Source organism: Pseudomonas kermanshahensis (genome assembly GCF_014269205.2).
Taxonomy (GTDB): Bacteria; Pseudomonadota; Gammaproteobacteria; order Pseudomonadales; family Pseudomonadaceae; genus Aquipseudomonas; species Aquipseudomonas kermanshahensis.
In genome coordinates this window covers 3,659,227-3,716,897 of record NZ_JABWRY020000001.1, presented here as the reverse complement: position 1 = coordinate 3,716,897, position 57,671 = coordinate 3,659,227, and the positions used below count along the sequence as shown (strand labels likewise).

Annotated in this window: 40 protein-coding genes and 1 pseudogene (2 of these 41 only partly in view); 22 read left to right on the top strand and 19 right to left on the bottom strand. The window is 63.3% G+C overall.

Translation table 11 applies throughout. The features are described from left to right. The 3 genes from HU764_RS16735 to HU764_RS16725 form a co-directional block, all read left to right on the top strand. Positions 1 to 4,053, top strand: partial view of a dermonecrotic toxin domain-containing protein gene (locus HU764_RS16735; protein ID WP_186703361.1) — the 3' portion only. Its footprint begins 1,392 nt before the window's first position; 4,053 of the gene's 5,445 nt are visible here — the last part of the coding sequence; its start codon lies beyond the left edge, outside the window; its stop codon occupies positions 4,051 to 4,053. Positions 4,054 to 4,116: 63 nt separating this feature from the next. After that, the gene (locus HU764_RS16730; protein ID WP_186678862.1) at positions 4,117 to 8,166 is read left to right on the top strand and encodes a leucine-rich repeat domain-containing protein; all 4,050 of its coding nucleotides are present in this window, start codon (positions 4,117 to 4,119) and stop codon (positions 8,164 to 8,166) included. A gap of 89 nt (positions 8,167 to 8,255) precedes the next feature. Then, the gene (locus HU764_RS16725; RefSeq protein ID WP_186703360.1) at positions 8,256 to 13,472 is read left to right on the top strand and encodes an NEL-type E3 ubiquitin ligase domain-containing protein; all 5,217 of its coding nucleotides are present in this window, start codon (positions 8,256 to 8,258) and stop codon (positions 13,470 to 13,472) included. 72 nt (positions 13,473 to 13,544) lie between these two features. Here the strand turns inward: HU764_RS16725 and HU764_RS16720 are convergent, their stop codons facing one another. Beyond that, positions 13,545 to 14,039 carry a DUF934 domain-containing protein gene (locus HU764_RS16720; protein ID WP_099453512.1) on the bottom strand — a complete coding sequence of 165 codons (495 nt, stop codon included), beginning with the start codon at positions 14,037 to 14,039 and terminating at the stop codon, positions 13,545 to 13,547. Continuing rightward, complete coding sequence (locus HU764_RS16715; RefSeq protein ID WP_186678856.1) at positions 14,023 to 15,675, bottom strand: nitrite/sulfite reductase; 1,653 nt, start codon at positions 15,673 to 15,675, stop codon at positions 14,023 to 14,025. The genes HU764_RS16720 and HU764_RS16715 overlap by 17 nt, the downstream gene beginning before the upstream one ends. Before the next feature lie 215 nt (positions 15,676 to 15,890). Between HU764_RS16715 and HU764_RS16710 the strand changes: the two genes are divergently transcribed. Then, a complete protein-coding gene (locus tag HU764_RS16710) occupies positions 15,891 to 16,967 on the top strand; it encodes an ABC transporter substrate-binding protein (RefSeq protein WP_186678854.1) in 1,077 nt (358 codons plus the stop codon). Positions 16,968 to 17,307: 340 nt separating this feature from the next. Here HU764_RS16710 and HU764_RS16705 read toward each other — a convergent pair whose 3' ends face one another. Together HU764_RS16705 and metH are read right to left on the bottom strand one after the other, a co-directional pair. Next, the gene (locus HU764_RS16705) at positions 17,308 to 17,526 is read right to left on the bottom strand and encodes a DUF2970 domain-containing protein (protein WP_099453514.1); all 219 of its coding nucleotides are present in this window, start codon (positions 17,524 to 17,526) and stop codon (positions 17,308 to 17,310) included. A gap of 141 nt (positions 17,527 to 17,667) precedes the next feature. After that, positions 17,668 to 21,375 (bottom strand): methionine synthase, encoded by a 3,708-nt coding sequence (metH, locus tag HU764_RS16700; RefSeq protein WP_186703358.1) that lies wholly within the window; start codon positions 21,373 to 21,375, stop codon positions 17,668 to 17,670. A gap of 136 nt (positions 21,376 to 21,511) precedes the next feature. On the opposite strand from metH, the gene HU764_RS16695 reads away from it, so the two are divergent. The 5 genes from HU764_RS16695 (at position 21,512) to HU764_RS16675 (ending at position 27,010) form a co-directional block, all read left to right on the top strand. Continuing rightward, positions 21,512 to 23,851 carry a fatty acid cis/trans isomerase gene (locus tag HU764_RS16695; RefSeq protein WP_420876195.1) on the top strand — a complete coding sequence of 780 codons (2,340 nt, stop codon included), beginning with the start codon at positions 21,512 to 21,514 and terminating at the stop codon, positions 23,849 to 23,851. A 173-nt stretch (positions 23,852 to 24,024) separates the two neighbouring features. Further along, positions 24,025 to 25,059, top strand: a complete 1,035-nt coding sequence (locus HU764_RS16690) for an acyltransferase family protein (protein WP_186678838.1) — start codon at positions 24,025 to 24,027, stop codon at positions 25,057 to 25,059. 58 nt (positions 25,060 to 25,117) lie between these two features. Next, the gene (nfuA, locus tag HU764_RS16685; protein WP_012271640.1) at positions 25,118 to 25,702 is read left to right on the top strand and encodes a Fe-S biogenesis protein NfuA; all 585 of its coding nucleotides are present in this window, start codon (positions 25,118 to 25,120) and stop codon (positions 25,700 to 25,702) included. A 214-nt stretch (positions 25,703 to 25,916) separates the two neighbouring features. After that, positions 25,917 to 26,525 (top strand): SCO family protein, encoded by a 609-nt coding sequence (locus HU764_RS16680; protein WP_027593876.1) that lies wholly within the window; start codon positions 25,917 to 25,919, stop codon positions 26,523 to 26,525. Next, entirely contained in the window at positions 26,525 to 27,010 is a 486-nt protein-coding gene (locus HU764_RS16675; RefSeq protein WP_186678828.1) for a copper chaperone PCu(A)C, read from the top strand. The genes HU764_RS16680 and HU764_RS16675 overlap by 1 nt, the downstream gene beginning before the upstream one ends. A gap of 35 nt (positions 27,011 to 27,045) precedes the next feature. Here HU764_RS16675 and HU764_RS16670 read toward each other — a convergent pair whose 3' ends face one another. The 8 genes from HU764_RS16670 to HU764_RS16635 all read right to left on the bottom strand — a co-directional run bounded on the left by HU764_RS16670 (position 27,046) and on the right by HU764_RS16635 (position 32,660). After that, complete coding sequence (locus HU764_RS16670; protein ID WP_027593874.1) at positions 27,046 to 27,273, bottom strand: hypothetical protein; 228 nt, start codon at positions 27,271 to 27,273, stop codon at positions 27,046 to 27,048. Positions 27,274 to 27,349: 76 nt separating this feature from the next. Further along, on the bottom strand, positions 27,350 to 28,183 hold the full coding sequence (locus HU764_RS16665) for an AraC family transcriptional regulator (protein ID WP_186678825.1): 834 nt from the start codon (positions 28,181 to 28,183) through the stop codon (positions 27,350 to 27,352). Further along, the gene (locus tag HU764_RS16660) at positions 28,180 to 28,494 is read right to left on the bottom strand and encodes an AzlD domain-containing protein (protein WP_186703357.1); all 315 of its coding nucleotides are present in this window, start codon (positions 28,492 to 28,494) and stop codon (positions 28,180 to 28,182) included. The genes HU764_RS16665 and HU764_RS16660 overlap by 4 nt, the downstream gene beginning before the upstream one ends. Further along, positions 28,491 to 29,192: an AzlC family ABC transporter permease gene (locus HU764_RS16655; RefSeq protein ID WP_027593871.1), complete on the bottom strand. Its 702-nt coding sequence runs from the start codon at positions 29,190 to 29,192 to the stop codon at positions 28,491 to 28,493. The genes HU764_RS16660 and HU764_RS16655 overlap by 4 nt, the downstream gene beginning before the upstream one ends. A 90-nt stretch (positions 29,193 to 29,282) precedes the next feature. After that, positions 29,283 to 29,978: an SEL1-like repeat protein gene (locus HU764_RS16650; protein ID WP_085273252.1), complete on the bottom strand. Its 696-nt coding sequence runs from the start codon at positions 29,976 to 29,978 to the stop codon at positions 29,283 to 29,285. 156 nt (positions 29,979 to 30,134) lie between these two features. Continuing rightward, complete coding sequence (locus tag HU764_RS16645) at positions 30,135 to 31,229, bottom strand: hypothetical protein (protein ID WP_186703356.1); 1,095 nt, start codon at positions 31,227 to 31,229, stop codon at positions 30,135 to 30,137. A gap of 25 nt (positions 31,230 to 31,254) precedes the next feature. Continuing rightward, positions 31,255 to 31,881, bottom strand: a complete 627-nt coding sequence (locus HU764_RS16640; protein ID WP_186703355.1) for a LysE family transporter — start codon at positions 31,879 to 31,881, stop codon at positions 31,255 to 31,257. A gap of 2 nt (positions 31,882 to 31,883) precedes the next feature. Next, positions 31,884 to 32,660, bottom strand: a complete 777-nt coding sequence (locus HU764_RS16635) for a YqcI/YcgG family protein (protein WP_027593867.1) — start codon at positions 32,658 to 32,660, stop codon at positions 31,884 to 31,886. 160 nt (positions 32,661 to 32,820) lie between these two features. On the opposite strand from HU764_RS16635, the gene HU764_RS16630 reads away from it, so the two are divergent. Further along, entirely contained in the window at positions 32,821 to 33,741 is a 921-nt protein-coding gene (locus tag HU764_RS16630; RefSeq protein ID WP_027593866.1) for a LysR substrate-binding domain-containing protein, read from the top strand. On the opposite strand, the gene HU764_RS16625 is transcribed toward HU764_RS16630, so the two are convergent. After that, positions 33,726 to 34,631 carry a LysR family transcriptional regulator gene (locus tag HU764_RS16625; RefSeq protein ID WP_099429886.1) on the bottom strand — a complete coding sequence of 302 codons (906 nt, stop codon included), beginning with the start codon at positions 34,629 to 34,631 and terminating at the stop codon, positions 33,726 to 33,728. The genes HU764_RS16630 and HU764_RS16625 overlap by 16 nt on opposite strands. 119 nt (positions 34,632 to 34,750) lie before the next feature. Between HU764_RS16625 and HU764_RS16620 the strand changes: the two genes are divergently transcribed. The 7 genes and pseudogenes from HU764_RS16620 to HU764_RS16590 all read left to right on the top strand — a co-directional run bounded on the left by HU764_RS16620 (position 34,751) and on the right by HU764_RS16590 (position 45,992). After that, positions 34,751 to 35,941 (top strand): MFS transporter, encoded by a 1,191-nt coding sequence (locus HU764_RS16620; protein ID WP_186703354.1) that lies wholly within the window; start codon positions 34,751 to 34,753, stop codon positions 35,939 to 35,941. A gap of 223 nt (positions 35,942 to 36,164) precedes the next feature. Further along, positions 36,165 to 38,525 carry a DNA polymerase II gene (locus HU764_RS16615; RefSeq protein WP_186678815.1) on the top strand — a complete coding sequence of 787 codons (2,361 nt, stop codon included), beginning with the start codon at positions 36,165 to 36,167 and terminating at the stop codon, positions 38,523 to 38,525. 80 nt (positions 38,526 to 38,605) lie between these two features. Further along, positions 38,606 to 43,138, top strand: coding sequence for an NEL-type E3 ubiquitin ligase domain-containing protein (locus HU764_RS16610; RefSeq protein ID WP_186703353.1), 4,533 nt, complete (start codon positions 38,606 to 38,608; stop codon positions 43,136 to 43,138). Between the two features lie 228 nt (positions 43,139 to 43,366). Beyond that, positions 43,367 to 43,927, top strand: a complete 561-nt coding sequence (locus tag HU764_RS16605; protein ID WP_186678798.1) for a DUF4174 domain-containing protein — start codon at positions 43,367 to 43,369, stop codon at positions 43,925 to 43,927. A gap of 33 nt (positions 43,928 to 43,960) precedes the next feature. After that, positions 43,961 to 44,362 (top strand): annotated as a pseudogene (locus tag HU764_RS16600) (HvfA family oxazolone/thioamide-modified RiPP metallophore); the annotation flags it as partial. 114 nt (positions 44,363 to 44,476) lie between these two features. Continuing rightward, the gene (locus tag HU764_RS16595; protein WP_186703352.1) at positions 44,477 to 45,313 is read left to right on the top strand and encodes an HvfB family MNIO-type RiPP peptide maturase; all 837 of its coding nucleotides are present in this window, start codon (positions 44,477 to 44,479) and stop codon (positions 45,311 to 45,313) included. After that, a complete protein-coding gene (locus HU764_RS16590) occupies positions 45,294 to 45,992 on the top strand; it encodes an HvfC family RiPP maturation protein (RefSeq protein WP_186678793.1) in 699 nt (232 codons plus the stop codon). Before HU764_RS16595 ends, HU764_RS16590 begins: the two co-directional genes overlap by 20 nt. 53 nt (positions 45,993 to 46,045) lie before the next feature. On the opposite strand, the gene HU764_RS16585 is transcribed toward HU764_RS16590, so the two are convergent. The 3 genes from HU764_RS16585 to HU764_RS16575 form a co-directional block, all read right to left on the bottom strand. Further along, positions 46,046 to 46,555: an HvfX family Cu-binding RiPP maturation protein gene (locus HU764_RS16585; protein WP_420876194.1), complete on the bottom strand. Its 510-nt coding sequence runs from the start codon at positions 46,553 to 46,555 to the stop codon at positions 46,046 to 46,048. Between the two features lie 165 nt (positions 46,556 to 46,720). Continuing rightward, complete coding sequence (locus HU764_RS16580; RefSeq protein ID WP_186703351.1) at positions 46,721 to 48,007, bottom strand: sensor histidine kinase; 1,287 nt, start codon at positions 48,005 to 48,007, stop codon at positions 46,721 to 46,723. Further along, on the bottom strand, positions 48,004 to 48,744 hold the full coding sequence (locus HU764_RS16575) for a response regulator (RefSeq protein WP_099429879.1): 741 nt from the start codon (positions 48,742 to 48,744) through the stop codon (positions 48,004 to 48,006). The genes HU764_RS16580 and HU764_RS16575 overlap by 4 nt, the downstream gene beginning before the upstream one ends. 219 nt (positions 48,745 to 48,963) lie before the next feature. On the opposite strand from HU764_RS16575, the gene HU764_RS16570 reads away from it, so the two are divergent. Together HU764_RS16570 and HU764_RS16565 are read left to right on the top strand one after the other, a co-directional pair. Next, on the top strand, positions 48,964 to 49,239 hold the full coding sequence (locus HU764_RS16570; protein ID WP_099453530.1) for a DUF2790 domain-containing protein: 276 nt from the start codon (positions 48,964 to 48,966) through the stop codon (positions 49,237 to 49,239). 10 nt (positions 49,240 to 49,249) lie between these two features. Further along, complete coding sequence (locus HU764_RS16565) at positions 49,250 to 49,765, top strand: thioredoxin family protein (protein WP_186679034.1); 516 nt, start codon at positions 49,250 to 49,252, stop codon at positions 49,763 to 49,765. Positions 49,766 to 49,849: 84 nt separating this feature from the next. Here the strand turns inward: HU764_RS16565 and HU764_RS16560 are convergent, their stop codons facing one another. Both HU764_RS16560 and aroQ read right to left on the bottom strand, forming a co-directional pair. Next, entirely contained in the window at positions 49,850 to 50,698 is an 849-nt protein-coding gene (locus tag HU764_RS16560; RefSeq protein WP_085273256.1) for a shikimate dehydrogenase, read from the bottom strand. Next, positions 50,695 to 51,144: a type II 3-dehydroquinate dehydratase gene (aroQ, locus tag HU764_RS16555; protein WP_027593852.1), complete on the bottom strand. Its 450-nt coding sequence runs from the start codon at positions 51,142 to 51,144 to the stop codon at positions 50,695 to 50,697. Before aroQ ends, HU764_RS16560 begins: the two co-directional genes overlap by 4 nt. A 224-nt stretch (positions 51,145 to 51,368) precedes the next feature. On the opposite strand from aroQ, the gene HU764_RS16550 reads away from it, so the two are divergent. The 3 genes from HU764_RS16550 (at position 51,369) to HU764_RS16540 (ending at position 57,143) form a co-directional block, all read left to right on the top strand. After that, positions 51,369 to 52,622, top strand: a complete 1,254-nt coding sequence (locus tag HU764_RS16550) for a TolC family protein (protein ID WP_420876193.1) — start codon at positions 51,369 to 51,371, stop codon at positions 52,620 to 52,622. Between the two features lie 158 nt (positions 52,623 to 52,780). Then, a complete protein-coding gene (locus tag HU764_RS16545) occupies positions 52,781 to 53,980 on the top strand; it encodes an efflux RND transporter periplasmic adaptor subunit (protein ID WP_186703350.1) in 1,200 nt (399 codons plus the stop codon). Between the two features lie 16 nt (positions 53,981 to 53,996). Beyond that, positions 53,997 to 57,143, top strand: a complete 3,147-nt coding sequence (locus tag HU764_RS16540) for a CusA/CzcA family heavy metal efflux RND transporter (RefSeq protein WP_186703349.1) — start codon at positions 53,997 to 53,999, stop codon at positions 57,141 to 57,143. Between the two features lie 33 nt (positions 57,144 to 57,176). Here HU764_RS16540 and HU764_RS16535 read toward each other — a convergent pair whose 3' ends face one another. Beyond that, positions 57,177 to 57,671: the final stretch of an MFS transporter gene (locus HU764_RS16535; protein WP_186703348.1), read on the bottom strand. Its footprint extends 843 nt past the window's final position; the window shows 495 of its 1,338 coding nt (coding positions 844-1,338); its start codon lies beyond the right edge, outside the window — the gene reads right to left on this strand; it ends in the stop codon at positions 57,177 to 57,179.

Here is a 57,671-nt window from a genome sequence, read left to right as displayed (position 1 = left end):
GTGCCCGTGCGGTTGACTGAGGGGCAGGTAAGCCTGGTACACCCCGAACTGCCGGGTTACGAAGTGCTGGACGACACGTTGGCGGTGGGTGAGCGAGGCGGCGAGGCAGGGCAAGAGCGACTTCGCACCCACACTGGCACCTACAGGGTCGCTGAGGATCCGTTGACACGGCAGCTGTGCATCTTGCACCCCACGCGCCTGCACGCCTACGCGCCGTTGCTGGAGCACAATGGTGCCGGCGGCTGGCGCCATGCGCTTGAAGCTGTGCAACAGTGGCAGGATGCAGCGCAGATGTTCAGGCGTTTGGGTAGCGCGTTGAGTGATGTATCCGATGCCACGGCAAACGATGTGCTGCACATCACCGGTTTTGATCAAGCACGCATGCGCCGTCTGCATGCGCAGAATGCGCCAGCCCCCGCACAACTGCTCGATGCCCTGCAACGCTACCAACTGCATCAACGTGAGCCAGGGCTGCATGGCGCAGCATTCGAGCAAAGGTGGCAGGCGGAGCAGCCTTTGGCGTCCCCGGAGGCACGGATGCTTCGGGGTGCTTTCCCTGGGCTAAGCGTGCGGGGTGCGCAGGAGATCGTCGCCAATGCCGAGCCAAGCCTGGTGCAGCGCATGGTCACTCAGCGGAAGGTGCCCATGGCGCTGGCTGGCACTGCCCGCTGGTACCTGCGCGATGCGCGAGTGGACCGCGCCTGCGCGGGCTTGTGGCAAGCATCGGCTATTAACGCCGATACCGAGCGGCTGGCCCTTGGGCTGATCGAAGGCTGGGCGCCTTGGCCTGAGGGCGAAAGGGTGGAGATACGCCATGCGACTCAAGAGGGTGAGCTGATCGCCTGGGCAGGGGCGAATAAAGCAGGTCAGGCTCGTATCATTGTCCGAGATAGCGACCGCTACCAAGCTTATGCCAACGATGGGACACAGCTGACCAACGGTGTACAGGGTGAGAGCCTGTTCGAAGCGTTGCTGAAACAGTTGGATACGGGGCAGCGAAGTGTGCTGGGCCAGGCTGGGCAATCGGCCGCACAGTTGACTGATGGCCTGAGGCAACGCGCAAACGCTCGCCATGGCCAGGCTGCACAATTGATTGGCCTGACGCCACCGCCATCGAGCTTGAGGCCACTTATGCGACTTAGCGGCGGGCGCTTGGGGTATCCGTTGAGTGGCAACCCGGGTGTCCGTCTGCCAGAAGAGCACCCTTTGCTGGTGATCGACGAAGCGCAGGTTCGGCCCCTTCTCGAAGGCCTGCGACGGCTGTTCCCGGCCCGTGAAGAAACTACCCTGCGCCAGTACGCGCAAGCTATTGCCAGCTCGCCAAGGCGCGATGTCTGGAATCATTATGCTGACTTGGCCCGGCAGGTCAGTACGTTGCGCACCCGCCTGGATACCTGGAGCCTGGCGGGGGATGCGGCGCAACGCGCTGCAGGTGCGGACCGTGGTGTGCGACTGCATTGGAGTGCGTCGCGAGCGATTATGGCCCGAGAGATTCTGCAGGCTTGGCATCCACAATTGCCAGGTGAAACGCCAACCTTCCAACTTGATCTTGACGGCGCGCTGACCGGCGGGCTGCCACCGTTCCCGCACACCGTTGGCTGGGGCCGGCTTAGCGGCTTGACCTTGCGCAACATCAGCGCAACGGAGCTGCCGCCCTTCACTGCGCAACACTTTGCCGGACTACGTAGTTTGAGATTGATTAATACGGCCTTGGAGGCACTGCCTCAGTGGCTGTTAAACCTTGAGCACCTCACCCACGTGAGCTTGCGAAGCAACCGCTTGACGGCACTGCCGGCTCAACTTTCGCGCATGGCGCGTTTGTCGAGTCTGGACTTGGGGCACAATCGTTTGACGGCAATCCCGCAGGTGCTTGGGCAATTGGGCGAACTGCGTACCTTGAATCTGGAAAGCAACGGTATCGTCATCGATGCCCACAACAGTGCTCGTCTGGAAGGCATGCAACAGCTGGAAGTGCTGATACTCGACGGTAACCCGCTGGCGAGCATGCCTTCGTTGGTCAGAAGCATCGAGTTGAGACGGGTTACGCTGCGCAACACTCAACTGCAGGCGTTTCCAACCGAGCTGCTTGGCCAGCATCCGGGTATGAGCCTAGCGCTCGAGGGCAACCGGATCGTTGAGCTGGATGATGAGTCTTTGCGATTGATCGCTCGCGACAGGGCGCGTATCTGCCTTGATTACAACCCCTTGTCCCAGGCGTCTGTTCAGCGACTGGACGCCAATGATCGCTTGGAACCGGTGGATCCGTTTACACCTCAAGAGGGTGATCTGATAATTGCAGATGATCCTCAGCGCGTGCAGGCACTTCGCGCCATCTTGGTAAGGATTGGCAACCAGGTGACCAATGCCAGTGCGCGTCTGCCACAGCATGAGGTGCTGGCTGCACATCTCAATGTGCTTGAGCAGGCCACTACGTTGCGAGAAAGCCTGGAAGAGTGGTGCGGCGACGACCCTGGCCGGCTGGCCTTTGCACGTCGTCTGCTTGCAAGCTGGCTGCCGGAGGTGCCGGGAAGCGTATCGCCTCCACACGAGCGACATTTTTCGCTGCGCATTGACGGTGCGCAAATCGGCTCACTGCCGCAATTCCCAGACACGATAAGCTGGGGGCGGCTGCGATGGCTGCGGCTGGTAAATATCGATTTTTCCAGCGTCTCGCCCAACTATTTCAGCCGCTTCACTAATCTGATTCAGTTGCGGATCAACAACTGCCACCTCAGCGAAGTGCCGGCATGGGTCTGTGACCTGCGCAGGCTGGATGATCTGTCATTGTCCAACAACCAGTTGGTGTCGCTGCCTGAAGGCTTGGAGCGATTGACTGAACTGACGACCCTGTTTCTGAACGACAACCACCTCACCCAAGTGCCCGACGCCTTGCGCGGGCTTGGTCGGCTTCAGCAGTTGGGCCTGGCGAACAACCAGATTGTCGTGAATGTCGCGGGCGCCGCTCGGCTGAACGCATTGTCAGCGCTGAGGATGCTGGACCTGAACAATAACCCGCTCGGGAGCCTACCGACGCTACCGCAAAGCCCTTCACTGGAGAGAGTGGCCGTCGCCAATTGCCAACTGAACGAGTTCCCTTTGGCGCTTATGCGTGAGCACCCTAACGTGGCGCTCAGGCTCGATGGCAATCGCATCAGTGAGTTGAGTGAGGAAGCGGTCCGCTTGATCCGAGCGAACCCTCAGGGCGTAAACCTCCAGCTCAATCCACTGTCTGAAGTCAGCGCGCGTCGGTTGGCGGCTGTCCAGCCAGCGTTGGAACCCGCGCAACCGTCTCAGCCGGAACTACAGCCGGAACCACAGTTGCAAGCTCAGGCTGCACGTGCGCCGGAGCGGGTATTGGTGAGGGTGGCGAACCCGCAGGCTCAGCAACATGGCGTCGAAGCCTCGCGTGATCGGTGGCTGCAAGGCCTGCCCTCGCCACTTCAGCAGCAACGGCAAGCCCAATGGGCACGGCTCACGGCAGAGCCAGGTGTAGAAGATTGGTTGGCGTTCCTGGATGGTTTGAGTCGAACCGCAGATTTTCAACAGGATGTTGAAGCCATACAGGCGCGAGTGTGGAGCCTGATCGACGCCTGTGAATTGAATGAGCGTGTGCGAGGGGCCATTTTTGATGAAGCGCAACGAGACGGGATGGCCGAGAGCTATCTGGCCCAGCTCGATCGGCTTGAGTTCGCCCGGGTTCGCGCGCTGCGCACTGAAGGCCTGCAGGGTGATGATCTTGAGCGTGCCTATGTGCAGTTGGCTCGCGAACAGTTGTCCCTTGTACAAGAAGGCAGGCCTGAAGCACTTATCGAAGCGCTTGCAGCCAGCAGGTACTGGCAGAACTATCTCCAACAGCGTTTTGCTGAGCGGTTGGAATCGCGGCTCTCAGGTTTCCATGCGCGTTTGGATGCGTTGGATGCCATGGCAATCAGTCCAAATGACTTCATGCAACGCGCCGCAGTGCTGGCGGCCGAGCGTAACGCTGTGTTCCATGCGTTGATTCGTGAACTCACCGTTGAAGCGTGCATGCGTCATCCTGCGCAGGAGCGTTAAGTACCGCAGTGGTGAGGGGGAATGCTGGTTATCTCGGGCTTTGACCAACCAGAGAAGCCGCCAATGCCCTCACCACAGCCTCAACCCAACGCAGTGGATACCCTGATCGCCAGTCGCTTGCCGGCCTGGCTTGCCAGCGCATCCGAGGATCACTTGGGCAAACTGCGGGTTAGTCTGCAGCGCCAGCAACGCAGCCAGCACCGCTTGGCTGAGCTGTTTTCCCGTGTAACGCCACTGGACGCTTTCGCCAAGACATTGCTAGACCAGGCACTGAGTGATCGCCAGTTGCCAGCGCTGGAGGTGCGCCAGGTAAAGTTTCGCACCACCACCACCGTACCGATTGCATCGGTGGGCCCTGGCGGGCTGGGGAAGTCGGTGAGCGAGATCGCTGAGGTGAGTTTGCTGACGGCCGCGCTGCACAATTTCAGCGAGCATGAGACACCGCCCTCTGGTGCTTTTCAAACCAGCGTCATCGTCGATGCGCAAGGTCAACCGCAGTCTCTGAGCCCGCAGGCCTATGTAGCGCTTTGCCGAAGTGTGGACGTGGGAGGGCGCTACCAGCGTCACCTTGAATCAATTCTGTTGGGGCCGGGGGATAAGGGCAAGCAGGTGGAGACCCTGCTTGAAGACAGCGCGCGTGCCAACCTGGAGGCTGATGTACGTCTGGCTGTGCTCAAGGGCGAAATTGATGAGCGCCTGTACCTGCAGTTCCTCCCTGTGCTTTCAACGGTGGCCGTGGTGGACTCCGACACTACGCGCCTGTTGCCATTCGATCTGCGTGTGCTGGGCAAGCAGCTGCGCGGTGTGTTGGCTTTCGAAGCGCGGCGAGGGGGGCTGACGAGTGCGCCTCTGGAGGGTGTGGTGCTGTGGGTTCCCGATGACCCCCACGGACCGCTGCAGCGTTTTGCGACGTGGGATGAGCTGTGGCTCGGCCTGGGCCGACGCTGCCAGGCGAAGGGCTACCCAGCCTTCATCCAGCGGTTCATCGGCGAGCGTGACCGCTGTGCCTTCAGCCGCACACTGCGTCGCTTGCTGCAGGCCAGAGCGGGCGCGCTGCCGGTTCAGCTAGACGGTCGTAGCCAAGCGATTGATCGGCCGTTGTTCCCGCATCTGCGAAAAGTCCGCCTCGATACGCTGCTGGACGATGCGCGTGTACTGGCCACGCCAACTGCCGAGGCGGACCAGGCTGAGCGGGAACGACGCATGGGCGACTATGCCAGCGCAGGGTTCGATCTCTTGGGGTTGGCCAGCCTGTTTGTCCCTGTTCTTGGCCTGCCGCTGTTGGGCATCGCTGCCTTGCAGATCGCTGACGAAGTCTATGAAGGTTATGCAGATTGGAAGCTAGGTGACCGTGAAGGGGCGTTGAACCACTTGTGGGGCGTTGCCGAAAACCTGGTTGCCGGCATTGCTGTGGCATCGATTGGGCTCGTGGCGGGACGATTGATCGAGCGTTCGGCGTACGTTGATGGGTTGGTGCCGGTGTTGAAGGCAAACGACGAGGTTCGCCTGATCGATGCCGAATTACCCGGCTACGCGGTGCCGCAGTTGGGGCTGGCCGTTGGCGAGCGTACACGTTTGGCCGGGCAGATACGGCTGCGCACCCATCTGGCGACCTACCAGGTAGTCGAAGATGCGCAAGGCACGGGCTTGCGTATTCAGCACCCCAGCAGACCGAACGCCTACTCGCCCTGGCTCGACAGCAACGGTGAGGGCGGTTGGCGTCATCAGTTGGAAACCCCGCAGCACTGGCAAGGGGCGACGCCGTTGATGCAGCGCTTGAACAGCGCGTGGGCCGCGCTCGACCCCCTGACGGCCGAGCATGTCATGCACACGACCGGATTTGATGAGGCGCGCCTGCGGCGTCTGCACCTTGAGCATGCGCCAGCACCGGCGCGGCTGCATGATGCCTTGCAGCGCTACCAGTTGCATGCGCAGTACCCTGAATTGCACGGCGATGCGTTCGAGCTGCACTTGAGTGGCCTGCAGCGCCCCTTGGAGGCGGCAGAGCAGCTGTTGAAGCGTGACTTCCCCGGGCTTACCCCGCGCTGTGCGCGGGAGATCACCCAGCGCGTCGGGCCTGAAGAGGTGGAGCGCATGATCGGCACACAGCGCGTGCCGCTTGCGCTGGCCAGCGAAGCGCGCTGGCTGTTGCGTGACAGTCGCCTGGACCGTGCCTGCGCAGGCTTCTATCAAGCGGCTGCGGTGAATGCGGACACCGAGCGGTTAGCATTGGGCCTGCTGGCTGATGCGGCGCCATGGGCACAAACTGTCCGGGTCGAGCTGCGCAACGACAGCCTGAGTGGGGACTTGCTCGCCCATATCGGTGCAGAAGGGGCCACTGACGTACGTTACGTCCTCAGGCGTGGCCAGGGTTACCAGGCGTTGCCTGCATTAGGCGGCGCGCTGCCCTTGGGCAGCGAAAATGACAGCCTGTTCCAGGCACTGTGGTGGCACCTCGATGAGGCGCAAAAGCAGGTGCTGGGCGAGGGAGGGCTCACTGGCGAGCAGCTTGGGCATGCCTTGGCCGTGCGGGCCGCGGAGCAACGCGAGCGCGCAGCATCATTGCTAGGCATGGTGAAGAAAGCGGGTGTGATACGTCCGCCTGTGCGCTTGGGCGATGGTCGACTGGGCTACCCGCTGAGTGGCGGCGATGCCCTGCGCTTACCGCGCGGTCAGGTCCTGACCACCGCTGACATACAGGCTCGCCAGTCCATTCGTGCCGGGCTGCACCAGTTGTTTCCGCATCGCCCTGCTCAGGATGTGATGTGGCTGGCGCTGCAACTGTCGCAAAGGCCAGGGCGCACGGTCTGGGCAGCCTTCAGTGAACTGGCCAGGCAGGTCGAACGGCTCGACCTGAGCTTGCGTGCCTGGCGGGGGCAGGCCACGGCCGTGAATTACCATCGCCGTCAGCGCGTTGGGCAAATGATTCGCGAAGCCTGGGAGCCGCATTTCTATGGCCCTGGCGGGGTTGATGAGTTGATCGTACGGAACGAGCCTGTGGGCAACCTGCCCGTGCTGCCAGCAGATCTTCACTTTGGGCACCTGCACAGACTGTGCCTGAGCAATATCGGGCTGAGTGCGCTGGAGGGGGATTTCCTCGGCCGCTTCCCTCAGTTGCGAAGCTTGCAACTGAGTGGCAACCGATTGACTGAGGTGCCCGGGCTAGGCAGCCTGCATCGCTTGATCAGCCTGGATGCGCAGCACAACCGGTTGACCACCCTTGAGGGGGTGCAGCACCTGTCGTCGTTGACCCAACTGATCGTGAACGACAACGCGCTCACAGAGGTGCCCGGTTTGGCAACCCTGACCCGGCTCACGCGCCTGGACCTGCGGCGCAACCAGCTGGCCGCGCTTGATGGTGTGCAGGGCCTGACGCTGCTGACCCAACTGGACCTCAGTGACAACCTGCTGTCAGCACTTCCCGAGCACATTCACCGGTTGATCCGGCTGCAGTACCTTAACCTGAGCAACAACCAGTTCACGTTGCTGCCGGCAGGTATCGATCGCATGGTCGGTCTGACCCAGCTGGAGCTTTCCGGCAATCGCCTTAGCGAGCTGCCGGGCACATTGAGCGGGCTGAGTAGGCTGTTGCAGTTGAACCTGGCTGAGAACAGCATCAGCAGCGTACCTGCGGTGATTGGCAACATGCCTGGCTTGAGGGTCCTCAATTTGCGTGGCAACCAGCTAGATGCGATACCCGAGGGCCTGGAGCGGTTGCGGCAACTCACCGAGCTGTACCTGGCGGACAACCAGATCGTCATCGACGTGGCAGGCGGCCAACGCCTGGAAGCGTTCAGCGAACTGCGAACGTTGAGTTTGAAGGGCAACCCTATAGGCATGATTCCGCCACTGCGCAACCTCGACCACCTGCGCCATCTGTCGCTGCGCTCGACCGGCCTGAGAGAATTCCCCTTGGCGTTTCTGCAGCGTCATACACAGGTGTACGTCGACCTTGCCGACAACCTGATCGTCGAGCTGAGCGAGCGGGCATTGGGGTGGATGCGGCAACACCCCAACCGACTCAACCTGAACAACAACCCCCTGGATGAGCAGGACCTGGCGCGTTGGCGTGCTGCGTGGGCACAGTTTGACACGCTGAGCCAACGCGGCTGACGCCGCTGCGGGCGGGGTGCTTTGCATAGTTACCGCAAGCGCCTCGCTCTACCCTGATGCAATCGCAGCTCCGGCCCAAGGAGCCTGCGATGCCAGATCTACCCTTTGCCAACGACTCCACCGACGCCCTGATCGCCAGCCGCTTGCCCGCCTGGCTGACGACGGCCTCGCTGGAGACCCTCTACGCCCTGCACGAAAGCCAGCGCTGGCAGCAGCAGGTACAGCATGAGCTGCACGGCTTGTTGGCACGGATCACGCCATTGGATGCGTTTGCCGCGCCTTTGCTGCAACACGCATTGCAGGAGCAACACCAGCTGACACTCGATGTGCGCCAGGCCACCCTGCGGCGCAGAACCTTACAGCGTTTTCCTTCATACATTGCCCACATCCCGGATGGGGTCAAAGCGCAGGTCTACCAGCACAGCCTGCTGCAGTCGGCACTGCACAACTTCACCGAGGGCGAAACCCTCGCCACTGGGCTCATGCAGGGGAGTGCGGTGTTGGACAGCGGGGGGCAAGCCCTCGGCCTGTCGCCCAACGCGTTCACCGTATTGTGCCGCTCGCTCGACCTGGGTGGCCAATACCAAGCTTACCTGCGGGGACAGTTGACTCCAGGCGGGGAGGCTGGCCGGCACATCGAAGCGTTGATGGAGGAGGGCTTTCGCGCAAGCCTGGAGGCCGCTCTGCGACAGTCACTGGTCAATGGAGAGATCGTGGCGCATGCCTGTGAGCAATGTGCGCCGCTGCTGGCCGTGGTCGCGACCAAGTCAGCGATCGCCGGGTTCGAGCCGCGGCAGGTCAGGGTGTTTGGCCTACGGGTGCGAGGGGCCGTGGCCTTTCAGGTTCGTCATGCTGACCAGGAGGGCGTGCTGTGTTGGATCCCCGATGACCCTCACGGCCCATTGACCTGGTTCGCCTCCTGGGACTTGCTATTCCTGACCTTGGGCAAACAGTTCCGCTTGCCGAAGTACGTCGAGTTCTTCCAACGATTCATCGGTGAGCGAGACCGAGAAGCCTACACGCGAGCCGTGGACCATGCGTTGAAGCGTGCGGGCCAGAATGCCCCCGTTCAGCTCGACGGCCGCCACGAGGCGATCGAGCTGCCGTTGTTCGAGCACTTGCGCAAGCAACAGATCGATACCCTGCTGGACAACGCCAAGGTGCATGCCGTGCCCACGGCCGCCGTGGATGCCCAGGCGCGGGACCGACGTTTGCATTTCTGCCAGAGCTTTGCTCTGGATGCACTGGGCTTGGCGAGTTTCGCCTTGCCGGTGCTAGCGTTGCCGTTGTTGGGCATTACAGCGCTGCAGGTGGCGGACGAGGTGTACGAGGGGTATGCCGATTGGCAGCTCGGTGACCGCCAGGGCGCACTGGAGCATGCCTATGCCGTGGCCGAGACGCTGATCATGACAGCAGCCAATGTCGGCGCGGGTACTGCCTCGCATCGCTTGGCCCGTGCAGCCGTGGTCGATGAATGGGTCCCCGTACAGACCAGTCAGCACGGGTTGAAACTGTGCGACCCCGAGCTCCCCGGATATGCCGTCGAGGGGCCAGGCGCTCTGGGTCAACTTACCGTGGCAGAGGGGCGAGAGTACCTGCGAACACCGCTAGCAAGGCACTTGACCGAGCTGGACGCTGAATCGCAGGAACGGCACATCCGCCACCCTGTCCGCGCCGATGCCTATGCGCCCTTGCTTGAGGGCAATGATGCCGGTGGCTGGCAGCATGAACTCGAACACCCCCACGAGTGGCAGGGGAGCGCTCAGTTGTTGCGCGACCTGGGCCATGACCTGGCGCACCTTGATGACCAGGTGGCCCATGAAGTGTTGCGCGCAACCGGGCTCGATGAGGGCCGACTGCGCCGGCTGCATGTAGAACATGCACCGCCCCCCGCGCGGCTGCTGGATGCCGTGCAGCGTCATCAACTGCATGACCAGTTGCCCTGGTTGCGGGACGAAGGCTTCGAGCGTCACCTACAGGCGCAGCAAACGCCCCCCACGGCGGACGAAGCCCTGTTGCAGCGTGACTTTCCCGGGCTCACTGTGAACGTGGCCAGGGAGATCATCGAGCATGCTACCGAGGCGCAGGTCGAGCACCTGCAAGCACGCCAGCGCGTCCCGCTGGCCTTGGCCGAGCAGGCGCGCTGGTACCTACGGGATACGCGCCTGGACCGCGCCTGTGCAGGCCTGCTGCAGGCGGCAGCGCTCAATCGCGACAGCGAGCAACTGGCCTTGGCCTTGATTGCCGATCGTGCGCCGTGGCGAGGCGTGCGCATAGAGCTGCGCAGCGGCACGCTGACCGGCGAACGGACCGCCTGGGCGGGTGCACAGGCAGCCACTGAGGTGCGCAGCGTGCTCAGAACGGCCAAGGGCTATCAGGCCCTGGATGCCTACGGGCGCGCCTTGCCCGCGGCCAATGCCGAGGACAGCCTGTTCCAGGCGCTGTTGCTGCAGCTCGACCCGTGGCAGCGGCGGGCCCTGGGTGAAGCCAGCGAGTCCCCGCAGACACTGGCCGATGCCTTGTCGAAGTGGGCCAGCGAGCAGCGCGACAAGGTCGCCACGCTGCTGGGCATGGCGCCCGTCGGGCTAGGCTTCCGGCCACCGGTGCGGCTGGGCGATGGTCGCCTGGGCTACCCCCTGAGCGGCCGTGGCGAAAGCAGCAATCGCGCACTGCGCCGGGGTATTCAGCGGTTGTTTCCCGACTATGACGACAGCGCCCTCGAAGCCTTCAACAATACCGCCCGCGAGCAGGGGCTCACCCCGTGGAACTACTACCTGCGCCTGTGCGAAGAGCAGCGTGCACTGGATCAGGCGCTAGGGCGCTGGCGCCGGCAATCGTCCGGGCCGATCCAATTGATCAGACGCGCACGCATGGCACGGCGGATTCGGCATGCCTGGCAGCGGCGTGTACGTGATGCCAGTGGCAACCCCATACTGGTCCTTGAAGGCACACGGTTGGGCAGCCTGCCCGACCTTCCGCCCGCAGTGAATTTCGATCATGTGACCACGTTGACGCTGCGCAACCTGGAGCTGACTGAGGTCAACGCCGACTTCCTCGCTCGTTTCCCGCGCGTAAACCAACTGGACCTGTCGCGAAACCGGCTGACAGCCATGCCCGACACCTCGCACATGGCGAACCTTGAATGGGTCGATCTCAGTCACAATCGCATCGTTGACGTCAGTGAGGCGCAGGCCCCCTTGCTGCGGGCCAACCCCGACAGCGTGCGTTTACACGGCAACCCGTTGTCTGCGGTTGCGCTTGAGCGTTTAAATGTTGCTCCGCCCCCGCCGGTCGTGGAAAGGGTAAATGAGCATGAACAATGGTTCGAGGGGCTGAGCGAGGCGGAAGCCGCCCGTCGTCGCGGGCAGTGGGAGGCGTTAAGGGCTGAAGCCGACAGCGATGCGTTCTTTGGGTACCTCGCAGAACTGCTGCACGCCGAAGACTTTACTCGGCAAGCGCAGGGTATGCGGCGTCGCGTCGGTGAATTGCTCAATGCCATGTTTCACCATACCCATGTGCGGCGTGCAGTGTTCGAGCAGGCCGCCATTCCGCGCGGGCGGGCCGACCTCGATGTGTTGGTCATCAGGCTGCAAGTTGCCTTGCGCACCGATGGCATGCGTGGTCGGCGAGTTGAGCGTGAGTTGCGCAACCTCGGCCGTGAGCTGTTCAGGCTCGATCAGGTCGACCGCTTTGCCGCACAGCACATCGAGCGCTTGCAAGGGCGGCCAGGCCAACGCGATCAGGACGACATTTACATGGCATTCCGGGTGGGGCTTGCAGAGCCGTTGAGCCTCTATGGCCAGCCGACCTACCTGGACCTTCAGCACGTCGATACAGTAACGCTGGGCGACCTGGCCGAGGCCGAGGCTGCCGTGCACCGGGCCGAGACGCCAGAAGCGCTCAGCCAGTTCCTGGTGCAGCAGACGTTCTGGCAGGACCACGTGCGGGTCGAATACAGCGCGCAGTTTGCAGCCATTCGCCGCAGGTACGGTGCGCGTCTGGCCGCGCTGGTGCCAGAGCCGGGCCAGGACCATGCGCCAAGTGGGCCGGTCAATGCGATCGTCGCCCAGCGCAGGGAAGAGGAGCAGGTACTCACGTTGACCCTTGCGCGTGGCAACCCGTGGAGCTGGTATCGGCTTGAACCCCCGCATGGGCCCGGTACCCTTGCCTATGCACATTTGTCGCGGCAGCTTGAACACAGCCTCGAGGCCTGGCGCGGGCAGCCAAGTGAACCGGAGTATGCGGCGCGGTCGTACGTCGCCGGTGTGCTGCGCGAAGCCTGGCAGTCGAATTACCGTGATGAACTGCCGTCTCTGGGCTCATCCTCCGATGGGTTGGCGGTCAGTTCGCTTCCCGAGCTGCCGGCCGGCATCCAGTTCGAACGCCTGCGCGCATTGTCGCTACGCAACCAGCAGCTTGCCACGCTCAGCGGCGACTTCCTGCGCCGCTTCCCCAACCTGGAGGACGTCGACCTCACAGGCAATCAGCTCTCGACCTTCGAGGGGCTTGAGCATCTGCCACGCCTGCGCAGGTTGTACCTGGGCGGTAATCTGCTCGAGACCTTGGACGGTTTGGGCAATGCCAGGCAACTGACGGACCTGGACCTCAGTGGCAATCAGTTTGTCGAGTTGCCGGCCGGTATCGAGCAGTTGGAGCACCTGGCCAGCCTCGACCTTTCCTTCAATCAAATCGCTGTGCTGGATGACCGCGCAGGGCAACTGCCGAACCTTGAAAACCTGCAGCTGGGTGGCAACCTGCTGAACGATGTGCCACGCAGCCTTGGCAACCTTGCCCGGCTAAGCATCCTCAACCTCAGTGCTAATCGGCTGACCCGCGTACCGGAACAACTGAATGGCCTCGGCCGCTTGACCCGTCTGGATCTGCGCGACAACGCGATTGTTTTGGACGCCCAAAGCGAGTTGCGGCTGGAATGGTTCTCCCGGTTGCAAGTCCTGAGCCTGGAGGGTAACCCGTTGGGCATGGCGCCTAGGCTGCACTACAACGTGCAACTGCGCTACTTGTCGCTACGCGCGACCGGCTTGCGCAGTGTGCCCCTGGCGTTGCTGCAGCGTCATCCCGACATGGTCGTGGACTTGCGTGGCAACCGTATCGCGGCACTGAGCGAGGAGGCGCTCGGCTGGATAGAGGCCCATCCGGAGACCGTAAATCTTGAGCAGAACCACTTAAGCGAGGCGGTCATGGCGCGGGTGCGCAATGCGCTGGCGCGTCTGCAAGCAGAGTGGGCGCGGGCGGCAGAAGCGGGGGAGGTGAGCGTGACCAGGAAGCCACCGGGGCGCAGGGGCTGACGGGCGGTGGTTGAAGAGGGGTGTGCAACAACGCCCCTGACCCGCCAGAGCGCGGGCCAGGGGTGATGAAGATCAGCGGCGGCGGAACAGCGGCAGCGGCTGGTCGGCGGCGGCCTGGTAGGTCACCGAGAAGTCCTTCAGGCTTTGCAGAGCGTCTTCCGGGTCCTTGTCGGCACGGATGGCAAACGCATCGAAGCCACAACGGGCCATGAAGAACAGCTGGTCGCGCAGCACGTCGCCTATGGCGCGCAGCTCACCGGTGAACTTGTAGCGGTCACGCAGCAGGCGCGCGTTGGAATAACTGCGCCCGTCGGTGAACGCCGGGAAGTTCAAGGCGATGACCTGGAAGTGCTGCACGTCTTCGCCGATCTCTTCCGCTTCTTCGTCGCTGTCCAGCCAGATGCCCAGGCCGCCGTCGCGGGCCTTGAGCACGTGGGCATGGTCGCGCCACAGTTGCAGCGGGACGATGTAGTCGTCGCAGTTGGTCAACTCGTCGAACGACGTTTCCTTGGGCAGCAGGTGCCAGGTTTCGTCGACGATCTGGTTGTTTTTAATGATTCGCTGCATAGACGCGTTCCTTGAAGGGGTCGATGCCGATACGCTGGTAGGTGTCGATGAAACGCTCTTCCTCGGTACGCTGTTCTACGTACACGGCGATCAGCTTTTCAATCACATCGGCCATGGCGTCCTGGGCGAAGGATGGGCCGAGGATCTTGCCCAGGCTCGCGTCACGCGCAGCGTTGCCGCCCAAGGACACCTGGTAGAACTCCTCGCCTTTCTTGTCCACGCCGAGGATGCCGATGTGGCCCACGTGGTGGTGGCCGCAGGCGTTCATGCAACCGGAGATGTTCAGGTCGATCTCGCCGATGTCGAACAGGTAATCCAGGTCGTCGAAACGGCGCTGGATGGATTCGGCGATCGGGATCGACTTGGCGTTGGCCAGCGAGCAGTAGTCACCGCCCGGGCAGCAGATGATGTCGGTCAGCAGGCCGATGTTCGGCGTGGCGAAGCCACCTTCGCGCAGCTCCAGCCACAGGGCGTGCAGCTGGCGTTGCTCAACGTCGGCGAGGATGATGTTCTGCTCGTGCGAGGTGCGCAGGAAGCCGAAGCTGTAGCGCTCGGCGAGGTCCGCCACGGCGTCCAGTTGCTTGTCGGTCAGGTCGCCAGGGGCAACGCCGGTAGGCTTGAGCGACAAGGTCACGGCCACATAGCCAGGGCGCTTGTGGGCGCGGGTGTTGCGCGAGCGCCAGCGGGCGAAACCTGGGGCTTCGGCGTCTTGGGCGCTGTAGTCGACGTTGTCCAGGGCCAGGTAGTCCGGGTCGACGAAGTGGCGCGAAACACGCTGTACTTCCTCTTCGGTCAGGGTGCTGTTGCCGCCGCGCAGGTGGACCATTTCGGCCTCGACCTTTTCGGCGAACACTTCAGGCGTCAGCGCCTTGACCAGGATCTTGATCCGCGCCTTGTACTTGTTGTCACGGCGACCGTAACGGTTGTACACGCGCAGGATGGCGTCCAGGTAGCTGATCAGGTCCTGCCAAGGCAGGAACTCGTTGATGAACGAGCCGACCACCGGGGTACGCCCCAGGCCGCCGCCAACCAGCACACGGAAGCCCAGCTCGCCCGCTTCGTTGCGCACCGGCTCCAGGCCGATATCGTGCACTTCGATGGCCGCGCGGTCTTCTTTCGAGCCGTTGATGGCGATCTTGAACTTGCGCGGCAGGTAGGCGAATTCCGGGTGGAAGGTGGTCCACTGGCGGACGATCTCGCACCAAGGGCGCGGGTCGATGATTTCATCTGCGGCAACACCGGCGAACTGGTCGGTGGTGGTGTTGCGCAGGCAGTTGCCGCTGGTTTGGATCGCGTGCATCTGCACGGTGGCCAGTTCGGCGAGGATGTCTGGGATGTCTTCCAGCGCCGGCCAGTTGAACTGCACGTTCTGGCGGGTGGAAATGTGGGCGTAGCCCTTGTCGTAGTCGCGAGCGATCTTGGCCAGTGTGCGGACCTGGCGCGCGTTCAGCTGGCCATAAGGCACGGCGACACGCAGCATCGGGGCGAAACGTTGGATATAAAGGCCGTTCTGCAGGCGCAGAGGGCGGAATTCTTCTTCGCTCAGCTCCCCGGCCAGGTAGCGGCGGGTCTGATCACGGAACTGCTTGACGCGGTCCTCGATGATCCGCTGATCGTACTCGTCGTATACGTACATAAAAGTCCTGTCTCAGGCTGCATGCAGCTATTCGCGCGCACGGCCGCGCACTCCGGTTCGGAGCTGGGGAACGATATCAGAGTGTGTTTATGCGCTAAAGTGATGTTTTTGCATATGAAAAGAACCAAACGAACTAAGTGAGACTGACTGGCATTTGTTCGTCCGCGTGTGCCGTGGGTTTATACTCGCGGGTTTGTTGCAAGGGGTGTTACCGCATGCTCAAGGCGCTTTGCCAAAGCTTGTGCCTGAGCCTGCCGTTGGCAGCCAATGCGCAGGCTGCTTCCGTCGTGTTCCTTAACCCAGGCTTGTCCACCGAGACATTTTGGGTCAGTTATGCACGCTTCATGCAGGCCGCGGCTGACGACCTGGGCATGACGCTGCGGGTCGAGTACAGCGAGCGCAATGCCGAGCGAACGCTGAGCCAGGCACGGGCGCTGCTCAAGGGCCCGCAGCGGCCGGACTATCTGGTGCTGGTCAACGAACAGTATGTGGCGCCGGAAATCATCCGCCTGTCGAAGGGGACCGGGGTCAAGCTGTTTCTGGTCAACAACGGGCTGACGGCCAGCCAGGCACAAAGCATCGAGGCGCAGCCCGAGAAGTACCCCCAGGTGCTGGGCACGCTGACCACCAACGACGAGCAGGCCGGTTACCAGATGCTGCACCAGATGGTTGCCTTGCTCCCGCGCACTGACGGGCCGGTGGACCTGGTGGCCTTCGCTGGGGTCAAAACCACACCGGCCTCGCAGCAGCGTGAAGCGGGCATGCGCCGCGCATTGGCCGACTTCCCTCAGGTGCGCCTGCGCCAGGTGGTGTATGGCGGCTGGAGCCGTGAGCGCGCCTTCGAGCAGGCGCGTGTGTTGCTGCAGCGTTACCCGAACACCACGCTTGTGTGGTCGGCCAACGATGAGATGGCCTTCGGCGCCATGCAGGCATTCGAGGCGGCTGGGCGCATGCCAGGGCGCGATGCCGTGTTCAGCGCCGTCAACAGTTCGCCCGAGGCGTTGCGGGCGCGGGTCGACGGGCGCCTTGGGGTGTTGATGGGTGGGCACTTCACTTTGGGCGGCTGGGCCATGGTCATGCTGCACGACGATGCGCGCGGGCTGGTGGTCAATCGCGATGGCCTGCGTGAGCACAGCGTGCCCGCGCTGCAGTCGATTGATCAGGCAAAGGCGCGACGCTGGCTCAAGTTGCTCGAGCAGGCTGATCATGGTGTCGATTTTCAGCCCTACAGCGCTGAAGGGCGCCCGGCTGACTACACGTACCCGTTTCTGACCGCACCGATGGATTACTGAACGCATTGCCACTCGGCGGCGTTGGCGGGATGCAGGCCTTGCCAACGCCTGAGCATCGCCCGTCGCCGGACAAAAGACCTTGCTTGAGGAAAGGGCATTGCTCGTCTTAACTGCTGTGGGTGTAGTGCATTCCCATAACCACAACAAGAGGCAATGCAATGGGAAACTCAACCAAGGTCCGCAAAGCTGACAGCAGTGTCGATGCCTGGGCGATTCTTTGCTTGATCGTCCTGGTGGTGGTCACCGCCGTGTATTGGGTCAGCCACCAGTAGACTTCCATTCAGACCGTGATGCAGCCAAGACGCCTGCGGGAGGGATTCCCGCAGGCGTTTTCATGGGCTCAACGCGCGGTCATGTGCATGGCCAATTGCACCAAGCCGATCAGTATCAGAATGAACAGCAGGGTAAACACGGTACCCATCGCAATGAAATGGCTGGCTTTGCCGTGGGTGAAATCGCGTGCGCGGTTCTTGCCGCTCTGCACACCGAAGGCGGCGGCGAGGATGCTGTGCAGCATTTGCCAGAAGGTAGGGGGCTTGCCTTGGCTTGAGTCGTCCATGGGGGCTCCTGGGTATTCGGAGGCAATCAGGGACAGTGTAGGCAATGGAAGGGATGTTGGCTTTGCTGGCCTCTTCGCGGGCAAGCCCGCTCCCACAGGAGGGCGCGCGCCCGCGAAGAGGCCAGTCAGGCTAGAACGGTCTTAGCTGTCGTACCCAAGGTTAGGCGCCAACCACCGCTCACTCACGCTCACCGCCTGGCCTTTACGCGCGCTGTAGCTGTCGATCTGGTCCTTGTCGACCTTGCCCACGGCAAAGTACTGCGCCTGCGGGTGGGCAAAGTACCAGCCGCTGACCGCCGCCGCCGGGAACATCGCAAAGTGTTCGGTCAGGAACACGCCGCTTGGGCCTGTCTCGCCAATGGCCGTGCCGTCGAGCAGGCGGAACAGGGTTTCTTTCTCGGTGTGGTCCGGGCAGGCCGGGTAGCCGGGGGCAGGGCGGATGCCGCTGTACTGCTCCTTGATCAACGCTTCGTTATCCAGGTGCTCGTCGCGGGCGTAACCCCAGTGCTCTTTACGCACCTGCTCGTGCAGCCATTCGGCGCAGGCTTCGGCCAGGCGGTCGGCCAAGGCCTTGACCATGATCGAGCTGTAGTCATCGCCCTTGTCCTGGTAGGCCTTGGCCACTTCCTCGGCGCCGATGCCTGCGGTGGTGATGAAGCCGCCGACGTAGTCGGTGACGCCGCTGTCTTTGGGTGCGACGAAGTCGGCCAGCGACCAGTTTGGCTTGTTGTCAGGCTTGATGGTCTGCTGGCGCAGGTGGTGCAAGGTGGCCAGGGGCTGGCCGTCATCGCCATAGACCTCGATGTCGTCATCGGCGACCTGGTTGGCCGGCCAGAAACCGAACACGGCGCGGGCACTGATCAGCTTCTCGTCGATCAGTTTGTCGAGCATCTCGCGGGCGTCCTTGTACAGCGACGTCGCGGTTTCGCCGACCACTTCGTCGGTGAGGATGCGCGGGAATTTGCCGGCCAGGTCCCAGGAGATGAAGAACGGTGTCCAGTCGATGTACTCGGCCAGGGTGCGCAGGTCGATGTCTTCCAGCACCTTGACGCCGGTGAAGGTAGGCACGGCTGGCTGGTAGCTTGCCCAATCATACTGCGGCTTGGCCGCGATGGCCTTGGCGTAGCTCAGGCGCTCGGTGCGGGCACTGCGGTTGGCGGTGCGCTCGCGCACGTCGACGTAATCCTGGCGGGTTTTCTCGACGAAGCCGGGCTTGAGCTCCTTGGACAACAATTGGGTCGCCACGCCGACGGCGCGCGAAGCGTCGGTGACGTAGATCACCGCGTCGTTGCTGTACTTGGGTTCGATCTTCACCGCCGTGTGCGCCTTGGAGGTGGTCGCGCCACCGATCATCAGCGGCAGGTTGAAACCCTGACGCTGCATTTCGCGGGCAACGTGGACCATCTCGTCCAGCGACGGGGTGATCAGGCCAGACAGGCCGATGATGTCGCATTTCTCGTCGCGTGCGGTCTGCAGGATTTTCTCGGCCGGCACCATCACGCCCAGGTCGACGATGTCGTAGCCGTTACAGCCCAGCACCACGCCGACGATGTTCTTGCCGATGTCGTGCACGTCGCCCTTGACCGTGGCCATCAGGATCTTGCCCTTGGCTTCGGGCTTGTCGCCTTTTTCGGCTTCGATGAACGGGATCAGGTGCGCCACGGCCTGCTTCATCACGCGCGCCGACTTGACCACCTGCGGCAAGAACATCTTGCCGGCACCGAACAGGTCGCCGACCACGTTCATGCCGCTCATCAGCGGGCCTTCGATGACTTCGATCGGGCGCGCGCACTGCTGGCGGCACTCCTCGGTGTCTTCGACGATGTGCGCGGTGATGCCTTTGACCAGGGCATGTTCCAGGCGTTTGCCGACCGGCAGCGAGCGCCAGGCTTCGTTTTCGACTTCCTTGGTGGCGCCGCCGCCTTTGTAGTCGTCGGCGATGGCCAGCAGGGCATCGGTGCCTTCCGGGGTGCGGTTGAGCACCACGTCCTCGACCTTGTTGCGCAGGTCGGCCGGGATTTCGTCGTAGATTTCCAGCTGGCCGGCGTTGACGATACCCATGGTCAGGCCATTGCGGATGGCGTGGAACAGGAACACCGAGTGGATCGCTTCACGCACCGGGTTGTTGCCGCGGAACGAGAACGACACGTTGGACACACCACCCGAGCTCAAGGCGTGGGGCAGGTGGTCGCGGATGTAGGCGCAGGCTTCGATGAAGTCGACAGCGTAGTTGTTGTGCTCTTCGATGCCGGTGGCGACGGCGAAGATGTTCGGGTCGAAGATGATGTCTTCCGGCGGGAAGCCGACTTCGTTGACCAGGATGTCGTAGCTGCGCTTGCAGATTTCCTTCTTGCGCGCGGCGGTGTCGGCCTGGCCGACCTCATCGAAGGCCATCACCACCACGGCGGCGCCGTAGCGCTTGCACAGGCGGGCGTGGTGCTTGAACTGCTCGACGCCTTCCTTCATGGAAATCGAGTTGACGATGCCCTTGCCCTGGATGCACTTGAGGCCTGCCTCGATCACTTCCCACTTGGAGGAGTCGATCATGATCGGCACGCGGGAGATGTCCGGCTCGCCAGCGATCATGTTGAGGAAGCGGACCATGGCGGCCTGGGAGTCGAGCATCCCTTCGTCCATGTTGATGTCGATTACCTGGGCACCGGCTTCGACCTGTTGCAGGGCCACTTCCAGTGCTTCGGTGTAGTTCTCTTCGCGGATCAGCCGGGCGAACTTGGCGGAACCGGTGATGTTGGTGCGCTCGCCCACGTTGACGAACAGCGACTGGCGGTCGATGGTGAACGGCTCCAGACCCGACAGGCGGCAGGCCTTGGCGATCTCCGGGATCTCACGTGGCTTGTACTTGGCAACCGCCTCGGCGATGGCCTGGATGTGGCCTGGGGTGGTGCCGCAGCAGCCGCCGATGATGTTGAGGAAGCCGCTGGCAGCGAACTCCTCGACCACCGCGGCCATTTCGGCCGGGGTTTCGTCGTACTCACCGAAGGCGTTGGGCAGGCCGGCGTTGGGGTGCGCCGAGACGTGAGTGTCGGCCTTGGTCGACAGCTCTTCCAGGTACGGGCGCAGGTCCTTGGCGCCGAGGGCGCAGTTGAGGCCGACGGAAATCGGCTTGGCGTGGCGCACCGAGTTCCAGAAGGCTTCGGTGGTCTGGCCCGACAGGGTGCGGCCCGAGGCGTCGGTGATGGTGCCGGAGATCATGATCGGCAGTTCGACGTTGTCATCCTCGAACACCTGTTGCACGGCGAAGATCGCGGCCTTGGCGTTGAGGGTGTCGAAGATGGTTTCGATCAGGATCAGGTCAGCGCCGCCCTCGATCAGGCCGCGGGTGGCCTCGATGTAGTTTTCTACCAGTTCGTCGAAGGTGACGTTGCGGTAGCCGGGGTCGTTGACGTCCGGGGAAATCGAGCAGGTGCGGCTGGTCGGGCCCAGTACGCCGGCGACGAAGCGCGGTTTGTCCGGCGTCTCCAGGGTCTTGGCGTCGGCCACCTGGCGGGCGATGCGCGCGCCTTCGACGTTCAGCTCGTAGACCAGCGATTCCATGCCGTAGTCGGCCTGGGAAATCTGCGTGGCGTTGAAGGTGTTGGTTTCGAGAATATCGGCGCCAGCGTCCAGGTAGGCTTTCTCGATCGCGGCGATGACATCGGGGCGGCTGAGCAGCAACAAGTCGTTGTTACCTTTCACATCGCTTGGCCAATCAGCAAAGCGCGTGCCACGATAGTCGTGTTCCTCGAGGCGATAACTTTGGATCATAGTACCCATGCCGCCGTCGAGGATCAGGATGCGCTCTTTGAGTGCGTGCTGGAGTGCTTGGAGACGAGCGCTGCGGTCGGACATAGGAACTACCTGGTCGGGCGAATATCAGAAGGTGCCGAATCATAACAAAGCTGCGCGGTTTTTAGGCGCACTGCCCATTTGCATGAATTTAGCTCATGTTGGCACACAAGCACCCAAGGACGACCAGGCAATCGTGATGGCTTTCAAGAACCAGGACTTTCCGCACATGGTGCATCGTTGTATTCGTGCTTGGGCGGGCGTTTTCGCCTTGCTCATCAGTGGCGCGACCTTCGGGCAGGCTGCCCAATCGAGCCCGGCTATTTCCTACACCCGGGATATCCAGCCGATATTCACCGAGAAGTGCGTGGCCTGCCATGCCTGCAACGACGCGGCCTGCCAGCTCAAGCTGGAAAGCCCTGAGGGCGCGGTGCGGGGAGCGACCAAGGTGCCGGTGTACCAAGGTGACCGCAGCGCGGCGGTGCCGACCACGCGGCTGTTCTACGACGCCCACAGCGAGGGCGAGTGGCGCAAGAAGGGCTTCTACTCGGTGCTCGACGGCCAGGGCAGCCAGGCCGCGCTGATGGCGCGCATGCTCGAGCTGGGGCACAAGACGCCGCTTACGCCCAATGCCAAGCTGCCCGAGGACATCGTCCTGGGCATCAACCGCAACAACATGTGCCCTTTGCCCCATGAGTTCGACGCCTACGCCGGCGCGCACCCTAAAGAAGGCATGCCACTGGCGGTCACCGGCCTGACCGACCAGGAGTACACCACCCTGCAACGCTGGCTGGCGGCTGGCGCGCCGGTGGAGTACCAGCCGATTCAGCCGAGTGCGGTCGAGGCCAAGCAGATCGCCGACTGGGAAGAGCTGCTCAACCGCCCGGGTTCGACCGAGGCCCTGGTGGGCCGCTGGCTTTACGAGCACCTGTTCCTTGCGCACATCTACTTCGTCGGCGGCGAGCAGGGCCACTTCTTCCAGTGGGTGCGTTCCCGCACGCCCAGTGGCCAGCCGGTCGACGTGATCGCGACCCGACGCCCCAACGACCCGCCAGGTACCGACTTTTACTACCGGCTGATGCCGGTGCAGGGTGTGATCGTGCACAAGACGCACATCACTTACCCAATGGGGCCGCAGAAGCTCAAGCGGGTCAAGCAACTGTTCTACGCGGGGGACTGGCATGCCTCGGCGCTGCCAGGCTATGGCCCGCGCCACCGGGCCAACCCGTTCGAGACCTTCGAGGCGATCCCGGCGGTGGCGCGTTACCAGTTCATGCTGGATAACGCCGAATACTTCGTGCGCACCTTCATCCGTGGCCCGGTGTGCCGTGGGCAGATTGCAACCGACGTGATCCGCGATAACTTCTGGGCGCTGTTCCAGGAGCCGGCCCACGACCGCTACATCACCGATGCCCAGTACCGTGGCGAGGCCACGCCGCTGCTGGCCATGCCGGGGCAGATCGACGACGTGGGCAGTGTGCTGGGCCTCTGGCATGCCTACCGCGACAAGCGCAACGAATACGAAAAACTGCGCCGCGAAGCCTATGCCGAAATGCCGGCGCCGGGTTGGTCGACGCTGTGGGCCGGTAACGACAATGCTCTACTGAGTATCTTCCGCCACTTCGACAGCGCCTCGGTGACCAAGGGCCTGATCGGGGATGTGCCGCTCACCGTGTGGCTGTTCGACTACCCCTTGTTCGAGCGCACTTACTACCAGTTGGCCGTCAACTTCGATGTATTCGGCAACGTTTCGCACCAGTTGCAGACCCGCCTGTACTTCGACCTGATCCGCAATGGCGCGGAGGTCAACTTCCTGCGCCTGATGGCGGCCGACCAGCGTGGCGCGATCCTCAGTGACTGGTATCAGAACAGCGGCAAGGTGAAGATGTGGCTCGATTACGAGGACATCGACACTGACACCCCAAGCGGTATCAAGCTGGACCCGGCGAACCCAAAACGCGACTTCGGGCTCAAGCTGGTGCAGCGTACCGGCAGCCTGAATGCGGCACCTGACCCGATCAACCGCTGCCAGGGGGCGTACTGCTCGCGGCCGCAGATGAACGAGGCGTTCCGCAATGTCGAGCAGTCGCTCAGCCGCCTGGTGTCGCGCCCGGCTGCCGGGCTCAAGGTCATCAACCAGCTGCCTGAAGCGACGATGCTGCGTATCGAGGGGCCTGGCGGCCAGCGCCAGGTGTACAGCCTGCTGCGCAACCGTGCGCACAGCAACGTTGCCTTCCTGCTGGGCGAGGCCTACCGCTATCAGCCTGGGCTGGACACCCTGACCTTGTACCCGGGCGTGCTCAGCAGCTACCCGAACTTCATCTTCAACATGCCGGCCGGGGATGTGCCCGAGTTTGTCGAGGACATGGAGTATGCGCGTGATGATGCTGGCAAATTCGAGCGCATCGTCATGCGCTGGGGCGTGCGCCGCAGCCATCCGCAGTTCTGGCAGTACTTCCATGACCTTAATAGCTACATCAAGGAGACCCAGCCGGTGGAGGCGGGTGTGCTGGACATGAACCGCTACGAGAACCTCTGATCGGTCAACCTGACCTTTCCGAAACAACTGCGGTCGGAAAGGTTGGGTGGTCTTGATCGATTGCAAGGGGGCTGCTTTGCAGCCCTTCGCGGGTGAACCCGCTCCCACAGGGATAGCGCTCGCCTCTGCACTCGGTCAGCGGCCTCAATGCACCGGCAATCGCAGGGTATTTCATGCTGTATTCGCTTCAGGCACTGCGGGCGTTCGCCGCCTGGGTGGTGGTCTGCCACCATTTCATGCAGATCTTCTTCGACTTCAAGGCCAGCGGGCCCATCGGCCAACTGCTTACCGACCGGGGCGCTGTCGGCGTCGACATCTTTTTCGTCATCAGCGGCCTGGTTATTTACCTCTCCACCCGCGACAAAACCATCGAACCCCGCCAGTTCTTGCTCAACCGGGTGCTGCGTATCGTCCCGGCGTACTGGTTTTACACCTTGGTCATGGCGGGCCTGCTGCTGGCGGCCAGCCGCTGGATGCCGCACCAGGAATTCGACTGGCACCACCTGCTGTTATCGCTGCTGTTCGTGCCTGCGGAAAACCCCGGCGGGTATGGCCTTTATCCGACCTTGAACGTGGGCTGGACGCTGAACTTCGAGATGTTCTTCTACCTGCTGTTCGGCCTGGCATTCCTGGTCCGCCAGCGCCATCAGGTGCTGCTGGTCACTGTCGCGCTGCTGCTGGTGAGTGAAGTGCTGGGGCGGCTGGGTGTGCTCAGCCGCTTCTACAACAACGACATCATCTATGAGTTCCTGCTCGGCATCGGCCTGGGTGTGCTGTATCGGCGAGGCCTGATCCGCCAGGGCACCTGGATGCCCCTGGCGTTGCTCGCGGTGGCGGGGTATGCCATCTATCACCTCGACGCCTCCCAGCGCCTGCTGCATTGGGGTCTGCCGAGCGCGCTGGTGGTGCTGGCCTTTGTCTCCCTGGAGCCGGTGTTTGCGGGTAATCGGCTGCTCAAGGCGCTGGGTGACTGTTCGTATTCGGTCTACCTGATTCACGTGCTGGTGCTGTATGCCGGCTGGTTCGCCAGCCAGCGGCTGCACCTGAACCCGTACCTGGTGTTTGCCCTGTGCGTGCCGTCCATTGGACTAATGTCGTGGTTCAGCTACCAGTGGCTGGAGCGCGGCCTGTACCGACGAATGCAGGCCTGGCTGGCGGCGCCACGGGGGCAGGCGCCGGTGTACGCGCTTTCCCGAGTCAAATACTAGGACTTTGTACAAGGGCCAGGTTGGCGTACACTTGGCCGCAAGTCTGTGAGGAACTTCCATGAGCGCTATAACCATTACCGACGCCGCCCATGATTACCTGGCCGATCTGCTCTCCAAGCAGAATACGCCCGGCATCGGCATCCGCATTTTCATCACCCAGCCAGGCACCCAGTACGCAGAGACGTGCATTGCCTACTGCAAGCCGGGCGAAGAGAAGCCTGACGACACCGCCGTGGGTCTGAAGAGCTTCACCGCTTACCTCGATGCAGTCAGCGTACCTTTCCTGGAAGACGCCCTGGTCGATTACGCCACCGACCGCATGGGCGGCCAGCTGACCATCAAGGCGCCGAACGCCAAGGTGCCGATGGTCAACGAGGACAGCCCGATCAACGAGCGTATCAATTACTACCTGCAGACCGAGATCAACCCGGGCCTGGCCAGCCATGGCGGCCAGGTAAGCTTGGTGGACGTGGTCGACGACGGCATCGCTGTGCTGCAGTTCGGCGGCGGTTGCCAGGGCTGCGGCCAGGCCGACGTGACCCTGAAGGAAGGCATCGAGCGCACCCTGCTCGAGCGTATTCCGGAGCTCAAAGGTGTGCGCGACGTGACCGACCACACCCAGAAGGAAAACGCGTACTACTGATACCAGGGTTCGCCGCTTCCTTAGCAACAAACTGTTACGAGTTCAACCCCTGCGACAACAGGCCGCAGCCCGTATTCAAAGGGCTGCAGGCCATCTGCGCCTTCGTCGGGTAGAAGCACTTGGGGTGTCATGTAAGAATGCCCCGGTTTTTCGGCTGGCCCGTCCCAAGGGCCGGTACCTTTCCTGTAAAGGATGGCCTGTAAAGGATAGTTCCATGAATGATCTGTATACCCGGCGCGCGGTTGTCGCCGGGATGGGCGTTCTCGGGCTTGGCCTGCTGGCTGGCTGCAGCCCGGCCCGGGGTCTTGAGTTCAAGTACGGCAAGAACATGAGCAACGAAATCCTTGGGCGCAAGTTCAACCTCAAGGACCCCCAAGGCAACCCGCGTACCCTGTCGAGCTTCTACGGCAGCATGCCAATGATTTTCTTCGGCTTCACCCAGTGCCCGGCGGTCTGCCCGACCACGCTGGCGCGGGCGGCGCAAATCAGGCAGTTGCTCAGGGGTCGCGACCGTGACTTGTTCCAGGTGGTGTTCATTACCCTGGACCCGGAGCGCGACACCCCCGAAGTGCTCGACGCCTATGTCAAAGCGTTCGACCCCTCGTTCACCGCGCTGACGGGCACCCCCGAAGAAATCGCCGAGGTGGCTAAAGAGTTCAAGGTGTTCTACGAGAAGGTCCCGGCCGGTGATACCTACACCATCTCTCATTCGTCCACCAGCTACGTCTACGATACGCGTGGCACCCTGCGCCTGAGCCTGGGTCATTCCCTGAATGCCAAGGAATGCGCTGAAGACCTGGTCACCCTGATGGAGATTTGCTAATGGCTGTTTCACTGCAACCGATCAAACGCGGCCTGGCCGCCATCGCCCTGCTGGGCTTTGCCCTGCCAGCCCTGGCCCAGACCGACGTGAGTGATGCCTGGGTCCGCGCCAGCGTGCCGCACCAGCAGTCCACCGGTGCCTTCATGACCCTCACGGCCAGCAGCGACAGCAAGCTGGTGGGCGTTGAATCGCCTGTGGCCAAGACCGTGCAAGTGCATGAAATGACCATGAACGGCGACGTGATGGGCATGCGTGAGGTCAAGGCCGTCGAGTTGCCGGCTGGCAAAGCAGTCACCCTGGATCCGAACGGCCTGCACGTGATGCTGATGGGGTTGAACCAGCAGGTGAAAGAAGGCGAGCAGGTGCCGCTGACCCTGGTCATCGAAGATGCCAAGGGCGGCAAGGAAAGGCTTCCGGTGCAAGCGCCAGTGCGTCCGCTCACCGAGGCAGGCGGTGGGCATGACCACATGCACATGAAACACTGATTCATCTGGGGCCGCGCATAGCGGCCCCAGTTCATTCAGCTACGAAAACGCGGCAATGGCCTGTCGAGGGTCAGCGAGGTCAAGGTCTTGCGTACCTGGGCTTCGTCGGCCTCCAGGGCCTTTAGGCTCGCGCGGATCTTGCCGGCGGCGGGCACATCGCCCTGCCGGTCGATCCAGTCGGCAATCTCCTTGCAGGCACTGCTCAGGCAGGCCTGACGCTGGTTCATCAGCGATATGAGGGTGGTGAGCTCTCTTTCGGACATGGCAGGATCCTCCAATTCAGCCCTGTCAGTGTAGCAGTGGCCAGCAAGCTTGCCTGGGGCCGGGTGTCGCACGGGGTCAGCCTGGCAGGCAGGCGCTGCGGTATGCCCCTGGGGTTACCCCATATGCCTGCTTGAACTGCCGGCTCAAGTGGCTCTGGTCGGCAAACCCAAGCGCAAACGCCACCTCCGAAGCCGCCTGGCCGTGTTTCAAAAACTCACGGGCACGGGCCAGGCGCCGTTGTTTGAGCCAGGCATGGGGCGGCAGGCCGGTGGCCTGGCGAAACACCCGGGCGAAGTGGAAGGGCGACAGGTTGACCGCCGCCGCCAGGGCTTCAAGCGATGGCGGGTCGGCCAACTGGCTCTCCAGCAGTTCACGGGCGCGAGCCACCGCCTGTGGCTCATGGCCGGGTGCAGCGGGTTCGGCGCATTGCCCATGGCGTTGCACCAGGGCCAGCACGGCATGGCGCCAGGCGGTCTGCTGTTCCAGGGCACTGGCTGCTGCTTCGGATAATTGGTGCAGCTGGCTGAAGGCGAGCGCCAGGGCCGGATCCTGGATCACACTGTCCTTGAAGGTGGGCATGCCGTGGCGGCCCAGTTCCAGCTCCTCCAGCACGCCCGTTACCCGCTCATGTTCTGGGTAGAAACCGCGGTAGCGCCAGCCGGCTTCGTGGGCCGTGGCGCCGGTGTGCAGTTCGTCGGGGTTGATCAACACCATGCTGCCCACCGGGGCCAGGTGTTCGCTGCCGCGATGCCAGAAGCGCTGGGCGCCCGACTCGATCACGGTGAACACGTAGCCTTCATGCACGTGCGGGGCGAAGCGCTGCTGGAAATACCGCGCGTGCAGCATTTCGACGTCGCCCAGCGCCGGCGCCTGCCACAGGTGCGTCTGCTCGCGCAGGGGCGTGGTCATGGCAGCCAGCTGCGCAGGAGGAAGAAAATCAACATGCTCACCAGCATGCTCAGCAACACACTGCGGGTCAACAGCACCAAGATGACGGCCACCACCGAGCCCAGCAGATAAGGGTTGAGCAGGCTCAGGTTCAGCTGGTGGTCAGGCATGAAAATGATCGGCCCGCAGATGGCGGTGAGCATGCCCGGCACCGCGAAGCCCAGAAACTGCCGGGCATTGGAACTCAGGCGCAAGGGCAGGCGTGGTTCAAGAAACGCATAGCGATTGAGAAACACGATGGCGCCCATGGCGAAAATCAGTAACCAGGTCATGCGCGGCCTCCAAAGCACTTCTGGCAAATGAAGCCGGCGCCCATGCCGAGCAAGCCAGCGGCCACCAGGGCGGTTTCCCAGTGCCAGGCACTGAACAGGACCGAGCAGAACAGCGACACGGCCACGCACACCACCGTGGCCAGGTTGCGCACCAGTGGCGCGATCAGGGCGACGAAGGTGGCGACAATCGAGAAGTCCAGGCCCAACTGGTCGAGGTGCGGAATGTTCTGGCCAAGGACGATGCCTGCCAAGGTAAACAGGTTCCAGGCGATGTAGAAGGTCAGGCCCACACCCAGCGCATACCAGCGATTGAACTGCTGCTGGTCATAATGGCTGGTCAGGGCGAAGAACTCGTCGGTCAGCAAAAAGCCCAGGCCCAATCGCCAGCGCAGCGGCTGGTTCGACAGCACCGGGCGCATGGACAGGCCGTACAGCAGGTGCTGCGATGTCAGCAGCAAGGTGGTGAGCAGGATCGACGCCAGGTTGGCACCGCCCTTGAGCATGCCGATTGCCACCAGTTGTGCGGCACCGGCAAAGACGATGGCCGACAGCCCCTGGCCTTGCCAGGCGCTGAGGTTGGCCTCGATGGCCATGGAGCCGGCCAGCAGGCCCCAGGGGGCGACGGCCAGGGAAAGCGGGAGGATGGCGATGGCGCCATGAACAAAGGCTTGGCGAGCGATGTGTGGGCTGTGGGGCATGGTGGCTGCAACGCGTGTACTCGGTTGGGCAGCATGCCAGAGTGAAGCGGGCCATGGCTTGAACGATCTTGCTGGTTTGTCGACTGGCCGCTATCGATGGCTGGTCAACCAGCGCTGCGCAGTCGAGCATCCGTTGATGTCCACGGCCTTTTGCAGCAAAGCCTGGCGATGCCCAGGGTCAAGGTCGGCCAGCACCCGGTACACCTCGGCCTGGTAGTCCCGCTGGCGCCCCCACTGCATGTTCAGGCCTTGCGGCTGGCTGCGGTTGCAGGCCAGTCGTGGGGTGGGCTGTGGGTAGTAGGGGGCGTATTGGGGGGCCATGCTTGGGATTGCCTCCAACGCAGCGCGATAGTCTGCGCTGGCGTTGTAGGGCGGGCACCAGGTGGCAATGGCCGGTGCCGGGGGCGCGAAGCCTTGCTTGAGGCTCGCCTCCAGCAAAGGGCAGGCAGCGTCCGGGATCTGGGCCACCGGCAGGTAGGTCATGTAGTACAGCGCCAGCCGGTACTGGGCCACGGGGTGGCCAAGCTCCACCGACTTTTTCAGCAGTGCCACGGCGGTGGGCAAGGTGTGCGCGAGGGCCTGGCCCTGGCGGGTGAGCTCCGGGTCGCTGCCCACTGCAGTGCGCAGTGAGCTGGCGCCGTCGTCCTGGCTGTCGGCCTGCTCGAGCAAGGGCAGGGCCTGGCGGTAGAGCAAGTCGGCATGAGGGTCGATGCGCACGTCGAGCGCTTGCGCAGCCAGTGGCATCAAGGCGATCACCAGCGGCGACAGGGTTGCCACACGACTCACAGGCAGGCCTCGTGGGACGGGCAGTCACGACAGGCGGCCAGTGGTTGATGCACGGCTTGGATGTTCATCACAGGTACAGGTACGCCTCGGGCGAGTCGGAACGACGACGTATTCTAGCCACCCAAGGGGCCTCGCCGGAAGACCGGCGGGCAACTGTCAGACGAGCTTGATAGGCGTGACCTTGCGCTGAGCGTGTTTTTCCTGGGCCAGGCCAAGCTTGGCGGTAATGACTTTGGCCAGTGCGTTGTTGCCCAGGTCGTTGAGGTGCAGGCGGTCGACGAACAGGTCGGCGCCAAACACGGGGGAGCTGCTGAGCATGCTGTTCATGTCATAGCAGGCTACCGGGTCGGCCTGGTCTTTGATGCGGCGAAAGAAGGCTGTGTGCAAGTGACTGTCGAAGACCCCGTCCAGCAGGCGCTCGAAGTTCGCGGGCTGCCGCGCCAGCGCCGCCAGCATGGCTTGCTCGCCCGCTGGCAAGGTTTCTCGGCACCAGGGCAGCAGCGGCTGAAGAATGAAGGTGAGGGTGGCGTGGCTGTCTGCCAGCAGCCGCTCCCACTGGCGCAGGGTACGGCCGATGCTGTCGGCCGCGCGGGCCAGGCGTTTTTCTGGGGGCGACAGCGGTTGGGCGGCTGGAGGCGCGGGAGGGGGCGCGGCCAAGGCTTGGCCGATGCGCCGCCAAAGCGATTGTCGGCGGGGGGCTGCGGCAGGCGGCATGCCGTCGCTGAAACTGTTCAAGGCTTCCTGAAAACCTGTGACGTGATGCGCCTCGCGGGGGCTGGCGAGGATTTCGTAGAGGGCCTCATGGGCCAAGGTATTGAGGCCGCTGAGCACCACCACGTGGCCGAGCTGGCCGAGGCGGTGCTGGTGAGTCAGGAACATCAGCAGCTCTTGGCCGGCATTGAGCCCGCAGCCTGCCAGGCTCAGCCAGACCTCGCCGGTCAGCATCGACAGGTGCGAAGCCACCGTGTGCTCATCGCTGCTGGCGCCGACGCCCAAGGCGGTGGAGCCCCCGACCAACAGGTTGATGTGCGGCGCCGTGCCGCGCTCGGCGGCCGAGAAGCGCTTACCGGCGCAGTGGCTGTAGCGCAGGCCGAGCGCATCGGTGTTGATGGTGCCCGAGCGGTAGCCGCTCTCGTGGATGTGCAATGCGTGTGGCGCACGGCGGCTGCCCAGTTGCAGAAAGCGCTGGTAGTCCTGTTGCAGCGGCGAAGGAAGGCCCAAAACATCTGTGCTCGTGTCGGTCGATCTCATGGGCACTCCTTGCGAGGCATCCGGCTCAGGCCGCCAGTTCCTTGAGGTTGTACAGCAGGCCGCCGGCCGCGATCAGCAGCAGGGCGACGCCCGAGGCCATGCTGATGACCCGATTGCTGCGCTGCGAAGCGATCTTGCCGATGGCGAAGATGTACAGGCTGAGCACGGCAAAATCGATGGCCACCCACAACAGCGACAGCACCACCATGCTCTTGCCGAACGACTCGGTGATCTGGATGAACTGAGGGAAGAAGGCGATGAAGAAGATGATGTCCTTGGGGTTGGAAATACCCACCATGAACCCTTGCAGCAGGCCGCCACGGCCAGGCCCAGGCGCTTCGTTCGCCGACGCTGGGGTGGGCGCCTGCAGGGCTTCCTTGAGGGTGCCCACGGCGATGTAGCCGATGAACAGGCAGCCCAGCAGGCTCATGCCGCTGAGCCAGGCCTTGTCGATGGCCGCGCTGGTCAGGATGATCCAGGCCGCCGCGCCAATCAGTACCAAGGACGCCCAGTTGGTCCCCACGGCAGTGAACATGGCTTTGCGCGAGCCGGAGGCGGCAGCGGTGTTGACGATCAGTGCCACCACTGGGCCAGGGGTGGCGATCAGCAGCAGGACAGTCAGGGCATAGGTGGCGGTGAGTGCGGTATTCACGGTCAATTCTCGATCAGTGTGTCGGCTGTTACATGGGCGTGGAACGGGCAGCGTGACGGGTTGAGCGAACCCGCCTCCTGTAGCTGGTACTGCTTCCACTCGTAGTTGTCGGCATCGCCGAACGCGCCAAGGGTGTCGGGCATGATGCCGTTGTTGTAATGCTGTACCCGCTCGCGGATGCGGGCACGGATACGCTTGCCACTTTCGGTGCTGGCGTTGGCCACTTCGTCGAAGTTTTCCCGCGGGTTGATGACGAAGGTGATGTGCGGCCCCAGGTTGCGGCTTTTCATCTGTTGGTGGCCGGGGAAGTTCATGTTGATGAACAGCGGCATGCCGGCGTAGCAGAACGACCAGCCCGTGTCGTGAGGGTCGGTCGGCATCGCCTGCGGCCAAGGATGCGGGTCGCGCGCGTGCACGCCCTGCAAAACTTTCCAGGCCAGCGCCTGTTGCTCGGCAAGGGTGTATTCGCTGGCGGTTTCGAGAAACACCACCAATGGGCTGCCGATGCGCTGCTTGAGCGGGATCGGAGTGATGGTGCGCACGTAGTCAGCCAGGCCCTGGGCGATGTCGTCGGCCAGTTGTTCGGCGCGGGCGAAGAGGATGTGGCAGGTCTCGCTGGCGACTGCCTTGCGGCCAAACAGGCAGGGGAATTCGGGGTTGGCGAGAATGCTGCGAAAATGTTGTATGGTTTTGTACGTCCAATGTTGCGTGTTCCGCACATGTTCAGCGGCCAGCTCTAGCGCATCCAGGCGATAGCAGTTTCCATAACCCGTAAACATGATTTCCCCAGGCATCTAATTAAGTAACGTTCCAGTCATATGCAGGCAGAATCGTTGGTAATCTTTATTATTTACCCGCATTTTCTGAGACAGACTTAACGTTGTAAAACGCGTGGAACTATGACCTACTATTAGTCTCACTCATGCTTCGGACGTCGCCATGTCGGAACGGATTCAGGCCTTGCACGCCCTGCGTGCTTTCGAGGTGGCCTCTCGTTATGGCTCCTTTACCCGTGCGGCGGAGGAGCTGGCGCTGACCCAAGGGGCGGTCAGCCACCACATCAAGACCCTCGAGGCCATGTTCGGCTGCGACCTGTTCGAGCGTCGTGGTCCAAAACTGAGCCTGACCGAGCACGGGCGCCTGCTGTCACAAGAGCTCAAGGTCGGCTTCAAGATCATCGAGAACGCCTGCGCGTTGCTGCGTCAGGACCGCTATGGCGTGCGTCTGAAGGCGCCCTCCACGCTTACCATGCGCTGGTTGCTCAGGGCCCTGGACGGCTTCAAGAAGCTCGATGACAGCAGCAGCGTGCAACTGTCGAGCGTGTGGATGGACATTGACAGCGTGGACTTCTATTCGGAGCCCTACGACTGCGCCATCCTGCTGGCCAACGGCCGTTTCCCCGCCGATGTCGAGAGCTTCAAGCTCTTCGATGAGTGGCTGATCCCGGTGTGCCACCCCGATTACATGGCGCAAGCCCAGCCCGACCTCGCCGACCTGCGCCAGTGCGAGTTCCTGCACCCGTCGCCGGACCGGCGCGACTGGCGACGCTGGCTGGCGCGGATGGACGCGCTGGATATCAGCATCGACCAGGGACAGGTTTTCGATACCCTCGACCAGGGGATTTCGGCGGCCCAGCAAGGCCTGGGCATCTCGGTAGTGGACCTGGTGCTGGCCAGCTCCGACCTGTCGGCAGGGCGGCTAGTGACGCCGTTCAAGCACGCGGTGGCCACCGGTGACGGTTATTACATGACCTGGCTGAAATCCAGCCCCAAGGCCCGGCAGATGCACAAACTGCGTGACTTTCTGATCAGCCAGGTGCCGCCGTTGGCCTACAAGGACATCAACTATTTGTACGGTTGAGGGCTGCCGGGGAACACCCGCTCAAGCATGAAATCGATGAACACCCGCAGCTTGGGCGGCACCTGGCGCCCCGACGGCCACAACAGGTAGAAACTGCCACGCCGCTCCATGAAACTGTCGAGTACCGTCACCAGCGTGCCGGCGGCCAGTTCGCGGCGCACGCTGAAGTCTGGCAGGCAGGTGATGCCGCGGTGGTTGAGGGCGAAGCAGATGCGTGTCTCAACATGGTTGCACACCATCGAAATGGGGATGTCATAGCCCTGGTCGGGGTGCTCCTGACGCAGCGGCCAGGTCTCCAGCTTGCCGTTGCTGGGGAAGCGGTAGTGCAGGCAGGTGTGTGCACTCAGGTCGCGGGGGTGGGTGGGCGTGCCGCGTTCGCGCAGGTACTCGGGCGATGCCACCAGGCGATGCTGGAAGTGGCCGAGGAACTTGGCATTGAGGCGCGAATCCACGGGTTGACCGCCGCGCATCACCACATCGAACCCTTCACCGACGATATCCACCATGCGGTCGGTAAACTCCAGGTCCAGTTCAACCTCAGGGTACAACGCCATGAAGTCGGCCAGCGCCGGCATGACCAGCCCGGTGACCTGGGGCAGGCTCACGCGTAGGCGACCGCGAGGGGTTTCGCTGGCCTGTGACAGGGCCTGCTCGGTGGCCTCGATCTCAGCCAGGATACGGCGGCTGCGTTCAAGAAACAGCGTGCCTTCGGCGGTCAGCGTGATGCTGCGTGTGCTGCGGTGGAACAGGCGCACACCCAGGCGGCTTTCCAGCCGTGCCACGCGCTTGCCCACAGCCGAAGCACTGATGCCCAACGACTGGCCTGCAGCTACGAAACTGCGGGTTTCGGCTACCCGGTTGAAGACCACGAAGCCGCTGAGGCTGTCCATTGCGCACTCCTGATTGCGGACATTAATGTCCGGGGTGAACGGCATTGTACCCATCTTTTTCCGCAATACCCCCGGCTTGCACACTGCCGGCCTCGATCACCACTTCAAGGCATCCTGCAATGTCCCAGACTTCTTCCGCACCGCTACTGGGTGACAGCGCCGAGCGCTTACCTTTGAGCGGCCTGCTGGCCCTGGCTATGACCGGCTTCATTGCCATCCTCAGCGAAACCCTGCCTGCCGGCCTGCTGGACCAGATCGCCGGCGGCATGGCGATCAGTCAGGCCATGGCCGGGCAGTGGGTCACGGCGTATGCATTGGGCTCGCTGCTGACGGCCATCCCGCTGGTGACCCTGACCCAAGGCTGGTATCGCCGCCGTGCACTGCTGCTGGCGATTGGTGGCTTCGTGCTGTTCAACGGGTTGACGGCCTTGTCGTCGTCCAATGCCCTTACCCTGGTGCTGCGCTTTTTCACCGGTGCCGCAGCCGGCCTGGCTTGGGGATTGATTGCCGGCCATGCCCGGCGCATGGTGCCGGTGGCCTTGCAGGGGCGGGCGATGGCGGTGGCCATGCTCGGCCAGCCGATAGCCTTGTCCCTCGGCTTGCCCATCGGCACCTGGTTGGGAGCACTGCTGGGGTGGCGGGCCACCTTTGTCGTGGTCACTGTGGTGGCGCTGCTGCTGGTCGTCTGGGTGTTGCGCGCTGTGCCGGACTACCCGGGGCAGGCAGCCGGCAAGCGACCGGCGGCGCTGCAGGTGTTGCGCACACCTGGCGTGGCGTTGGTGCTGTTGGTGATCATGACCTGGATCCTCGGCCACAACATTCTCTATACCTACATCGTGGCGCTGCTGGCGGCGGCGGGGATGGCCGCCGAAATCGGCCAGGTGTTGATGGTGTTCGGCTTGTCGGCGCTGGCGGGCATCGGCCTGGTCGGGCTATTGGTCGATCGGCACCTGCGCACGCTGGTGCTGCTCAGCCTGGCCGGTTTTGCCGTGGCCACGCTAATGCTGGGGCAGGCGTCCTCGTGGGCCCTGTACCTGAGCATCGCGCTGTGGGGTGTGACCTACGGCGGCGCGCCAACACTGTTGCAGACGGCCTGCGCAGATGCAGCGGGCGAGGGCGGTGACGTGGCGCAGTCGATGCTGGTGACGGCGTGGAACAGCGCCATCGCCTTGGGCGGGATTATCGGCGGGTTGCTGCTGACCGGGGCAGGTGTCGCCTGGTTTGGCCCCGTGGCGCTGGTATTGATAGGCCTGGCGTGGCTGCTGGCCTGGGCAGGGCGCCGTGGCGGGTTCAAGGCCGGTTCTCGATAGTTTCCCAGGCCTGCGCGGTCGTTGTAGGAGCAGCCTTGTGCTGCGAAGAGGCCAGTACTGACCATGCAACTCTGCCAGGTTTACCGGCCTCTTCGCAGCACAAGGCTGCTCCTACAGAGGCCAAGTCGGATCTGAGGGCAAAGCCGGATATGGCAGCCCTGAATTGCCCTGCACAGGGTAGAATCGTCACTTACAGCACAACAGACGATCAGAGGTCCACGCGGTGGAATTGCAGCAGGGCTTTGTCCTGACCCGGCATTGGCATGACACACCCGAAGGCACGTGCGTGGAGTTCTGGCTGGCGACGGACCAGGGCCCGCGCCAGCTGCGCCTGGCGCCGCAAGTCTCGGTGGCGTTCATCGCGCAGGCGCAGGCTGAACATGCGCGCGTGCTGCTGGCCAACGAGCCGGGTGTCGAGCTTAAGCCCTTGCAACTGCGCGACTTCGATCAGCGCCCGGTGCTGGGCTTGTACTGCCGCCAGCATCGCCAGTTGATGCAACTGGAGCAACGTCTGCGCAACGCCGGCGTCGAGGTGTACGAAGCCGATATCCGCCCGCCCGAGCGCTACCTGATGGAGCGCTTCATCACGGCCCCGGTGCAGTTCACTGGCCAGCCAGACGCCCACGGCGTGCTCTGCGACGCACAGCTCAAGCCACTGCCAGACTACCGACCGCCGCTGCGCCTGGTGTCGCTGGATATCGAAACCAGCGAGCGCGGCGAGCTTTACAGCATCGCCCTCGAAGGCTGCGGCCAGCGCCAGGTGTACATGGTCGGCCCGGCCAATGGCGACAGCAGCGTGGTGGACTTCGACCTGCAGTACTGCGACGACCCTGCCGCGCTGCTCGATTGCCTCAACCAATGGATGGCCCGCCACGACCCAGATGCGATCATCGGCTGGAACCTGGTGCAGTTCGACCTGCGCCTGTTGCACGAACACGCCAAGCACCTGCAGGTGCCTTTGGCCCTAGGCCGCAACGGCGCGCTCATGACCTTGCGCACTCACGCCAGCGGCGGCCACGTGTTCGCCGATGCCCCTGGGCGCTTGCTGATCGACGGCATCGAAGCCTTGCGTTCGGCAACCTGGAGCTTCCCGTCGTTCAGCCTGGAGAGCGTTGCCCAAACGCTGCTGGGTGAGGGCAAGGCGATCAGCACGCCCTACCAGCGCATGGATGAAATCAACCGCATGTTCGCCGAGGACAAACCGTCGTTGGCGCGCTACAACCTCAAGGACTGCGAACTGGTCACGCGCATCTTCGCCCACACCCGGCTGCTCGAGTTCCTGCTCGAACGCGCCTCGGTCACCGGCTTGGCCGTGGACCGAAGCGGCGGTTCGGTGGCCGCGTTCTGCCATTTGTACATACCGCAGATGCACCGTTTGGGCTTTGTCGCGCCCAACCTCGGCAGCCGCCCAGACGAAGCCAGCCCCGGCGGTTTTGTCATGGATTCGCGCCCTGGCCTCTACGATTCGGTGCTGGTGCTGGACTACAAGAGCCTGTACCCCTCGATCATCCGTACCTTCCTGATCGACCCGGTGGGCCTCGTCGAAGGCTTGCGTCAGCCCGACCCGCAACATGCGGTCGAAGGTTTTCGCGGGGGGCGCTTTTCGCGCAGCCAGCACTGCCTGCCGGCCATTGTCGAGCGGGTATGGCAGGGCAGGGAGGCGGCCAAGCGCGCGGGCAACGCGCCGCTGTCGCAAGCCCTCAAAATCATCATGAATGCCTTCTACGGCGTACTGGGCTCCAGTGGCTGCCGCTTCTTCGACCCGCGCCTGGCATCGTCGATCACAATGCGCGGGCACCAGATCATGCGCCAGACCCGCGAACTGATCGAAGCCCGCGGTTTCGATGTGATCTATGGCGATACTGATTCCACCTTCGTCTGGCTCAAAGGCGCCCATGACGAGGATGCTGCAGCGCGCATCGGCCGCGAGCTGGTGGCCGAGGTCAACCACTGGTGGCGCCGGCACTTGAGTGATTCGATGGGCCTGGAGAGTGCCCTGGAGTTGCAGTTCGAAACCCATTACCGACGCTTTCTGATGCCGACCATCCGCGGTACCGAAGAAGGCAGCAAGAAGCGCTACGCGGGGCTGGTGCAGCGCGCCGATGGCAGCGAGGAGATGGTCTACAAAGGCCTGGAGTCGGTACGCACCGACTGGTCGCCGCTGGCCCGGGAATTTCAGCAGGCGCTTTACGGGCGGATCTTCCGTGGTCAACCGTACCGCGACTATGTGCGCCAGTACGTGCAGCAGACCTTGGCCGGCGAATTCGATGAGCTGATGGTGTACCGCAAGCGCTTGCGTCGTCCGCTGGCCGATTACCAGCGTAACGTGCCGCCGCATGTGCGCGCCGCGCGCCTGGCCGATGAGTACAACAGCCGCCTCGGCCGCCCCCGGCAGTACCAGAACGGCGGCTGGATCAGCTACCTGATGACCACCGCCGGCCCTGAACCCTTGGAGAGCCTGCAGGCACCCATCGATTACGAGCATTACCTGAGCCGCCAACTGCAACCGGTGGCCGACGCCATCCTGCCCTTCGTCGGGGATGATTTCGCGGCGTTGACCGGCCGCCAGCTACAGCTGTTCTAAGCACAGGCATTACCTATCTAGCGCCTCGACAAACCGCGGCTGCCTAGGCTTGGCCTCTTTACCCACAAGAGGCTTTACGCATGGGCACTACACACTCGCCAGAGGATCAGGCTGCGGGCAATGCCGTCGTCCGCCCCGACACGCTGCAGCACGACAGCGACGCGTTTCAGGATGATTTCATCGGCAAGCGCCTGCCCCGTTGGTTGCGACAGGCGCCCATTGACCAACTGCCTGCGATCAGCCACGCCTTGGCCAAGAGCCTTGAAAGCCGTCAGCACCTGGGCGCGTTGCTGATGCGCATCGAAAACATCGATGGCTTCTTCGCCTCCCGGCTGGAGAAGGCGCTCAGCGAGCGTTACGGGGTTACCTACAACCTGCACCGGTTGAAGTTTCTCGAAGGGCGCCGTGAACCGGTGATCAACGCCCAGCCGGTGGGGGCTCACCTCACAGAAGTGGTGTACGACGAAAAACCACTGCTTGAGGTGGCACTGCGCAACTTTACCGCCGCACAGGCCAGTGCAGGTGGCCAGCCGGCGGGCAACCGGTTGCTGGTACCGCGCTCGGGCGCGCGCAAACCGCCCACCGCCGTAGCCTTTGCTGCGCTGTGCCGCGAGCTCGACCTGGGGCAGGGCTATCAGCAGCATCTGGACAGCATTCTGAAACCGGCCAATGACGAAAAACGCGTCGAGACGTTGCTGGTCGATGCCATGCGCTACGCCATGCTGGTGGACGGCTACAAGGCCCGGCAAGACAACCTGCTGGATGCCAGCGAGTTGAAATTGCTGGTGGGCATGTGCCTCGAGGGCAAGCTGCTGCGCCTGGCAGGTGACCTGGTGGTGGCCAAGCAGCTGAAGCTGCTCGGGTATGCCCTTGAGCAGGTGGTGGTGTTGGAGGTGATCGATCAAGGCCCCTTGTTCAACACCACGCGGCGTTTGCTGATGTATGTGCCGGGTGACCCGGTGGCGCCTTGGAGTGCATTCGACAGCCTCAGTGACCTGAACCGTGAACTGGGCCATCGCTTGCGCGTCAAGACGTATCAGCGATTCTTCAGCCGCTTCGTGCTCAGGCGCGATAGCCAGGCATTCTTCGCCACGGTAACGCCCATTTTTGACGACCTGCCGGCCTGGGCAAGTTATGACCTCGCCCCCCGTTTGCAGGCCTACCCATCACCGCTGTTCAACAGCCTCGCACAGTCGCGTATCCGCCAGATCAAAGAGGATGCGGCAATGATCGCGGTGCCGGTGGCGCGGCTCGACCGCGATGTCCAGCGTGCCCATGACGAGCGACTGGCTGCCGAAGGCTGGCTGCTGTTGAACCTGGCGTCGTTTTTTGTCCCGGGCCTGGGCCTGGTCATGCTTGCGGTGACTGTCTGGGAGCTGCTGGGCGAGGTTTACCATGGCATCGAGGCCTTGCAGGCGGGTGATGCCCAGGCGGCACTCGACCATTTGACCCACGTCGCCACTGACCTTGCGGTTATTGCAGCGACGGTGGCGGGCGTTACGGTGGCGCGGCGGTTGTGGGCGCGTTCTGCCGTGGTCGATGCGATGGTGCCTGCAGAGCTGGAGGACGGTGGCAGCAAGCTTTGGCAGCAGGACCTGGCACCTTACCGCAGCGTCGCGCCGGGGCCTGCGGCTACGCAGGATGCCTTGGGGATTCGACGCCACGCCGGGCAGGCCTGGGTCGAAATGGACGGCCACCACTACCCTGTGATCGGCCCCGGCAGCGATGGCCAATGGCAGCTTCGCCCGCGCAGCGGCAATGGGCCTGCGCTGCGTCACAACGGTGCCGGCGCCTGGCGAGTCTGGAGCGAGCAACCTGCGCAATGGGATGACATCCACCGCATGTTCCGCCGCCTTGGTACACCGTTAAACAGCATGACTGACGAGCAGATCGACCAAGTGCTGGGGTTTCATGACCTCGGTGCGGATCACCTGCGGGCCCTGCATGTGTATGGGCGTGCGCCCGAGGCCGGCATGCTCGACAGCGCCGAGCGTTGCAGGATCGATCAACGGATTCGCCAGATGATAAGTTGCTTGCGTGCGGGCGAGCCGGTCGAGGACGCCACCGTGCTGCAGCATGCCCAGCGCTTGCCGGGGGCAGCCGGTGCGTCGGACCCGCTGCTGGCCGAGCTCGTCTGGGCCCAGCGGCGCCTTTTATTGGGGCATGTGTATGACGCTGTGCAGGTCAGCGACAGCCCGGGCAGTGCTTTGCTGCGTAATGTGTTTCCGGGGTTGCACCCGCGGGCCGCGCAGGCGCTGCTGACGGCGGCCAATGGGGATGACCGACGGCGGTTGCTGCAAACTGGCCGCGTGCCATTGAACCTGGCCGAAGCGGCCAGGCGCGCTGTGGCGACCATTCGCAAGGTCAGGGTACTTGAAGCGTTGAGCCTGGATACCCCACAGAATGCCGACTTGGCGCGTGTCGCACTGGGGCTGCTCAAGCACTTGCCTGGCACTGGCCAAGGCGTGCGTTGGCGCTTGTTCGAAGGCCATCGCGGTGGGCCGCTGCTGGCGTCGACCGAGGACGGCGCGCAGGCATTCGATTTGCTGCACCACGCGGGCATGTTCCAATTGCTGGATGCTCACGCGGTGCCGCAAGGCGAGGCGGGCGAGTTGTTCGAGGTGATGGCCGCAGCTTATTCACCGTCCCAGCGGGGGGCGATGCAGGTAGCGGAGCCCTTCGCCCATAACCTTAGGGTTGTGCTGGCGCGTGAGGCGGTACGGCGTCGTAGCGAGCTTGAAGGGTTGCTGGGTGTGCAGCCTAGGGGAATGTTCCGCCCACCCCAGCGTTTGGCCGACGGCCGTCTGGGTTACCCCTTGGGTGGCCGTAACTCGGGTGGCCCAGGCCGGCCAGAGCGGGCGCTGGCAGCGTCGGTGCGTGACCTGTTTCCTTCGTTCAGTGACGAACAGGTGGCTACATGGACCGACAATGTACGGCGTTCGGGGCGTCAGGTGGAAGCTGTATTGGCCACGCTGCGGGCAGAGTACAGGGTGCTGCGCAACAGCTTGGAAGGGTGGGTTGGGGACGCTGAAGGTGCTGTGAGGGAAGACCGTATCTGCATGCGTAACACGCTGCTAGATTGCTGGCGGCGCACCACCGACGCAGGGCAAACCCACCTCGACACCGACCACAACTACCGCATGGTCTTGTACAACATGCGGCCTGGGGAGCTGCCGGAAATGCCAGCACAGGTCAGCTTTGCTCATGTTTCCGATGTATCACTGCTGCGTATGGAATTGCAGGATGTACCAGCGAGCTTTCTGCTCGCCTTCCCGCGTGCACGGTTACTTGACCTGGGGGGGAATTTGCTGACTCGCTTGCCGCAGCCTTTGCTGGAAATGCGGCACTTGCGTCAGTTGACCCTGACCAACAACCAGATCGTGCTGACTACCAGCCAGGCTGCCACCCTGGCAAGCTCCACAACCCTGGAGTACATCGATCTGTCCCATAACCCACTGGGGCGCACTTTCACCTTGGATGGGCTCACCGCTCTTCGCTGGCTGAACTTGCGCAATACTGGGCTAACGCATTTTCCGCACGGCGTGCAGAGCCGCTTAAGCCTGGTTTACATGGATATGCGCGAAAACCGCCTCACGCGGATTCCAGAGTGGTTCTATCAACTGGCACCGGGCTTTCGGCGGCGCATCAGGTTGGCCGGCAACCCATTGGAGAACGCTGAACTGATTCGCCTCCAGGCGGCGCTAATGGGGCCGGTCATGCCGACGGACGAGGTGTTGCTTTACGAACAACTCGAGCGTGCCCGAGTCGTTTGGGGGGATGCTGTCGGGCCGCGCTATCGGGGCCTGCTGATGGCGGCGTGGGAGTCGGTAGACATAGGGGAGCCGGCAGATCGCTTCTTCCGCGTCCTTCAGCAGTTGCTGCAGTCCGCCGATTTTCACATCAATGCCGAAGCGCTCGCCCTGCGGGTATTGGCCGTGCTGCAGGCAATGGCCCGGGAGCCGGCCCTGCGCGAAGCCTTGATGGACATCGCCAACGATGAGTGGGGTTGCCAGGACGGCGCGACATGGTGCCTCAGCAACCTTGAGTTGAACGTGTTGGTGTGGCGCGCCCGGACCGATGACCCAGGCAATACCGAGCAGGCCTTGCTTGCGTTGGGGCGGCGGTTGTGGCGCCTGGATGAAGTCGACCGACTGGCTGTGCTGGACATCCTGGCACGCGGCGGCAACCCGGACGAAAGCGAAGTGGGGCTCGCCTATCGACTCGGGTTGCGGGACCGCCTGAACTTGCCCATTGCAGTGGGCGACATGAGTTTTCGCCCCCTGGCAGGTGTCACGGAAGCGCACCTTGCGCGGGCGCAGGCGCAAGTGCTCGAGGCCGAGACGCAAGAGGAAATCGCACGTTCGCTGGTGGACCGAACGTTCTGGCAAGGGCACCTGGAGCGTGCTCACCCTGAACGCTTCGCGCAAGTGGACAGGCCGTTCCGGCGCCGCCTGGATCGCGTGCTTGACGATGAGGCGTTGACGGACGAGGCCAGGCAGGCGGAGTCAGATGCGATTCTTGCGGCACAGCGCGCTGCCCGGCGCGGGTTGATGCTCGACATGACACTGGCGGCATTGGAGGCCGGGCCTCCGGGCGCTGCCATCGACGTATAACAACACCGCGTGTGAGGCGTAGCGCAGCCTTGCCAGCAGTGGCTTTGGGCTATGCTCAGTCAGGAGGCGGCCTTTTCGGCAAAGTCCGTCATCCTGATCTGATACATGGCTGGAAATTGTCAGTTACTTTTCCTTCGCCACGCAGCTTTTGAAGTGGTTTAGGCTCCAGGTCGGATTTTTCTCCGTGATCTGTAGTCATTGGTTTATCGAGACATTAAGGAGATGTGTATGCTCGTCCGGTCACTGACCCTCGCTACCTTGCTCGCCGTCACCGGCCCACTGTTCGCCGCCGACAGCGACGCTCCATTGGCCAAGGAGCTGGGCAAGGCACGGCCTCTGGTGATCATTGCTCCCAGTTCTGCCGACCCGACATTGCGTGGGTTGAACAAAGCCTTGGAAGACCCGGAAATTCAGAAAGCCTTCAAAGAGCGCAGCCTGGTGCTGTATAGCGTTGCCAAGATGGTCGGCAAGCGCGAGGACAAAAACCTCGAGCAGCAGACCACCATGGCCCTGATCCGCGAACTCAAGCTTGGCGCGAGCGCGGGCACCAAGGTGATCCTGGTGGGCAAGGACGGTGAACGGCACATGCTCAAGGATGACGCCACGGGTGAGCCAATCGACCCGCAGGCCATCCTCAAGGCGGTCGATGAACTGCCGGCGAGCGAGAAGGCCGTGACTGCGCCAGAGCCTGTCGCGGTGGCACCTGAAACCAAGGGCAAGGACAGCAAGCCGGCCAAACCCGTCAAACCTGCCAAGCCCGCAGCGCCGCCCAAGCCGCTGGAAGACTGACAGCCTTCACCCGCCACTGGCCGCAGGGGGCGGGTGCTCTGTATCACACTGTATCCTGCAGGCCTACAGACCGATTCATGTACAAAATGCCGATTTCGGCGATACAACCCCGACACACCCACCCGGCCTAATGGCTCCACTTTCCAACCACAGTGGAGCTACACCATGACTCATGCACGCAATACCCTCGGCTTGCTTGGCGCCGCCCTGATCGGCAGCATGGCCTTGGGCAGCAGCGCGTTCGCTGTCGAGCCGATGTCCCAGGGGTATCAACTGGCGTCGGCAAAGGTGCCTGGCGAAGGCAAATGCGGTGAAGGCAAGTGCGGTGGCAGCGGCAAGGCCACCCAGGGTGAGGGCAAGTGCGGCGGCGACAAGAAAGCCAGCCATGGCGAAGGCAAGTGCGGTGAAGGTAAATGTGGCGGTGCTGGCAAGGCAGGAGAAGCCTCGTCCAGCAAAGTGACCGGTAAGTCCTGAGTTAAACCCTTGGAATGACACAACGCCCCTCCTGCTGGGCAGGCGGGGCGTTTTGCGTGTTGTGGAGACTTATCGATGACGACCACACCCTTGCTTGTCGGCCTTGGCCTGCGCCGTGGCCTTATGCATGAATTGCTTACGTTGGAAGACGGTGCCGTGGATTTTCTGGAGTGCGCGCCAGAAAACTGGATTGGGGTCGGAGGCGCCTATGGCCAAGGCCTGGCGCAATTGACCGAACGGTTTGCGCTGGCCTGCCATGGGCTGTCTTTGTCCTTGGGCGGCAGCCTGCCGCTGGACCGGGGTTTGCTGGACCAGATCCGGCGCTTTCTCGATCGCCATCAGGTACGCCTGTACAGCGAACACCTGAGCTATTGCAGTGATGACGGCCACCTCTACGACCTGATGCCGATCCCCTTCACGCAAGAGGCTGTGTATCACGTTGCCGCCAGGATTCGCCAGGCCCAGGACCATTTGCAAAGGCGTATCGCCGTGGAAAACATCAGCTATTACGCGGCGCCCTACCAGGCGATGAGCGAGTTGGACTTCATTCGCGCCGTGCTCGACGAGGCCGACTGCGACCTGCTTCTGGACGTCAACAACGTGTTCGTCAACGCCTGCAACCATGGCTACGATGCGCAGGCCTTCCTTCAGGGGCTGCCGCCAGCACGCGTTGTCGGCATGCATGTGGCGGGGCACTACGACGAGGCCCCGGACCTCAAGGTGGATACCCACGGCGCCCCCGTGAAGGAGGATGTCTGGTCGTTGTTCGCGATGGCCTGCAAGCATTTTGGCGCACAGCCGACAACGCTCGAGCGAGACTTCAATTACCCGCCCTTGGCCGAACTGCTCGAAGAGACTGACCGCATTCGCACGCTGCAGCGGGAGGTGTCGCATGAGCGAATTGTTGCGTGAACAGCAGTTCTCGCTGGCGCGGCATCTGCGAGATCCGCAGCGGCATACCCCACCGCCTGGCATCGAGGCACGCCGGCTGAAGGTTTACCGTGAGCTGTTCTATGGCGCCATCGAAGGCCTGCTGGCCGGCAGCTTTCCGGTGCTGCGGCAAACCTTGGGCGAGCCGCGCTGGCATGCCCGCGTGCGGGATTTTTATGCCAACTACCGCAGCCAGACACCCTTGTTCACCGAGATCGCCGAAGCGTTCATCGACTACCTCCAGGGCGTCGAACTGGATGCCCCGTGGCAGTTGGAACTTGCCCACTACGAGTGGATCGAGGCCCAGCTGTACCTCAGCGATGCCGAAGACCCGGCTCATGACCCGCAGGGTGACCTGCTGCAGGGGGAGCCGCTGCTGTCGTGCACGGCCAGGGTATTGGCCTACCGTTGGCCAGTTGACCGTATCAGCCTGGATTATCAACCGCAGGAGGCACCTGAACTGCCCACCTTGCTGCTGGTCTACCGCGACGCCGGGCTGCAGGTACGCTTCGCTCGCCTGGCACCCATGGCTTACCGCTTGCTCACAGAGGTGAGGGGTACTGGGCTGGCGCGTCTGCACGCATTGGGTGGGGATCAGGAGCAAGGCTTGGCATTGCTGGAAAGCCTGCGCGCGCAAGGCATTGTCATCGGTACAGCCTGAGACAAAAAACGGGCTCGGCGCCGACTGGCCCCGAGCCCGTTGCTATTTACGCGTCATGCCCTGGCTGCGAACCGCGCGTTGAGCCAGTGGTCAAGGCTCAAGCGCCCGGCCCCCTTGAGCAGCAGTGGCAGCAGTGCCACCAGGTAGATCAGCGGCAACTTGAAGTTGCCGAAACCCTGGTCGGTGATGGCATAACCCTGTGCCAGCTCCGCCAGGCTCGACCACTGTGCCGGCCAATGCACCGCAGCAATGGCCACCACAGTGATGACCATAAGCCCAGCCGAGGCCAGCCGTGTGCCCAGGCCAAGCAACAGCAGTAAAGGCAGCACCAGCTCGGCCCACATCGACAGTTGCCAGTTCAGCGCTGCGGGCAGTGCACTGAACGGGAAGGGGAAGCTGGACTGCAGGTCGCCGAACCAGTTGGTGCCGTTGTATTTTTCCAGACCAGATTCGAAAAACTCCCAGGCCAGAAACAGCCGCAGCGGCAAGTCGGCGCTCCAGCTTCCGATCCGGTCAATGTGGCTGAAGGTGTGGGTAAATGCCGTCATGTTGGGGCGTGTCATCGGTTTAACTCCTGGCGTGCCAATGTGTGGCCGGGAGTGTGTAGCGGTGGCGTATCGGCAGTGTGTCGGCGCAGGCGACAGTGTGTATCAGACTGTAGCGATCGGTTGCGTAAGGCGGCATCCCTATCACGCATAGACCTTGAGGGGGCGAGATGCAGGCGGCACTCACTTCAACTCGATCTGTGCACACAACCCGCCACCTTGGCGATTGCTCAGGGTCAAGCGCCCACCCATGGCCTGGGTCAATTGCTGCGCGATCGCCAGCCCCAAGCCGGTGCCTCCGGTACTGCGGTTACGCGAGCTTTCTACCCGGTAGAACGGCTTGAGCACCTCATTGAGCTCATCTTCCGGAATCCCCGGGCCGTCATCGAGTATTCGAATCCGGGTGCATCCTTGTTCACGGCTGACCTCCAGCTGTGCTTTACCTGCGAACTTCAAGGCGTTGTCCACCAGGTTGACCAACACCCTGCGCAGCGCATGCGGGCGGGTTTCCAGCAGGCCGTCGGCGTTGCCGTGGCGTTCGACCTGGGCGCCGCTGTCCTGGTAGTCGAACACCAGGCTGTCGAGGAAGGCATCCAGGTTGATCCGGCACGGGGCTTCGGTGTTGATGTCCATGCTGCGGGCATAGGCCACACCTTCACGTACCAGGTGCTCCATGGCATCCAGGTCGTGCCACAGCTTGTCTTTCTCGACCCCCTCGTCCATCACTTCGACCCGCAACTTCATGCGGGTGATGGGGGTTTGCAGGTCGTGGGAGATCGCCGCCAGCAACTGCATGCGCTCCTTGAGGTAGGCCGCGATACGCGCCTGTAAGGCATTGAAGGCAACGGCGGCGTACTTCACCTCGCGCGGGCCGCTTTCGTCCAGTTGCACACCGGGTTTGTCTGGGTCGAGGTTATCCACCGCCTGCGACAGGCGGGTGAGCGGGCCGATGGCCAGCCGCACTGCCAGCCAGGTGCACAGCAACAGCACGGCCAGTTGGATCAGCAGAACCACCGGCAGCCAGCGGGCGATTGGTACGGGGGTCGGGGTAACGTCGATGGTCAGGGGCGCGTCATCGGCCAGGTTCAAGTGCACCTGAAAATGCGCATTGGGGCCGGGGATCTCTTGGAAGGTCAAGCGGTAGTCGTTGCCGATGGCTTTGACGATCGACTCGGCGGCCATGGGCGGGTCGCTGGTCGGCATCGCCTGGCCATCCTGGCCCTGGTCAAGGTGGTAGCGGTAGGTGCGCCGCTCCAGGCGCGGCAGCCAGGCGGCACGTTCGGCGGCGGGCAGGCGGTCGAGGATGGCCACCGAAGTGGCGACGTCCTGCTCCAGGTTGCTGAGCATCATCGAGCGGCTGCTGATGTAGCGCTCGTAGGCTTGCAGGCCGAACGACAACCCATAGGCCAGGACCAGCCCTGTGAAGAAGATCAATGCCAGGCGCGAGGCCAGGGTACGGGGCCATTTCATGAGGGCGACCCGAGCAATTGCACCGGCAGCGAGAACACGTAGCCTTCGCTGCGCACAGTCTTGATGCAGCTGGGTTCGCGGGCGTCATCACCCAGGCGCTGGCGCAGGCGGCTGACCAGCAGGTCGATGGAACGGTCGAAGATGTCCGCCTCACGACCCTGGGTGAGGTTGAGCAGTTGCTCGCGGCTGAGCACCCGCTGCGGGTGGTCGAGAAATACCCGCAGCAGCCGGTACTCGGCGCCGCTCAGGGCCACCAGGGTGTCTTCACTGTCGAGCAGGTGGCGTGCTGTGGTGTCCAGACGCCATTGGCCGAAGGCCAGCAGGCGGCTGCTTTCGCTGATGGTCAGGTTCGGCGGCAGCATGCGCGTACGGCGTAGCACGGCATTGATGCGGGCCAGCAGTTCGCGGGCGGAGAACGGTTTGGTCAGGTAGTCGTCGGCGCCCATCTCTAGGCCGATGATGCGGTCGGTCTCGTCGTTGCGTGCGGTCAGCATCAGCACGGGCGTGTTGCGGTGTTTGCCGGCACGCAATTCACGGCACAGCAATAGGCCATCGTCGCCGGGCATCATGATGTCGAGGACGATCAGGTCGACGCTGTTGGCTTCGAGAAAGGCGCGCATCTGCCGGCCATCGGCAACGATGCTGGTCCGCAGGCCGTTCTTCTTCAGGTAGTTGCCGACCAGTTCGCGGATCTCGCGGTCGTCGTCGACGATCAGGATGTGATCGACGTGTTCCATGCGCAGCGTTCCTGTATGGGGTGGGGTTGGCGCAGTGTACCGAGCGTTATCGCGCTTGCCTGCGGGGTTTTGTATTGCAGTGTATCTGGCGTTGACAGAGATACAGGAGGAAGCAGATCACAGGCTCGGGTGACACATACGGGATACCTGGCGGCCGTGTAATGGCTCTCGACCGGGGAGCAACCCTCCCCACCTGAAGCGTTCCACAGGAGAGTTGCCATGAACCTCAAAGCCTTCGCCAGCGTCAGCCTGTTTGCCGTGTTCAGTTTCGGCGCCATTGCCGCTCAGGCCGCCACCACCGCGATGAACGATGCCAGTGTGATGCAGTACCGCTACGGTGATCATCTAGATGTGAAGAAAGTCCTCTCGGTGCAGGATGATCAGGGCAACACCTGCGGCCTGGTCAACACCCGCATGGACTACCTCGATTCCAAAGGTCAGCACCAGCGCGTGGAATACCGCTCGTACGCCACCGGCGGTTGCCATGACAATTGATCGCCGCCTGATGTTAAAGGTGGGCGGCATTGCGCTGGCCCTGACAGGCCTCGGCCTGGCGGGCTATCTGGAGGCCCGCGACAGTTACGGCGCCATGCCGTCGCTGGCGGGGGCCAGCCAGTGGTTGAATTCGCCGCCACTGGATGCGCCGGCGCTCAAAGGCAAGGTGGTGCTGGTGGACTTCTGGACTTGGGACTGCATCAACTGCCAGCGTAGCCTGCCGCATGTGAATGACTGGGCACGGCGTTACGCCGACCAGGGGCTGGTGGTGGTGGGCGTGCACACGCCTGAGTATGACTACGAGCATGACGTCGCGACCTTGCGCGACAAGGTGGCGACGCTGGGGATCGGTTACCCGGTGGCGGTGGACAATGATCACCGGGTGTGGAATGCCTGGGGTAACCAGTTCTGGCCGGCGCATTATTTTGTCGACCGCACAGGGCAGGTACGCCACGTGCATTTTGGCGAGGGGGATTATACCGGGCAGGAACAGGTGTTGAAGGCCTTGCTGGACGAAAAGGGTTGATGCGCCTGGGCCGGCCCTTTCGCGGGCAAGCCCGCTCCCACAGCCTGTGGGAGCGGGTTTGCCCGCGAAAGGGCAGCTGCCGACTCAGCTAAAACTGGCAAAATGCGCCTGCATCCGCGCCGCATCGGCCTCGCGCCCACTGAACAGCTCGAACGCCTTGACCGCCTGGAACACGGCCATGTTGCTGCCATCGAGCGTGCGGCAACCCAATGCCCGCGCGGCGCGCAACAGTTCGGTCTCCAGCGGGAAGTAGATGATCTCTGCCACCCACAACCGTTCATGCAGCAGCTCCACCGGCAGCGGCGTACCCGGCAGCTTGGCCATGCCCACGGGCGTGGTGTTGACCAGCCCGTCCGCCTCGGCCAATGCTGCGCGCAGGTCAGTGCCGAGCACCGCACGGCCGGCACCGAAATGCCCGTTGAGGTTATCGACCAGCGCTTGTGCCCGCGCCGCGTCGACTTCGAACAGCACCAGCCGTTCGACCCCTTCGCCCAGCAGCGCATGGGCCACGGCCGAGCCTGCGCCACCAGCGCCCATTTGCACCACTTGCCGGCGTGCCACATCCGGCAGGCCGCGGCGCAGGCCTTCGGCGAAGCCCAGGCAGTCAGTATTGTGGCCAACCCGCTTGCCGTCCTTGAGCACCACGGTATTCACCGCGCCGATCCCTCGGGCTTCATCCGACAGCTCGTCGAGCAGCGGCAGAATCGCCTGTTTGAACGGGTAGGTGATGTTGAGCCCGGTGAACCCGGTGTGCTGTGCGGCATCGAGCAGGCCGGGCAGGGCGCTGTCGTCTAGCTGCAATTGATCGGCATCAATCAGGCGATACAGGTAACGCAGGGATTGCGCGTCACCTTCATGCTCATGCAGCGCAGGGGTGCGCGACAGCTGGATGCCGCGGCCGATGAGGCCGGCGAGGATGGCCTGTTGGCTCATGCGGTCTGCTCCTGGAACATTTCCGCGAAGTGGCTCAGGGCCAGGCGGTAGCCATGGCTGCCCAGCCCGCAGATCACGCCAACGGCAATCGACGAGACGAACGACAGATGGCGGAAGGGCTCGCGTTTGTGCACGTTGGACAGGTGCACCTCGATGACGGGCAGTTCACTGGCCACCAGAGCGTCGCGGATGGCCACGGAGGTGTGGGTCCAGGCGCCCGGGTTGATCAGGATGCCAGCACAGCGGCCACGGGCGGCATGGATCCAGTCGATCAGTTCGCCTTCGTGGTTGGTCTGGCGGAATTCGATTTCCAGGCCTTTGGCAAGGGCACTGTCGGCGCAGCCTTGGGCCAGGTCAGCAAGGGTTTCATGGCCATACTGAGTGGGCTCGCGGGTGCCCAGCATGTTCAGGTTAGGGCCGTTCAGCACAAGAATAAGGGGCTTCATGAAAGGCATCGCTTTGTTGTTTTTGGATGCGCTTATCTTTGTACCACCTGGTTAGTTTCGTCAATTGCATGAACGGACTCGGATGGGAAAGTGGGCGATAACCGGACGTTTTGCGCCAGTGCCGCCCCCCCTCTGATTACAGCATTGTAATGTTCACGCCACCGCCCCGATAAGCACGCCGCCCTACAGTCCCTCGCCAACGCTCGCCGACGAGGACCTGTTTCGTGCCCTGCCCCCGTGCCATCCCCCGCAAGATCGCCTTGCTTTGCCTGTTACTGGCTGCCACTGCCACTGCCACTGCCACTGCCAGTGCCCAGGCCAGTGGCAGCCTGAGCCTGCCCGAAGCGCTTAGCGCTGCCTTTGCGCAAAACCCGGAACTTGCTGCCGCGGGCCGTGAAATCGGCATTGCCGAAGGCGAGCGGCGCCAAGCGGGGTTGATACCTAACCCGCAGCTGTCCTGGGAAGTCGAGGACACCCGCCGCGAGACGCGCACCACCACGGTCACCCTGAGCCAGCCACTGGAGCTGGGCGGCAAGCGGGGAGCGCGCATCGCCGTGGCCGGTGCCGGCCAGACCATCGCCCAGCTTGACTTGGAACGCCAGCGCAATGGCTTGCGCGCCGATGTGGTGCAGGCCTTCCACGCGGCCCTGCGTGCGCAAACGGCGCTGGAGCTGGCGCAACAGTCCCAGGCACTGACGGAGCGCGGGCTGCGGGTGGTACAGGGCCGCGTCACGGCCGGCCAGTCTTCGCCGGTAGAGGCCACGCGGGCCCAGGTGCAACTGGCCCAGGCGCAGGCGCAAGTACGCCGCGCCGCCTCACAGCGCAGTGTGGCTTATCAGGCCTTGGCGCGGTTGACGGGCAGCCCGGTGGCACGCTTCGACCGCCTGCTGGCCACTGATTTGTCGCCGGGTGCCCCGCCTGCGGCCGAGGCCTTGCTGGCCAGGGTCGAACAGACCGCCGAGTGGCGCTTGGCGGCGGCGCAGGTCGAGCGCGGCGAAGCGTCGTTGGGCTCTGAAAAGGCTCAGCGCATACCCGACCTCACCGTCAGCCTCGGCAGCCAATACAGCCGTGAGGACCGCGAGCGAGTCAACGTGGTCGGGCTGTCGATGCCGCTGCCGTTGTTCGACCGTAACCAAGGCAACGTGCTGGTGGCTGCGCGACGTGCTGACCAGGCCCGTGACCTGCGCAATGCCGTTGAGTTGCGCTTGCGCAGCGAGACCCGCAGTGCCCTCAGCCAATGGGCCACGGCCATGCAGGAAGTGCAGGCCTACAACCGCACCATCCTGCCCTCGGCGCAGCAAGCGGTAGACACCGCCACCCGTGGCTTCGAGATGGGCAAGTTCGCGTTTCTCGATGTGCTCGATGCCCAGCGCACGCTGATCGAGGCGCGGGGCTTGTACCTGCAAGCCTTGGCCTCGGCGACTGATGCGCGGGCCCAGGTCGAGCGCCTGTATGGCGACCTTGAGGGCGGCTTGTGATTCAGGGGCCGCTGCGCGGCCATCGCCGGCAAGCCAGCTCCCACAAATGAAGCGCCACATTGATGCACGGTGCCGTCCCTGTGGGAGCTGGCTTGCCGGCGATGGGTCGCGCAGCGGGCCCATTGGCTTGAGCAAAAACACGAATAGCAGGAGCAACAATGGATAACCCACGCAAGATCGCCCTCCTGGCGGTCGCTCTGGCCGTGCTTGGCCTCGGTGGCCTGGCCTGGACCGGCAACCTCGGCCAGGCCTCGAGCGACGAAGCCCAGCACGAGGCGCATGGCGAAGACGGCCACGGCCACGATGATGAGCAGGCCGAAGAAGGCCACGCCGACGAGGAAGGCAAATTGCACCTTTCCAGCGCCCAGATCGAGGCGGCTGGCGTGCAGTTGGTAGCGGCCGGCCCTCGCGAGCTGGGCACCGCCATCAGCTACCCGGGTGAAATCCGTTTCGATGAGGACCGCACGGCGCATGTCGTGCCGCGTGTACCGGGCGTGGTCGAGTCGGTGCAGGCCGACCTCGGGCAGGCGGTAAAGCGCGGCCAGGTGCTGGCGGTAATCGCCAGCCAGCAGATTTCTGACCTGCGCAGCGAACAACAGGCAGCCCAGCGCCGCCTGGAACTGGCGCGTCTGACCTTCCAGCGCGAACAGCAGCTGTGGCAGGAACGCATCAGCGCCGAACAAGACTACCAGCAGGCTCGCCAAGTGTTGCAGGAGGCCGAGATCGCGCTGGCCAATGCTCGGCAAAAGGTCGCGGCAGTCGGCCCCGCCGGCGCCGGCAATCGCTATGAGTTACGCGCACCCTTCGATGCGGTGGTGGTGGAAAAACACATGAGCGTGGGCGAGGTGGTCGACGCCTCCAGCAACGCCTTCACACTGTCCGACCTGAGCCGGGTCTGGGCCACCTTCGCTGTCGCCCCACGCGACTTGAACCGTGTCGTCACCGGGCGCAGCGTCACGGTCAGTGCGCCGGACCTGGGCGTCGAGGTCGAGGGCACGGTCAATTACGTCGGCAGCCTGCTGGGTGAACAAAACCGCGCCGCCACCGTGCGCGCCACCTTGGCCAACCCCAACGGCGCCTGGCGCCCTGGGCTGTTCGTGAACATTGCGGTCAGCGTCGAGCGGTCGACCGCCGCCGTGGTGGTACCGGAAAGCGCGTTGCAGACCTGGGAGGAGCAGACCGTGGTGTTCGTGCGTACCGAGCAAGGCTTCGAGGCACGCCCGGTGACGACAGGGCGCCGCGACGCCGGCCAGGTAGAAGTGGTCGCCGGGCTGGATGCAGGCATTCAGGTCGCTGCCGCTGGCAGCTTCGTCCTCAAGTCGGAGCTTGGCAAAGGCTCCGCCGAGCACAGCCATTGAAACCGGGGACGACGCCATGTTCGAACGCCTGATCCAATTCGCCATCGAGCAGCGCCTGGTGGTGATGCTTGCTGTGCTGCTGATGGCTGCGGTGGGTATCCACAGCTACCAGAAACTGCCCATCGATGCCGTGCCGGACATCACCAATGTCCAGGTGCAAATCAACACCGCCGCACCCGGTTACTCGCCATTGGAGACCGAGCAGCGCATCACATTCGCCATCGAAACGGCCATGGCCGGCCTGCCAGGCCTCAAGCAGACCCGTTCGCTGTCCCGCTCGGGCTTGTCCCAGGTCACGGTGATCTTCGATGACGGCACCGACCTGTTCTTCGCCCGCCAATTAGTCAACGAGCGCCTGCAGGTGGCCCGTGAACAGTTGCCCGACGGCATCGAGGCGGGCATGGGGCCGATTTCCACAGGGCTGGGCGAGATCTTCTTGTGGACCGTCGAGGCCGAGGAGGGCGCGCTCAAGGAGGACGGTACGCCCTACACCCAGACCGACCTGCGGGTGATCCAGGACTGGATCATCAAGCCGCAGCTGCGCAATGTGCCGGGGGTGGCCGAGGTCAACAGCATTGGCGGCCATGCCAAGCAGTACTTGATCGCACCGGAGCCCAAGCGCCTGGCGGCCTACAAGCTCACCCTCAATGATTTGATCGCGGCACTGGAGCGCAACAACGCCAACGTGGGGGCCGGCTACATCGAGCGCAATGGCGAGCAGTTGCTGATCCGCGCACCGGGCCAGTTGGACTCCGCCGAGGACATCGCCAACATCGTCATCGCCAGCGTCGACGGCACGCCGATACGCGTCAGCCATGTCGCCCAGGTTGGCCTGGGCCAAGAGCTGCGCTCTGGGGCTGCGACTGAGAATGGCCGTGAGGTAGTGCTGGGCACGGTGTTCATGCTGATCGGCGAGAACAGCCGCACGGTCTCCCAGGCGGTGGCGGCCAAGCTGGTCGAGATCAACCGCAACCTGCCCAAGGGCGTAGTCGCGGTGACGGTGTATGACCGTACCAACCTGGTCGAAAAAGCCATCGCCACGGTGAAGAAAAACCTGATCGAAGGCGCGATCCTGGTCATCGCCGTGTTGTTCCTGTTCCTGGGCAACATCCGCGCTGCGGTCATTACCGCCATGGTCATCCCGTTGTCGATGCTGTTCACCTTTACCGGCATGTTCAGCAACAAGGTCAGTGCCAACCTCATGAGCCTCGGCGCGCTGGACTTCGGCATCATTGTCGATGGCGCGGTGGTGATCGTCGAGAACGCCATTCGCCGCCTGGCTCACGCCCAGCAACGCCATGGCCGCATGCTGACCCGCGCCGAGCGCTTCCATGAAGTGTTTGCCGCCGCCCGTGAAGCACGGCGCCCGCTGATCTACGGGCAGTTGATCATCATGGTGGTGTACCTGCCGATCTTTGCCCTGACCGGGGTCGAGGGCAAGATGTTCCACCCCATGGCCTTCACCGTCGTGATCGCCCTGTTGGGTGCCATGATCCTCTCGGTGACCTTCGTGCCGGCGGCGCTGGCGCTGTTCGTGACCGGCAAGGTCAAGGAAGAAGAAGGCTTGGTCATGCGCACCGCGCGCCAGCGCTATGCGCCGGTGCTGGGCTGGGTGTTGGGCCGGCGCAAGCTGGCGTTCGCCGGGGCGGCAGCGCTGGTGGTGTTGTCCGGGGTGATGGCCAGCCGCATGGGCAGCGAGTTCATCCCCAGCCTCAGCGAGGGCGACTTTGCCCTGCAGGCGCTGCGCGTGCCAGGCACCAGCCTATCGCAGTCGGTAGACATGCAGCAGCGCCTGGAGCGGGCGATCATTGCCCAGGTGCCGGAAGTGGAGCGCGTGTTCGCCCGCACCGGTACTGCCGAAATCGCCTCGGACCCGATGCCGCCGAACATCTCTGACGCCTACGTGATGCTGCGTCCGCCCGCGCAATGGGCCGACCCGAGCAAGCCACGTGAGGCGCTGATTGCCGAAGTGCAGCGCGCCGCGGCCAGTGTGCCGGGCAGCAATTACGAGCTGTCGCAACCGATCCAGTTGCGCTTCAACGAACTGATTTCGGGTGTGCGCAGTGATGTGGCGGTCAAAGTGTTTGGGGACGACATGGACGTGCTCAACCAGACCGCTGCGCAAATCGCCAGCAGCCTACAGCGTGTGCCGGGCGCCTCGGAGGTCAAGGTCGAGCAGACCACAGGCCTGCCGGTGCTGACCATTGATATCGACCGCGACAAGGCTGCCCGCCATGGCCTCAATGTCGGCGACGTGCAAGACGCCATCGCCATTGCTGTGGGGGGGCGTACGGCAGGCACGCTGTATGAGGGCGACCGACGTTTCGACATGGTGGTGCGCCTGCCCGAGACTGTGCGTACCGATGTCGACGCGCTTTCCAGCCTGCTGATACCGGTACCGGCGAGCAGTGCAGCCGGCGCTGCCCAGATCGGTTTCATCCCGCTGTCGCAGGTCGCGACATTGAACCTGCAACTGGGGCCTAACCAAGTCAGCCGTGAGGATGGCAAGCGCGTGGTGGTGGTCAGTGCCAACGTGCGTGGCCGCGACCTTGGCTCGTTCGTGCAGCAGGCCGAGCAGGCCCTGATCGAGCAGGTGCAGATACCGCCCGGTTACTGGACGCGCTGGGGCGGCCAGTTCGAGCAGTTGCAGTCGGCCGCCGAGCGTCTGCAGGTGGTAGTGCCGGTGGCCTTGCTGTTGGTGCTGGCCTTGCTGCTGATGATGTTCAACAACCTCAAGGATGGCGTGCTGGTGTTCACCGGTATTCCGTTTGCCTTGACCGGTGGGGTACTGGCGCTGTGGTTGCGGGATATTCCATTGTCTATTTCCGCAGGGGTGGGCTTTATCGCCTTGTCGGGGGTGGCGGTGCTCAATGGCCTGGTGATGATTGCCTTTATCCGCAGCCTGCGCGAGGAAGGGCGCACGTTGCGGGTGGCGGTCGAGGAGGGTGCGTTGACGCGCTTGCGGCCAGTGCTGATGACCGCGTTGGTGGCCTCGCTGGGGTTCATCCCGATGGCATTGGCGACCGGCACCGGGGCCGAAGTGCAACGGCCGCTGGCGACTGTGGTGATTGGCGGGATCCTGTCGTCCACGGCGTTGACGTTGCTGGTGTTGCCGGCGCTGTACCAATGGGCGTATCGGCGCGAAGAGGGGGAAGAAGGCTGATAATGCCGGGGCCGCACAGCGGCCCCAAAAATCTCAAACGCTGCTCCGTACCCCAGGCCGCACGCTATCGACGCCGGCCTCATCATGCAACGAAATCCGCGACGTCTCCGGCAATGCCAACCCTCCGACCAAAGCCACCAGCGCAATCACCACCAGGTAAAACGCCGGTGCCAGGCTGCTACCCGTCTGCCCGATCAACCAGGTCGCCACCAACGGCGCAGTGCCGCCGAACAGCGTATAGGCCACGTTGTAGGTAATCGCCGACGCGGTATAGCGGGTCCGTGTCGGGAAGCTTTCCGACAGCAATGCCGCAGTCACCACGCCGCTGCACAGCGCGCCCACGGCCAGCAGAATCACCCCCAGCAGCGCCCCGGACAGTGAGCCGGAACTGGCCAGCCAATACGCCGGGAACACACAGACCATCACCCACAGGCAGGTGAAACCAATGGTCTTGCGCCGCCCCACCCGGTCACAAAACGCCCCGGCCAGCGGGCAGCCGACGGCAGCGAACAACAACGCCACTGTGGT

Excerpts from the sequence above, each read along its gene's own strand:
- HU764_RS16730 (WP_186678862.1), top strand. The coding sequence starts at position 4,117 with ATGCCCTCACCACAGCCTCAACCCAACGCAGTGGATACCCTGATCGCC.
- HU764_RS16725 (WP_186703360.1), top strand. The coding sequence starts at position 8,256 with ATGCCAGATCTACCCTTTGCCAACGACTCCACCGACGCCCTGATCGCC.
- HU764_RS16720 (WP_099453512.1), bottom strand. The coding sequence starts at position 14,039 with ATGCAGCGAATCATTAAAAACAACCAGATCGTCGACGAAACCTGGCAC.
- HU764_RS16715 (WP_186678856.1), bottom strand. The coding sequence starts at position 15,675 with ATGTACGTATACGACGAGTACGATCAGCGGATCATCGAGGACCGCGTC.
- HU764_RS16710 (WP_186678854.1), top strand. The coding sequence starts at position 15,891 with ATGCTCAAGGCGCTTTGCCAAAGCTTGTGCCTGAGCCTGCCGTTGGCA.
- HU764_RS16705 (WP_099453514.1), bottom strand. The coding sequence starts at position 17,526 with ATGGACGACTCAAGCCAAGGCAAGCCCCCTACCTTCTGGCAAATGCTG.
- metH (WP_186703358.1), bottom strand. The coding sequence starts at position 21,375 with ATGTCCGACCGCAGCGCTCGTCTCCAAGCACTCCAGCACGCACTCAAA.
- HU764_RS16695 (WP_420876195.1), top strand. The coding sequence starts at position 21,512 with ATGGCTTTCAAGAACCAGGACTTTCCGCACATGGTGCATCGTTGTATT.
- HU764_RS16690 (WP_186678838.1), top strand. The coding sequence starts at position 24,025 with ATGCTGTATTCGCTTCAGGCACTGCGGGCGTTCGCCGCCTGGGTGGTG.
- nfuA (WP_012271640.1), top strand. The coding sequence starts at position 25,118 with ATGAGCGCTATAACCATTACCGACGCCGCCCATGATTACCTGGCCGAT.
- HU764_RS16680 (WP_027593876.1), top strand. The coding sequence starts at position 25,917 with ATGAATGATCTGTATACCCGGCGCGCGGTTGTCGCCGGGATGGGCGTT.
- HU764_RS16675 (WP_186678828.1), top strand. The coding sequence starts at position 26,525 with ATGGCTGTTTCACTGCAACCGATCAAACGCGGCCTGGCCGCCATCGCC.
- HU764_RS16670 (WP_027593874.1), bottom strand. The coding sequence starts at position 27,273 with ATGTCCGAAAGAGAGCTCACCACCCTCATATCGCTGATGAACCAGCGT.
- HU764_RS16665 (WP_186678825.1), bottom strand. The coding sequence starts at position 28,183 with ATGACCACGCCCCTGCGCGAGCAGACGCACCTGTGGCAGGCGCCGGCG.
- HU764_RS16660 (WP_186703357.1), bottom strand. The coding sequence starts at position 28,494 with ATGACCTGGTTACTGATTTTCGCCATGGGCGCCATCGTGTTTCTCAAT.
- HU764_RS16655 (WP_027593871.1), bottom strand. The coding sequence starts at position 29,192 with ATGCCCCACAGCCCACACATCGCTCGCCAAGCCTTTGTTCATGGCGCC.
- HU764_RS16645 (WP_186703356.1), bottom strand. The coding sequence starts at position 31,229 with ATGAGATCGACCGACACGAGCACAGATGTTTTGGGCCTTCCTTCGCCG.
- HU764_RS16635 (WP_027593867.1), bottom strand. The coding sequence starts at position 32,660 with ATGTTTACGGGTTATGGAAACTGCTATCGCCTGGATGCGCTAGAGCTG.
- HU764_RS16630 (WP_027593866.1), top strand. The coding sequence starts at position 32,821 with ATGTCGGAACGGATTCAGGCCTTGCACGCCCTGCGTGCTTTCGAGGTG.
- HU764_RS16625 (WP_099429886.1), bottom strand. The coding sequence starts at position 34,631 with ATGGACAGCCTCAGCGGCTTCGTGGTCTTCAACCGGGTAGCCGAAACC.
- HU764_RS16620 (WP_186703354.1), top strand. The coding sequence starts at position 34,751 with ATGTCCCAGACTTCTTCCGCACCGCTACTGGGTGACAGCGCCGAGCGC.
- HU764_RS16610 (WP_186703353.1), top strand. The coding sequence starts at position 38,606 with ATGGGCACTACACACTCGCCAGAGGATCAGGCTGCGGGCAATGCCGTC.
- HU764_RS16605 (WP_186678798.1), top strand. The coding sequence starts at position 43,367 with ATGCTCGTCCGGTCACTGACCCTCGCTACCTTGCTCGCCGTCACCGGC.
- HU764_RS16595 (WP_186703352.1), top strand. The coding sequence starts at position 44,477 with ATGACGACCACACCCTTGCTTGTCGGCCTTGGCCTGCGCCGTGGCCTT.
- HU764_RS16590 (WP_186678793.1), top strand. The coding sequence starts at position 45,294 with ATGAGCGAATTGTTGCGTGAACAGCAGTTCTCGCTGGCGCGGCATCTG.
- HU764_RS16585 (WP_420876194.1), bottom strand. The coding sequence starts at position 46,555 with ATGACACGCCCCAACATGACGGCATTTACCCACACCTTCAGCCACATT.
- HU764_RS16580 (WP_186703351.1), bottom strand. The coding sequence starts at position 48,007 with ATGAAATGGCCCCGTACCCTGGCCTCGCGCCTGGCATTGATCTTCTTC.
- HU764_RS16575 (WP_099429879.1), bottom strand. The coding sequence starts at position 48,744 with ATGGAACACGTCGATCACATCCTGATCGTCGACGACGACCGCGAGATC.
- HU764_RS16570 (WP_099453530.1), top strand. The coding sequence starts at position 48,964 with ATGAACCTCAAAGCCTTCGCCAGCGTCAGCCTGTTTGCCGTGTTCAGT.
- HU764_RS16565 (WP_186679034.1), top strand. The coding sequence starts at position 49,250 with ATGTTAAAGGTGGGCGGCATTGCGCTGGCCCTGACAGGCCTCGGCCTG.
- HU764_RS16560 (WP_085273256.1), bottom strand. The coding sequence starts at position 50,698 with ATGAGCCAACAGGCCATCCTCGCCGGCCTCATCGGCCGCGGCATCCAG.
- aroQ (WP_027593852.1), bottom strand. The coding sequence starts at position 51,144 with ATGAAGCCCCTTATTCTTGTGCTGAACGGCCCTAACCTGAACATGCTG.
- HU764_RS16545 (WP_186703350.1), top strand. The coding sequence starts at position 52,781 with ATGGATAACCCACGCAAGATCGCCCTCCTGGCGGTCGCTCTGGCCGTG.
- HU764_RS16540 (WP_186703349.1), top strand. The coding sequence starts at position 53,997 with ATGTTCGAACGCCTGATCCAATTCGCCATCGAGCAGCGCCTGGTGGTG.